General features: G+C 64.6%; 51 protein-coding genes and 4 tRNA genes. 28 read left to right on the top strand and 27 right to left on the bottom strand.

Translation table 11 applies throughout. The annotated features are described in order from the left end of the window. From B2527_RS07170 to B2527_RS07160, 3 genes are all read left to right on the top strand, one after another. Positions 1-549, top strand: a 549-nt coding sequence (locus B2527_RS07170; RefSeq protein WP_293707236.1) for a DHHA1 domain-containing protein, incomplete at its 5' end; no start/stop codon positions are given. Between the two features lie 138 nt (positions 550-687). Further along, positions 688-891: a carbon storage regulator CsrA gene (gene csrA / locus B2527_RS07165; RefSeq protein WP_054656818.1), complete on the top strand. Its 204-nt coding sequence runs from the start codon at positions 688-690 to the stop codon at positions 889-891. 75 nt (positions 892-966) lie between these two features. After that, a tRNA-Ser gene (locus tag B2527_RS07160) sits at positions 967-1059 on the top strand. An 816-nt stretch (positions 1060-1875) separates the two neighbouring features. Here B2527_RS07160 and B2527_RS07155 read toward each other — a convergent pair. The 9 genes from B2527_RS07155 to B2527_RS07115 form a co-directional block, all read right to left on the bottom strand. Beyond that, positions 1876-1952, bottom strand: a tRNA-Arg gene (locus B2527_RS07155). A 53-nt stretch (positions 1953-2005) separates the two neighbouring features. Further along, positions 2006-2082: transfer RNA gene (locus B2527_RS07150), tRNA-Arg, on the bottom strand. A gap of 65 nt (positions 2083-2147) precedes the next feature. Further along, positions 2148-3008: an alpha/beta fold hydrolase gene (locus tag B2527_RS07145; RefSeq protein ID WP_293707232.1), complete on the bottom strand. Its 861-nt coding sequence runs from the start codon at positions 3006-3008 to the stop codon at positions 2148-2150. Next, a complete protein-coding gene (gene thiD / locus B2527_RS07140) occupies positions 3005-3814 on the bottom strand; it encodes a bifunctional hydroxymethylpyrimidine kinase/phosphomethylpyrimidine kinase (protein ID WP_293707230.1) in 810 nt (269 codons plus the stop codon). Before thiD ends, B2527_RS07145 begins: the two co-directional genes overlap by 4 nt. Positions 3815-3848: 34 nt before the next feature. Continuing rightward, on the bottom strand, positions 3849-4520 hold the full coding sequence (locus B2527_RS07135; RefSeq protein WP_293707228.1) for a YoaK family protein: 672 nt from the start codon (positions 4518-4520) through the stop codon (positions 3849-3851). Between the two features lie 16 nt (positions 4521-4536). Next, the gene (locus tag B2527_RS07130; protein WP_293707494.1) at positions 4537-5022 is read right to left on the bottom strand and encodes a hypothetical protein; all 486 of its coding nucleotides are present in this window, start codon (positions 5020-5022) and stop codon (positions 4537-4539) included. A gap of 5 nt (positions 5023-5027) precedes the next feature. Beyond that, the gene (locus tag B2527_RS07125; RefSeq protein WP_293707226.1) at positions 5028-6428 is read right to left on the bottom strand and encodes a PhoH family protein; all 1401 of its coding nucleotides are present in this window, start codon (positions 6426-6428) and stop codon (positions 5028-5030) included. An 82-nt stretch (positions 6429-6510) separates the two neighbouring features. After that, a complete protein-coding gene (locus tag B2527_RS07120; RefSeq protein ID WP_293707225.1) occupies positions 6511-6990 on the bottom strand; it encodes a peroxiredoxin in 480 nt (159 codons plus the stop codon). A gap of 79 nt (positions 6991-7069) precedes the next feature. After that, positions 7070-7630 (bottom strand): glycine cleavage system protein R, encoded by a 561-nt coding sequence (locus tag B2527_RS07115; protein ID WP_293707224.1) that lies wholly within the window; start codon positions 7628-7630, stop codon positions 7070-7072. A 162-nt stretch (positions 7631-7792) separates the two neighbouring features. On the opposite strand from B2527_RS07115, the gene dapA reads away from it, so the two are divergent. Continuing rightward, positions 7793-8686, top strand: coding sequence for a 4-hydroxy-tetrahydrodipicolinate synthase (gene dapA / locus B2527_RS07110; protein WP_293707223.1), 894 nt, complete (start codon positions 7793-7795; stop codon positions 8684-8686). A 30-nt stretch (positions 8687-8716) separates the two neighbouring features. Next, entirely contained in the window at positions 8717-9226 is a 510-nt protein-coding gene (locus B2527_RS07105; protein ID WP_293707221.1) for a hypothetical protein, read from the top strand. Positions 9227-9292: 66 nt separating this feature from the next. Here the strand turns inward: B2527_RS07105 and fdxA are convergent, their stop codons facing one another. After that, positions 9293-9616: a ferredoxin FdxA gene (gene fdxA / locus B2527_RS07100; protein WP_054656826.1), complete on the bottom strand. Its 324-nt coding sequence runs from the start codon at positions 9614-9616 to the stop codon at positions 9293-9295. Between the two features lie 161 nt (positions 9617-9777). Further along, positions 9778-9852: transfer RNA gene (locus tag B2527_RS07095), tRNA-Glu, on the bottom strand. Positions 9853-9893: 41 nt separating this feature from the next. Between B2527_RS07095 and pcnB the strand changes: the two genes are divergently transcribed. The 6 genes from pcnB (at position 9894) to pgi (ending at position 15516) form a co-directional block, all read left to right on the top strand. Beyond that, positions 9894-11270: a polynucleotide adenylyltransferase PcnB gene (pcnB, locus tag B2527_RS07090; protein WP_293707219.1), complete on the top strand. Its 1377-nt coding sequence runs from the start codon at positions 9894-9896 to the stop codon at positions 11268-11270. A gap of 2 nt (positions 11271-11272) precedes the next feature. Beyond that, a complete protein-coding gene (gene folK, locus B2527_RS07085) occupies positions 11273-11761 on the top strand; it encodes a 2-amino-4-hydroxy-6-hydroxymethyldihydropteridine diphosphokinase (RefSeq protein ID WP_293707217.1) in 489 nt (162 codons plus the stop codon). Positions 11762-11792: 31 nt separating this feature from the next. Continuing rightward, entirely contained in the window at positions 11793-12608 is an 816-nt protein-coding gene (gene panB / locus B2527_RS07080) for a 3-methyl-2-oxobutanoate hydroxymethyltransferase (protein WP_293707215.1), read from the top strand. Further along, positions 12605-13447, top strand: coding sequence for a pantoate--beta-alanine ligase (gene panC, locus B2527_RS07075; RefSeq protein WP_293707213.1), 843 nt, complete (start codon positions 12605-12607; stop codon positions 13445-13447). Before panB ends, panC begins: the two co-directional genes overlap by 4 nt. A 180-nt stretch (positions 13448-13627) precedes the next feature. After that, entirely contained in the window at positions 13628-14008 is a 381-nt protein-coding gene (gene panD, locus B2527_RS07070) for an aspartate 1-decarboxylase (RefSeq protein ID WP_057628235.1), read from the top strand. Next, positions 14005-15516, top strand: a complete 1512-nt coding sequence (pgi, locus tag B2527_RS07065; protein ID WP_293707207.1) for a glucose-6-phosphate isomerase — start codon at positions 14005-14007, stop codon at positions 15514-15516. Before panD ends, pgi begins: the two co-directional genes overlap by 4 nt. Positions 15517-15766: 250 nt before the next feature. On the opposite strand, the gene B2527_RS07060 is transcribed toward pgi, so the two are convergent. Together B2527_RS07060 and B2527_RS07055 are read right to left on the bottom strand one after the other, a co-directional pair. After that, on the bottom strand, positions 15767-16333 hold the full coding sequence (locus B2527_RS07060; RefSeq protein ID WP_293707204.1) for a response regulator transcription factor: 567 nt from the start codon (positions 16331-16333) through the stop codon (positions 15767-15769). Beyond that, entirely contained in the window at positions 16330-17556 is a 1227-nt protein-coding gene (locus B2527_RS07055; protein WP_293707201.1) for an ATP-binding protein, read from the bottom strand. Before B2527_RS07055 ends, B2527_RS07060 begins: the two co-directional genes overlap by 4 nt. Before the next feature lie 84 nt (positions 17557-17640). On the opposite strand from B2527_RS07055, the gene ispG reads away from it, so the two are divergent. From ispG to B2527_RS07040, 3 genes are all read left to right on the top strand, one after another. Continuing rightward, entirely contained in the window at positions 17641-18906 is a 1266-nt protein-coding gene (ispG, locus tag B2527_RS07050; RefSeq protein ID WP_293707198.1) for a flavodoxin-dependent (E)-4-hydroxy-3-methylbut-2-enyl-diphosphate synthase, read from the top strand. Next, positions 18887-19576, top strand: a complete 690-nt coding sequence (locus tag B2527_RS07045; RefSeq protein ID WP_293707195.1) for a phosphatase PAP2 family protein — start codon at positions 18887-18889, stop codon at positions 19574-19576. The genes ispG and B2527_RS07045 overlap by 20 nt, the downstream gene beginning before the upstream one ends. A gap of 322 nt (positions 19577-19898) precedes the next feature. Then, on the top strand, positions 19899-20546 hold the full coding sequence (locus B2527_RS07040) for a response regulator (protein ID WP_293707192.1): 648 nt from the start codon (positions 19899-19901) through the stop codon (positions 20544-20546). Positions 20547-20973: 427 nt separating this feature from the next. Here the strand turns inward: B2527_RS07040 and B2527_RS07035 are convergent, their stop codons facing one another. Continuing rightward, complete coding sequence (locus tag B2527_RS07035; RefSeq protein WP_293707191.1) at positions 20974-24138, bottom strand: Rne/Rng family ribonuclease; 3165 nt, start codon at positions 24136-24138, stop codon at positions 20974-20976. Positions 24139-24547: 409 nt separating this feature from the next. On the opposite strand from B2527_RS07035, the gene B2527_RS07030 reads away from it, so the two are divergent. Then, positions 24548-25519 (top strand): RluA family pseudouridine synthase, encoded by a 972-nt coding sequence (locus tag B2527_RS07030; protein WP_293707189.1) that lies wholly within the window; start codon positions 24548-24550, stop codon positions 25517-25519. A 227-nt stretch (positions 25520-25746) separates the two neighbouring features. Here B2527_RS07030 and zupT read toward each other — a convergent pair whose 3' ends face one another. The 3 genes from zupT to B2527_RS07015 are packed head-to-tail and all read right to left on the bottom strand — an operon-like array spanning position 25747 to position 27328. Next, complete coding sequence (zupT, locus tag B2527_RS07025; protein WP_293707188.1) at positions 25747-26556, bottom strand: zinc transporter ZupT; 810 nt, start codon at positions 26554-26556, stop codon at positions 25747-25749. A gap of 9 nt (positions 26557-26565) precedes the next feature. Next, complete coding sequence (locus B2527_RS07020; protein ID WP_293707186.1) at positions 26566-26979, bottom strand: energy transducer TonB; 414 nt, start codon at positions 26977-26979, stop codon at positions 26566-26568. 1 nt (position 26980) lies between these two features. Beyond that, a complete protein-coding gene (locus B2527_RS07015; RefSeq protein ID WP_293707184.1) occupies positions 26981-27328 on the bottom strand; it encodes a 4a-hydroxytetrahydrobiopterin dehydratase in 348 nt (115 codons plus the stop codon). Between the two features lie 91 nt (positions 27329-27419). On the opposite strand from B2527_RS07015, the gene B2527_RS07010 reads away from it, so the two are divergent. Both B2527_RS07010 and B2527_RS07005 read left to right on the top strand, forming a co-directional pair. Next, a complete protein-coding gene (locus tag B2527_RS07010; RefSeq protein WP_293707182.1) occupies positions 27420-28019 on the top strand; it encodes an NfuA family Fe-S biogenesis protein in 600 nt (199 codons plus the stop codon). Positions 28020-28030: 11 nt separating this feature from the next. Next, positions 28031-29863, top strand: coding sequence for a hypothetical protein (locus tag B2527_RS07005; protein ID WP_293707179.1), 1833 nt, complete (start codon positions 28031-28033; stop codon positions 29861-29863). Positions 29864-29898: 35 nt separating this feature from the next. On the opposite strand, the gene B2527_RS07000 is transcribed toward B2527_RS07005, so the two are convergent. From B2527_RS07000 to B2527_RS06990, 3 genes are all read right to left on the bottom strand, one after another. Beyond that, positions 29899-30183 carry a hypothetical protein gene (locus tag B2527_RS07000; protein ID WP_293707176.1) on the bottom strand — a complete coding sequence of 95 codons (285 nt, stop codon included), beginning with the start codon at positions 30181-30183 and terminating at the stop codon, positions 29899-29901. A gap of 81 nt (positions 30184-30264) precedes the next feature. Then, the gene (locus B2527_RS06995; protein ID WP_293707173.1) at positions 30265-30726 is read right to left on the bottom strand and encodes a c-type cytochrome; all 462 of its coding nucleotides are present in this window, start codon (positions 30724-30726) and stop codon (positions 30265-30267) included. 9 nt (positions 30727-30735) lie between these two features. Beyond that, complete coding sequence (locus tag B2527_RS06990) at positions 30736-31119, bottom strand: c-type cytochrome (RefSeq protein ID WP_293707170.1); 384 nt, start codon at positions 31117-31119, stop codon at positions 30736-30738. 239 nt (positions 31120-31358) lie between these two features. Between B2527_RS06990 and B2527_RS06985 the strand changes: the two genes are divergently transcribed. Genes B2527_RS06985 through B2527_RS06975 form a run of 3 tightly spaced genes read left to right on the top strand, consistent with a single transcriptional unit; the run spans position 31359 to position 39035 of the window. Then, positions 31359-32495 (top strand): efflux RND transporter periplasmic adaptor subunit, encoded by a 1137-nt coding sequence (locus tag B2527_RS06985; RefSeq protein WP_293707168.1) that lies wholly within the window; start codon positions 31359-31361, stop codon positions 32493-32495. Continuing rightward, the gene (locus tag B2527_RS06980; RefSeq protein ID WP_293707165.1) at positions 32492-35959 is read left to right on the top strand and encodes an efflux RND transporter permease subunit; all 3468 of its coding nucleotides are present in this window, start codon (positions 32492-32494) and stop codon (positions 35957-35959) included. The genes B2527_RS06985 and B2527_RS06980 overlap by 4 nt, the downstream gene beginning before the upstream one ends. Positions 35960-35963: 4 nt before the next feature. Further along, positions 35964-39035 (top strand): efflux RND transporter permease subunit, encoded by a 3072-nt coding sequence (locus B2527_RS06975; protein ID WP_293707162.1) that lies wholly within the window; start codon positions 35964-35966, stop codon positions 39033-39035. Between the two features lie 443 nt (positions 39036-39478). On the opposite strand, the gene B2527_RS06970 is transcribed toward B2527_RS06975, so the two are convergent. The 6 genes from B2527_RS06970 to ykgO form a co-directional block, all read right to left on the bottom strand. Continuing rightward, on the bottom strand, positions 39479-40711 hold the full coding sequence (locus B2527_RS06970) for a TraB/GumN family protein (protein ID WP_414717028.1): 1233 nt from the start codon (positions 40709-40711) through the stop codon (positions 39479-39481). Next, the gene (locus B2527_RS06965; protein ID WP_293707158.1) at positions 40704-41234 is read right to left on the bottom strand and encodes a GNAT family N-acetyltransferase; all 531 of its coding nucleotides are present in this window, start codon (positions 41232-41234) and stop codon (positions 40704-40706) included. The genes B2527_RS06970 and B2527_RS06965 overlap by 8 nt, the downstream gene beginning before the upstream one ends. Before the next feature lie 11 nt (positions 41235-41245). Continuing rightward, positions 41246-42133: a carbon-nitrogen hydrolase gene (locus tag B2527_RS06960; RefSeq protein WP_293707156.1), complete on the bottom strand. Its 888-nt coding sequence runs from the start codon at positions 42131-42133 to the stop codon at positions 41246-41248. Between the two features lie 580 nt (positions 42134-42713). Then, positions 42714-43751 (bottom strand): agmatine deiminase family protein, encoded by a 1038-nt coding sequence (locus tag B2527_RS06955; protein WP_293707154.1) that lies wholly within the window; start codon positions 43749-43751, stop codon positions 42714-42716. A gap of 68 nt (positions 43752-43819) precedes the next feature. Beyond that, complete coding sequence (locus tag B2527_RS06950) at positions 43820-44149, bottom strand: hypothetical protein (RefSeq protein ID WP_293707152.1); 330 nt, start codon at positions 44147-44149, stop codon at positions 43820-43822. 209 nt (positions 44150-44358) lie between these two features. Continuing rightward, the gene (gene ykgO, locus B2527_RS06945) at positions 44359-44484 is read right to left on the bottom strand and encodes a type B 50S ribosomal protein L36 (protein ID WP_005409283.1); all 126 of its coding nucleotides are present in this window, start codon (positions 44482-44484) and stop codon (positions 44359-44361) included. A 189-nt stretch (positions 44485-44673) separates the two neighbouring features. On the opposite strand from ykgO, the gene cmk reads away from it, so the two are divergent. From cmk to galU, 8 genes are all read left to right on the top strand, one after another. Further along, positions 44674-45348, top strand: coding sequence for a (d)CMP kinase (gene cmk / locus B2527_RS06940; protein WP_293706831.1), 675 nt, complete (start codon positions 44674-44676; stop codon positions 45346-45348). A gap of 194 nt (positions 45349-45542) precedes the next feature. Then, entirely contained in the window at positions 45543-47228 is a 1686-nt protein-coding gene (rpsA, locus tag B2527_RS06935; protein ID WP_293706830.1) for a 30S ribosomal protein S1, read from the top strand. A gap of 87 nt (positions 47229-47315) precedes the next feature. Next, positions 47316-47621 carry an integration host factor subunit beta gene (locus tag B2527_RS06930; protein WP_293706829.1) on the top strand — a complete coding sequence of 102 codons (306 nt, stop codon included), beginning with the start codon at positions 47316-47318 and terminating at the stop codon, positions 47619-47621. A gap of 89 nt (positions 47622-47710) precedes the next feature. Then, entirely contained in the window at positions 47711-48007 is a 297-nt protein-coding gene (locus B2527_RS06925; protein WP_293706828.1) for a lipopolysaccharide assembly protein LapA domain-containing protein, read from the top strand. A 6-nt stretch (positions 48008-48013) separates the two neighbouring features. After that, a complete protein-coding gene (lapB, locus tag B2527_RS06920) occupies positions 48014-49192 on the top strand; it encodes a lipopolysaccharide assembly protein LapB (protein ID WP_293706827.1) in 1179 nt (392 codons plus the stop codon). Between the two features lie 246 nt (positions 49193-49438). Then, complete coding sequence (locus B2527_RS06915; protein ID WP_414717027.1) at positions 49439-50173, top strand: lipopolysaccharide biosynthesis protein; 735 nt, start codon at positions 49439-49441, stop codon at positions 50171-50173. Positions 50174-50178: 5 nt separating this feature from the next. Beyond that, on the top strand, positions 50179-52101 hold the full coding sequence (locus tag B2527_RS06910) for a polysaccharide biosynthesis protein (RefSeq protein ID WP_293707491.1): 1923 nt from the start codon (positions 50179-50181) through the stop codon (positions 52099-52101). Continuing rightward, positions 52101-52979: a UTP--glucose-1-phosphate uridylyltransferase GalU gene (galU, locus tag B2527_RS06905; RefSeq protein WP_293706826.1), complete on the top strand. Its 879-nt coding sequence runs from the start codon at positions 52101-52103 to the stop codon at positions 52977-52979. The genes B2527_RS06910 and galU overlap by 1 nt, the downstream gene beginning before the upstream one ends. A gap of 316 nt (positions 52980-53295) precedes the next feature. Here the strand turns inward: galU and B2527_RS06900 are convergent. After that, positions 53296-54285: acetyl-CoA C-acyltransferase (locus B2527_RS06900; protein WP_293706825.1), on the bottom strand; the 990-nt coding region annotated here is incomplete at its 5' end.

Here is a 54285-nt window from a genome sequence, read left to right as displayed (position 1 = left end):
ATCGAGGCGGTGACCGGGCAGGGCGCGCTGGATTACGTGTCGGCCGAGGAGGCCCGTCTGCACGAGGCCGCGCAGCTGCTGGGCGGCAGTGCAGGTGATGTGGTCGACAAGATCCGTCTGCTGGGCGAGCGGCAGAAGAAGCTGGAGCGCGAACTGGAGGCACTCAAGGCCAAGGTCGCCTCGGGTGCTACCGCGGATCTGGGCGCTGCGGCGGTCGAGGTTGGCGGCGTGAAGGTGCTGGCAGCCCGTCTGGAAGGTTTTGACGCCAAGGCCCTGCGTGATGCCATGGATCGCCTGAAGCAGCAGCTGGGTGACGCGGTGATCCTGCTGGCAGGTACCCAGGAAGGCAAGGCGGCTCTGGTGGCTGGCGTCAGTGGTTCGGCGCTGGGCAAGGTCAAGGCCGGTGAGCTGCTGTCCCACGTCGCCAAGCAGGTGGGCGGCAAGGGCGGCGGGCGCCCGGACATGGCCCAGGGCGGCGGTGATGACGGTCCGCAGCTGGTGGCAGCCCTCGATGGGGTGGTGGATTGGGTCAAGCCGCATCTGGCCTGAATGCATCAAGCCTAATACCTTGAAGCTGTTCGCGCCCTGCCGTTACCATGGGGAGTCTTTCCCCTTTGTCGTGGGGCGCATAGCTCTAAGCGCGCCAATGCCGGTGGGAAATCCACCGGTTCCATGGAGATTTTCACAATGTTGATCCTGACTCGCCGTGTAGGCGAAACCTTGATGATCGGCGACTCGGTCAGCGTGACTGTGCTTGGCGTCAAGGGCAACCAGGTACGTATCGGTATCACCGCTCCGAAGGATGTTGCAGTACATCGCGAGGAGATTTTCCAGCGTATCCAGCGTGGTGATGAGCCCGCTGCATCGGGAAGTGAAGAAACTTCCGAATAAGGGTTTACCTTTCACCTCGTTTAACGTTATTCTTCGCGCCCCGCTTCGGAATACACGCAGCGGGGCAAGAAAAACGGAGTGATGCCCGAGAGGCCGAAGGGGCTCCCCTGCTAAGGGAGTATAGGGTCAAAAGCTCTATCGAGGGTTCGAATCCCTCTCACTCCGCCAGTTTCAAAAAAGCCCCTGATCAGGGGCTTTTTTGTGCCTGCAGGTTTTTCATTCCGCAGTCTCTTCGGGTTTTTATTTTGAGGGCTGTTGCGCCAGGGTGTGGCCGATGTGTGCGCAACGGTGGTGCTTCAGGGTGCCGTTCCGGAGCATTGCCCAGAAGCTGTGTCGTGGAGTCCTGTCGTGCGCGGCTGGAGCTTTCCCGGTAAGGCCTCTGCCGAGCATGGCTCGGCACTACGTGATACATCGCTAAGAGGCTTGTAGGGCGCGCTGGCGTCGGGGATTGCGGTGCCACTGTAGAGCCGAGCCATGCTCGGCTGGCGCTTTCCTGGTAAGGCCTCTGCCGAGCATGGCTCGGCAGTACGTGATACATCGCTAAGGGGCTTGTAGGGCGCGCTGGCGCCGGGGATTGCGGTGCCACTGTAGAGCCGAGCCATGCTCGGCTGGCGCTTTCCCGGTAAGGCTTCTGCCGAGCATGGCTCGGCACTACGGGATGCATCGCTAAGGGGCTTGTAGGGCGCGCTGGCACCAGGTGGTGCGGTGCCACTGTAGAGCCGGGCCATGCTCGGCTGGCGCTTTCCCGGTAAGGCCTCTGCCGAGCACGGCTCGGCACTACGGGATGCGTCGCTAAGGGGCTTGTAGGGCGCGCTGGCGCCGGGGAGCGCGGCGCCACTGTAGAGCCGAGCCATGCTCGGCTGGAGCTTTCCCGGTAACGCCTCTGCCGAGCATGGCTCGGCACTACGTGATGCATTCTTGGCTGGGTTGTCATCAAAAAGCGCACATAAAAAAACAGCAGGCAATGCCTGCTGTTTTTGGTATTGGTGCGCTCGGAGAGATTCGAACTCCCGACCACCTGGTTCGTAGCCAGGTACTCTATCCAACTGAGCTACGAGCGCTCAACATTGCTGTTGTAGTTTGAAGCGGTGCAGATTGAATCTGCGTTCTGACATGGTGCGCTCGGAGAGATTCGAACTCCCGACCACCTGGTTCGTAGCCAGGTACTCTATCCAACTGAGCTACGAGCGCGTCGTTGCCAGGAGCGAGATTATGCGGATATGCGGCGTTTGCGTCAACGGTTTTGTGAAAAATTCTTAATCATTGTGATGAAACAACGCCTCGGCCACCGATTGCGGTGATTTCATCCATTGGAAATGATCAGCACGCACACCCAGTTGTGCGGAGGACAGCACCTGCAGGCTGCTGGGCGAGGCGCTCATCTTTGCCAGCAGCGCGCGCATGGAACTGGCCGGTGCCAGCCAATCACTGTCGAACACGATCGCCCGCGTTGGGGCGCTGATGCAGCGCATGCCGGCCTCCAGGTCGACGGGCAGTCCTGCGGCTGCATAGTGGTTGCTCAGGCCCACGCCGGCCCAGTCGCGGATCAGGCTGCGTGCTTCTGTGCCGCCGAAGCCGACGCGGCGGCCGGGCAGGCTGCCGTTGCGCTGCGCCAGCCACGGCAGGAAGCGGTAGGCCAGCGGCAGCAGCCAGCCCCGTGGCCCGGGAAAGCTGCGCCACCACGGCGTACCGCTGGCGACCAGCCACAGTGCGTCCAATGGCAGCGCGCGCATGCCTGCGTAGCAGCAACTGAGTTGTCCACCAAGGCTGTGCCCGCCCAGGCGCAAGGGCAGTGCCGGTAGCCGGGACTGCACTACCGCCTCCGCTGCGGGCAGGTCCTGTTGCAGCAGGGCCTGGTAACCCCAGTCATGCGCGCGGTCGGGGCGCAGGCTGCTGCTGCCGTTGCCGCGCCACTCATGCACGAACACGGCAATGCCCTTGCCAGCCAGTGCGTGTGCGAAGGGCAGGTAGTGGCGTGCAGCCACGCCCAGCGCTGGCAGCCAGAGCAGGCTGGCCGTTGCCTGCTCCGGCAGGCAGGCAAGCAGTTCGAAGCGATGGCCGTCGCTGCTTTCGACGGACAACTGTTCGATGTGTGGTGCGGTTCCTGCGCTGCTCATGCCGTCGGTGCCGCGCCGAAATGGTCAAGCACCATGACGTCGCTGCGGCCGGGGAAGTAGCCGCCGCTCAGTCCGCGCGCAACATAGTCGATGGCGGCTTCGCAGGCATTGGCCATGCTCAGTCCGCGGCAAAGCTGTGCGGCGATGGCCGAGGCCAGGGTGCAGCCGGTGCCATGGGCATCGATGGGCAGGCGCACATGGCTGTATTCCTCGCGGGCAACGCCATCGAAATAGCGGTCGACCACGCGCTTGCCTTCCTGCAGGTGGCCGCCCTTCAGCAGCACTGCGCTGGCACCCAGTTCCAGCAGGGCGGTGGCTGCATCCTCTGCGTCCTCCGCGCTCTGGATGCGCCGACCGAGCAACAGCTCGGCCTCGGGTGTATTGGGGGTGAGCAGGGTGGCCATTGGCAGCAGGCGTTCGCACAGTGCCTGCAGGGCGCTGTCCTGCAGCAGCTTGGCGCCGCTGGTGGCGATCATCACCGGGTCCAGCACGATGTGTGCCGGCCGGTGGCGCTCCAGTGCATCGGCCACCAGGTGGATCACCTCGGCATTGGCCAGCATGCCAAGCTTCACCGCATGGATGTCGAAGTCTTCGAAGCAGGCGTCGATCTGTGCCTGCAGGAAATCCAGTGGTGGGACGTGCACGGCGGTGACGCCACGGGTGTGTTGGGCGGTGAGGGCGGCGATGGCGGACAGGCCATGCACGCGATGTGCGGCGAAGGCCTTGAGGTCGGCCTGGATGCCGGCGCCACCGCCGGAGTCGGAGCCGGCGATGGTCAGCGCGGAAACGGGGGTAGAAGGGCTCATGCCGGAATTGTGCAATGTTTGCCCGGTGCTTGCTTCAGCGCCGCCGCAGCAACACCCATTGCCGGTAAAGCACATAGCCCAGCCCGCTGATGCCGGTGAGCAGTGCCGGTGCCAGTAGAGCGTCATATTGCCAGCGCAGGAACAGCCAGGCACCAATGACGCCACCGGCAAGGAAGCCGCTGATGATCAGGCCGCTCAGTGTCAGTCGCCGCAGTTGCAATGGCAGGCCGCGCAGCAGGTGGCCCAGGCCGATGCCCAGATCGGTGAACATGCCGCTGAGGTGGGTGGTGCGCACCACCGCGCCACTGAAGGTGGTGGCCAGCGCATTCTGCAGGCCGCAGGCCATGGCCGCAGCCAGTGCGCCCCACACCTGTTGCTGCTTGAACAGTGGGATGGCAACGAGCAGCAGGGCCGATTCCAATGCCAGTGCGGCACCGTAGCGGCGTCCCAACTGCAGGCTTTCGCCCTGGATGATCAGGCCGCTGAGCATGGCGCCCAGCGAAAAAGCGATCAGCAAGCCCCACAGGTGCCCGACCGAGCGCCAGTCACGTTCGGCCAGGGCGATGCCCAGCTGGCTGGTGCTGCCGGTCAGGTGGCTGACGGCCTGGTGTTCAAACCCCAGGAAGCCAACCACGTTGACCATGCCGGCCACACACGACAGTGCGACCGCACCAACCCAGACCCAGGTGGGGAGGCGGATGCCCATGTGGCGGTGCCTTTACCTACAGCGCGCCGTTGCGTTCGATGCTGGAGAAGCTGCCGTCCTGGGGGTCATACACTGCGCCCCAGAACTGTGCGCCACCATCACAGACGCGGATGGCCTCGCGCGCGGGATCGATCTTGCTGTGGTCGGGCAGGCTGAAGGCGTTGATGTAGACCAGACGCTTGCCGTTGCTTTCAAAGCCCACGTACTGGCGACCGGACTGGCCGGGTTCGGCGATCTGCGGCTGCAGTTGTGCAAGCCGGCTTTCAAGTGCGTCGATATCGGCACGGCTGGGCGCCCAGTAGCCGGTGACTTCACCGGCATGCTTGGCGGGGCTGTCGCGTGAGCAGGTGTCCAGCACCTGCGCGGCCACGACCGGGCGGGTGACCACCCAGGATTGCCCTGCCTTGACGGCCGTTGGCACGCTGCTGCCCGGGCGCGTGTTTGACGGGGTGCAGGCGGCCACGGCAAGGCATGCCGTGGCCAACAGGGACAAGCTGTGCAGCTGTTTCACAAAACCTCCGAGGCGTAATCGGCCAGGCGCGAGCGTTCGCCCCGGCGCAACGTGATGTGCGCACTGTGCGGCCAATTCTTGAATCGGTCCACCGCATAGGTGAGGCCGGAGGTGGTTTCGGTGAGGTAGGGCGTGTCGATCTGCTCGACATTGCCCAGGCAGACGATCTTGGTGCCAGGGCCGGCGCGGGTGATCAGGGTCTTCATCTGCTTGGGGGTGAGGTTCTGCGCCTCGTCCAGGATCAGGTAGCGCGACAGGAAGGTGCGCCCGCGCATGAAGTTCAGCGAGCGGATCTTGATGCGGCTGGCCAGCAGGTCGTTGGTGGCCGCGCGGCCCCAGGCACCACCCTCCTGGTTGTGGGTGAGCACTTCCAGGTTGTCGGTGAGCGCGCCCATCCATGGCGTCATCTTTTCTTCCTCGGTGCCGGGCAGGAAGCCGATGTCCTCGCCGACGCTGACCGTGGCGCGGGTCATGATGATCTCGCGGTAGCGCTGGGTGTCCATGGTCTGTGCCAGCCCGGCGGCCAGCGCCAGCAGGGTCTTGCCGGTGCCGGCGGTGCCGAGCAGGGTGACGAAGTCGATTTCCGGGTCCATCAGCGCGTTGAGCGCGAAGTTCTGCTCGCGGTTGCGCGCGGTGATGCCCCACACCGAGTGCGAGCCGTGGCGGAAGTCATTGACCAACGACAGAGTGACGCGGCCATCGCTCTCCACCTTGGCGACCTTCAGCTCGACTTCGTCATCACCGGGCAGGTAGGCGTACTGGTTCGGGTGCCAGTCCTCGTCGTCGGCGGCGAGAATCTCGTAGCTGGTGCGGCCCTTGTCACTCCAGCTGCGCAGGTTGTCGCTGTGTTTCTTCCAGAAGTCTTCCGGCAGTGCGGTGGCACCGGTATAAAGCAGGCTGAAATCGTCCAGCGCGCGGTCGTTTTCGTAATCCTCCGAATCGATGCCGGCGATGGCGGCCTTGATGCGCAGGTTGATGTCCTTGGAGATGAACACCACTGGGGTTTCCGGGTGCTGCTCCTTCAGGGCCAGGATGGCGCCGAGGATGGCGTTGTCCGGGATCACCTTGCCAAAGCTCTTGCCGGCTTCGAAGTGGCTGGTCTGGAAGTACAGGTTGCCGGCGCTCTGCGCGCCGCGCAGCTGCAGGCCCTTGGGGCGGGCCAGTGGCACGCCGTTCTGTACGCTGCCGATACCGGCTTCTTCGATCAGCTCGTTGAGGAAGCGGCTCACCTGGCGGGCGTTGCGGCTCGCTTCGGTGGTGCCCTTCTTGCCGTTGTCCAGCTCCTCGATCACCTGCATGGGCAGGTAGACATCGTGTTCCTCGAATTTGAACAGCGCGGTCGGATCGTGCATCAGCACGTTGGTATCCAGTACGTAGATGCGCTTGCCTCGGGTCATCGTCGATTCCTGGTGGCGGGACAGGGTCACGCCATCGCACCTGCAGGGCAGGGCGATGGGGTGGGTTGGAACAGGAGGTGGGTCACTTGGTTTGAGCGGCCTTCAGTGCGTCGAGCACGGCATCGGCATGGCCGGCAACCTTGACCTTGCGCCATTCCTGCACGAGCTGGCTGTCAGGCGAGATCAGGAAGGTGCTGCGTTCGATGCCGCGCACCTGCTTGCCGTACATGTTCTTCATCTTGATCACGTCGAAGGCGGTGCATAGCGCTTCATCGGCGTCGCTGATCAACGGGAACTTGAAACCCTGCTTGGCGCAGAAGTTGTCGTGGGACTTCAACGAGTCGCGGGAGACGCCGAACACCTGTGCGCCGGCACGCTTGAACCTGGGCAGCAGGGCGTTGAAGTCCAGGCCTTCGGTAGTGCAGCCGGGGGTGCTGTCCTTGGGGTAGAAATACAGCACCAGCCAGTGGCCGGCGAGCTCGCCGAGGGTGGTGGTGGCGCCGCCGGACAGGGCCAGTGGCAGGGTGAGGGTGGTTCGGTCCAGGGTATCGCCGATGTTCATCAGATCCTTTCCGGAGCCTGGGGGTATTCGATTGCAGTTACATGAAACGCCGCGCACCTGTGATGGGTGCGCGAAACCATCAGAACTTCATCGGGTCCATGATCGCGTCCAGGTTGAGGTGGTCGCAGAATTCGAGAAAATCGTCGCGCAGGGCGGCGATATGCATGTTGGCGGGTACGCCGATGGTGATCTGTGCCGAGAACATCTCCGCACCGGTCTGCATGGCCTGGTAACGGGTGCTCTGCAGGTTCTCGATGGTGATGCCCTGGCGGTCGAAGAAATCGGCCAGTTGGAACAGGATGCCCGGCTTGTCGGCGGCAATGACTTCAACGATGTAGGGCAGCAGGTTGGATTGGGCCTGCTTGGCGGCGGTGCGGTACCACACCAGCTTGAGCCCTTCCTCGCGCTCCAGGCGCGCCAGCATGGCTTCGAGCTTGGCAACGGCATCCCAGGAGCCGGTGGCCAGGGTGGTGACGGAGACGTCGCGGCCGACGGTGGCCAGGCGGGCGTCGACCAGGTTGCAGCCGCTGTCGGCGATGCGACGGGTGACGGACAGCAGGGGGGACTCCGGATGCGTCGTATAGGCGTTGATCAGGAGGTGGTTTTCGGTCGGCAACGGCCGCGGCGTGGTGTCGGTCAAGGTGGTTCCGGAATGCTGGAGAGTCTGAACGGCGCCGCCGGGCGGGCCGTTCGCTGGTGTCCAGCATACTTGCCCCTGCTTTCGACCGGCAAGTAACATGCTTTTGGTCACGAACCCGCCCACTGGCGGGCCTCTTTACCCCCACGAAGAGCGACAAACCTCTTGTCCATCCATGGCCTGATCACCGCATTGGCAACGCCGTTCCTGGCGGACGGTGCACTCGATACCGACGCTTGGCAGCGCTTGCTGGCCCAGCAGCTCTCCGGCGGCGTGCAGGGCGTCGTCGTCGCCGGCTCCACCGGCGAAGCCTCGACCCTGTCCGACGATGAATACGACAGCCTGCTGCGCAGCGCAGTGGCCACGCTGGGCGGCAAAATGCCGGTGCTGGCCGGCACCGGGCTGTCCGGCACCGCCCGTACCATCGCCCTGACCCGGCGTGCGGCGGCCAATGGCGCCACCCATGCGCTGGTGGTGGCGCCGCCGTATGTGCGGCCCACCCAGGAAGGCCTGCGCCAGCACTATCTGGCGGTGGCCGAGCAGGGCGGCCTGCCGGTGGTGCTGTACAACGTGCCCGGGCGCACCGGCTGCGATCTGCTGCCGGAGACCGTGGCGCAGCTGGCCGGGCATCCCAACATCGTCGCCATCAAGGAGGCGGTGGGCGATACCACCCGGGTCAAGGCGCTGCTGGAACTGCGCAGCGACAGCTTTGCCCTGCTCAGTGGCGATGATGGCACCGCCGCGCGCTCGATGCTGGCCGGTGCCGATGGCCTGATTTCGGTCGGCTCCAATGTGCTGCCCGGTGCCTACCGCACGCTCTGCGATCTGGCCCGTGCTGGCCAGCGCGAGGCGGCCGAGGCCTGGGACGATCGCCTGCAGCCGTACCACGATTTCTGTGGCGTTGAATCCAACCCCATTCCGGTCAAGGCGCTGCTGCAGCGGCTTGGTTTTGGTCAGGGGCTGCGTTTGCCGCTGCTCCCGCTTTCTGCGCCGCACCACGCCCATGCCGACCATCTGGCGGCGGACGTGGGCGCGTTGGAAGAACTATCCAGCCGCTGATCTGGCGGCCTGAACCCTGGAGATTCACCCATGCGTCAAACCTCAACCGTCCGCGTGTTCTCGCTGCTGGTGCTGGGCGTGGTAACCGCCGTCGCCACCTCCGGCTGCTTCTTCAAGCGCGGTGCGCGCGGTGACTACGCGTTGGCCCCGGAAGCCCGTCCGCTGGAAGTGCCGCCGGACCTGAACCTGCCCAACACCTCGGGTGCGACCGCGATCCCGGCGCTGGCTTCGGCCACCAAGCCGGCTGCGGTGGCCGCACCGGCTGCCGCCGCCAACGGCTTCACCGTCAGTGGCAGCCGCGACGAGGTGTTTGGCAAGGTGGGCGACGCGCTGGCCGGCGTCGAAGGCCTGACCATCGCCAGCCGTGCCCAGCTGCTGGGCTCGTATGACGTGGCCTATGAAGGCAGCAACTTCCTGGTGCGCGTCGTGGCCACCGACGCCGGTGCCTATGTGTCGGCGGTGGACCCGCGTGGCCTGCCGGCCACCGATGCGGCAGCGACCAAGCTGGTGGCTGCGCTGAAGACCAGGCTGGGCGGCTGAGTCCGGCAGGGTCGGATGAACAAAAAAGGGCGCCCAAGGCGCCCTTTTTCGTGGCTGCGGCGCTGATCAGCGCTCCAGCAGCTTCAGCTTGTCCGGCTTGCCGTCCCATTCGGCCGCATCTGCCGGCGGGTCCTTGCGCACGGTCAATACCGGCCAGGCCTTGGCCAGTTCGGCGTTCAGCGCGACGAAGCCTTCCTGGCCGGCTGGCACGTCGTCTTCCGGGAAGATCGCGTTGACCGGGCATTCGGGCTCGCACAGCGTGCAGTCGATGCACTCGTCCGGGTCGATGACCAGGAAGTTGGGGCCTTCGTGGAAGCAATCCACCGGGCAGACTTCAACGCAATCGGTGTGTTTGCACTTGATGCAGTTTTCGGTGACGACAAAAGGCATGACGGGGTCCGGCTTTGAGCCTGGCAATTCTAGTGCAGCTTGCCAGGGCTGGGGCGGGGAATCCTCGCTTCCGGGCGCAGGCGGTTGATCGCGCGTGGCGGAGCGGGCCGTTAAAGCAAAAAACCCCGCAGGGCGGGGCTTTTCGGTTTCGCAGACGGAGTTGGCGCTCCCTAGGGGACTCGAACCCCTGTTTTAGCCTTGAGAGGGCCACGTCCTAACCACTAGACGAAGGGAGCGTTTGGTCGCGTCTGGCGAGCGCGCTAGTATATGCATCTGGTTGCCGCTCGGCAATCCCGTAAACCCAACTGGAAGCGCCACCATCAATTCCACAGTTACAACGCCGTTCACCCTGCACGTCATTCCGCGCGATCAGCACACGATCTCGCGCAAGGACATCAGTCCCAACGCGCTGCGGGTCCTGTACCGCCTGCGCGAGTCCGGTTTCGGCGCCTACCTTGTAGGTGGTGCCGTCCGTGACCTGCTGGTAGGTGGGCGCCCCAAGGATTTCGACGTCGCCACCGATGCCACGCCGGAGCAGGTGAAGCAGTTGTTCCGCAACTGCCGCCTGATCGGCCGCCGGTTCCGGCTTGCCCATGTCGTGTTTGGCCGCGAGATCATCGAGGTGGCCACGTTCCGTGCCAACAGCGATGACGGCAGCGGTGACCGCGAGGTCGAGAACGGCATGCTGGTCCGCGACAATGTCTACGGCAGCATCGAGGACGATGCGGTACGCCGCGACTTCACCTGCAACGCCTTGTATTACGCCATCGAGGATTTCTCGGTGCGTGACTACACCGGCGGCTTCGAGGACGTGCTGGCCCGGCGCATGAAGCTGATCGGCGACCCTGAGCAGCGTTATCGCGAGGACCCCGTACGCATGCTGCGCGCGGTGCGGCTGGCGGCCAAGCTGCGGTTCGAGATCGAGCCAGCCACGGCCGAACCGATCCCGCGCCTGGCCGGGCTGTTGAACGAAGCCGCGCCGGCACGCCTGTTCGAGGAAGTGCTCAAGCTGTTCCTGTCCGGGCACGGCGTGGCCAGCTTCGAGGGCCTGGAGCGTTACGGCCTGCTGGCCGTGTTGTTCCCCGAAAGCGCTGCCGCGCTGAAGAGCAACCGCAGCGGTGCGCTGCGCCGGGTGCTGATCGAAGGCCTGCGCAACACCGATGAGCGGGTGGCCAACGAGGAGCCGGTGTCGCCGGCCTTCCTGTTCGCGTTGCTGCTATGGCCGGCATTCTGCCGCAACCTCATTGCCCTGCAGCGGCAGGGCTTGGCGCCGGAAGAGGCGCAGCGTCGCGCCGCCGACCGGGTCACCCTGCATCAGCTGACCACCATCGCCCTGCCGCGCCGGTTCTCGTTGCCGATGCAGGAGATATGGTTGCTGCAGTCGCGGTTCGGGTCGCGCCAGCGCAAGCGGGTGTTCCGCACCTTGGCGCATCCGCGCTTCCGTGCCGCGTTCGACTTCCTGGCGCTGCGTCAGGCGGGTTCGGACGAGCACCAGGAAGACATCGCGTTCTGGCGCGAGGCGCAGCAGCAGAAGGGGCCGGAGCTGGAATCGGCACTGGAAGCCGCGCAGGCCGAGATGGCCGAAGAGGGCGATGCTCCGCGGCGCCGCCGTCGCCGCCGCCGTCGTAGCGGCCCCGCAGCGGCGGGCGAGTAAACATGGTGTTGGCCTGCGTAGGCCTGGGCGCCAACCTGGGCGACGCGCAGGCCACCCTGCGCGCGGCGATCAACGCGTTGGCGGTGCTGCCGCAGACGCGTCTGCTGGCGGCATCGCGTTTGTACCGGACGCCCGCCTGGGGTAACGAGGCGCAGCCGGATTTCATCAATGCCGCAGTGGCCCTGGAGACCGACCTGCCGGCGCCGGTGCTGCTGGAGCAACTGCTGGCGACCGAGCAGCAGTTCGGCCGGGTGCGCCAGGAGGGCCAGCAGTGGGGCCCGCGCACACTGGACCTGGACCTGCTGCTGTATGGCGAACAGGTGATCGACCTGCCGCAGCTGCAGGTGCCTCACCCCTACCTTCACCAGCGGGCGTTCGCCCTGCTGCCGCTGGCCGAGGTGGCGGCCGACGCCTGCATACCCGGGCATGGGACGGTGCGTGACGCGCTGGTAGGCATGAAAACCTGCGACATCACTCCGATAGGGGGATAATGGTCGGCTCATACGCCACTGTTATCCCCACATGAGCACGCACGCAGACAGCAAGCCCTGGACCGTCCCGGCATTGGCCGAGGCCAAGCGCAATGGCCAGAAGCTGGTGATGTTGACCGCCTATGACGCCGGCTTTGCCCGCGCCCTCGATGCCAATGGCGTTGACCTGATTCTTATCGGTGATTCGCTGGGCATGGTGGTGCAGGGCCACGATTCAACGCTGCCGGTCAGCGTCGCCGACATGGTCTACCACACCACCGTGGTGGCCCGCGTACTGCAGCGTGCGCTGCTGGTGGCCGACCTGCCATTCGGCGCCGACGCCACCCCCGAGCGCGCTCTGGAAGCCTCGCTGCAGCTGCTGCAGGCGGGCGCGGAGATGGTGAAGATCGAAGGTGCCGGCTTCAAGCTGGACATCATCCGCTATCTGGTGGAGCGCGAAATTCCGGTTTGTTCGCATCTGGGGTTGACCCCGCAGTCGGTGCTGCGACTAGGGGGCTACCGGGTACAGGGCCGTGGCGACGCCGCCCAGCAGTTGCTGGACGATGCCAAGGCCGTGGTCGAGGCCGGGGCCAGCCTGCTGGTGCTCGAATGCGTGCCCACCCCGGTGGCCGCGCGGGTGACCGCGGAGATTAGCGCGCCCACCATCGGCATCGGCGCCGGCCCGCAGTGCGATGGGCAGGTGCTGGTGCTGCATGATTTCCTCGGTCTGGACAGTGGCCACCGTCGGCCCAAGTTCGTCAAGGATTTCCTTGCCGAAGGCGGCTCCGTGGCAGGTGCCGTGCAGGCCTATGCCGACGCCGTGCGCGCCGGCACCTTCCCCGACGCGGAGCATGCGTACGCATCATGATTGAGACCGTTACCGAACTTTCCCGGCTGCGCGCCGTTGTCAGCGGCTGGAAGCGCCAGGGCCTGCGCGTTGCGCTGGTGCCCACCATGGGCAACCTGCACGCAGGTCACTACTCGCTGGTCAAGCTGGCGCGTCAGCACGCTGACAAAGTGGTGTCCAGCGTGTTCGTCAACCCGACCCAGTTCGGCCCGAACGAAGATTTCACCCGTTATCCGCGCACGCCCGAAGCCGATACCAGCGGCCTGCAGAAGGCTGGCTGTGACGTGTTGTGGCTGCCAACGGTGGAATCGATGTATCCGTTTGGCGTGGAGCTGGCTGCCAATGTGCACGTGCCCGGGGTGAGCTCGCTGCTGGAGGGCGCACACCGCCCGGGCCACTTCGATGGCGTGTGCACGGTGGTGAGCCGCCTGTTCAACCAGGTGCAGCCGGACGTGGCTGCCTTTGGTCGCAAGGATTACCAGCAGTTGGCCGTCATCCAGCAGATGGTGGCCGACCTGGCGTTCCCGATCGAGATCCTCGGTGGCGACATCGTGCGTGAGGAGGACGGGCTGGCGATGAGTTCGCGCAACCAGTACCTGACCGCCGACGTGCGTCCGCAGGCCACCGTCATCCGCAAGGTGCTGTTGGGTATGCGTGATGCCTACCAGGCAGGTGCCGTGCGGGAGCAGGTGGAGGCCGAGGGTGCGGCCGCGTTGCAGGCCGCCGGTTTCGTGGTGGATTACGCTGTGGTGCGGCTGCCCAACCTGAGCGAGCCGGGCCAGGACCCCCGCGGTGCCCGCGTGGCGTTGGTCGCGGCCAAGCTGGGCAATACCCGGCTGATCGACAATATCGAGTTCTGAATGGGGCAATGAAGGGACTGTCCTTGTCCCTTGCCGATGTCCTGCAAGACCCTTGATGGCGCCCTGGTGGCGCCATCGTCGTATGTGACCGGGCCAGCCGGGACAGGTCATGTTGCAGTGCGGGCAAGGCCGCGCAGCGGTGCTAGACTGCGCCCTTTCTCACGCAGTTTCGGCATCGTCATGCAACTCTCCCTGCTCAAGACCAAGATCCACCGCGCCACCGTCACCCATTCGGAGCTGAACTACGAAGGCTCCATCGCGATCGACGACAACCTGCTGCAGGCGACCGGCATCCGCGAGTTTGAACAGGTGCACATCTGGGACGTGACCAACGGTGCACGCTTCACCACCTATGCGCTGCGTGCCGAAGCCGGCAGTGGCGTGATCTCGCTCAACGGCGGCGCCGCGCGCCACGTGCAGGTGGGCGACATCATCATCATCGCCGCCTTCGCCAGCATGAGCGAAGCCGAGGCTGACAGCTTCAAGCCGAAGCTGGTCTACGTCGACGGCGACAACCGCATTTCCCACACCAACGACAGCATCCCTACACAGGCCGCATGATCACCAACAACGGATACGACGTATTGCACGCCCACGCCCAGCGTCTGCAGGGCACCGGCATTCCCTCGCTGATGGCCGCAGAGCCTGACCGGGTGCAGCGCCTGGCGCTGAAGGTCGGTCCGTTGTATGTGAACTTCGCGCGGCAGAAATATGACCGCGCCGCCCTGGATGCGTTGTTGGAACTGGCCGCCGCGCGCGATGTCGCCGGCGGTTTCCAGCGCCTGTTCTCCGGCCAGAAGATCAACCACACCGAGGACCGCGCGGTGCTGCACAGCGCGCTGCGCGGTGACGCCAGCGACGCTCCGGTTGCGGTGGCCGCGCGTGCCGAAGCGGTGGCCGTGCTGGCGCAGATGGAAGGCCTGATCCAGGCGCTGGCGTCCAGCAACGTCACCGATATCGTCAGTGTCGGCATTGGCGGCTCGGACCTGGGTCCGCGCCTGGTCGCCGATGCGCTGCGGCCGGTGACCGGTGCGCGCTTCCGCGTGCATTTTGTTTCCAATGTCGACGGCGCGGCGATGCAGCGCACCTTGGCGACGCTGGACCCGGCGACCACCGCCGGCATCCTGATTTCCAAGACCTTTGGCACCCAGGAAACCCTGCTCAATGGCCGCATCCTGTGCGATTGGCTGGGCGGCAGCGAGCGGCTGTATGCGGTCAGTGCCAATCCCGAGCGCGCTGCCAAGGCTTTCGATATCGCCGCTGAGCGCGTACTGCCGATGTGGGATTGGGTCGGTGGCCGTTACTCGCTGTGGTCGGCGGTGGGCTTCCCGATTGCATTGGCCATCGGTTTTGAACGCTTTGGCCAACTGCTGGAAGGCGCTGCGCAGATGGACGCACATGCGGCCAGTGCGCCGTTGGCCAGCAACCTGCCGGTGCTGCATGCGCTGACCGATATCTGGAATCGCAATGTGCTGGGTTATGCCACGCATGCGGTGATGACCTATGACCAGCGCATGGCCTTGTTGCCAGCCTACCTGCAGCAGCTGGTGATGGAGAGCCTGGGCAAGCGGGTGAAGCGCGATGGCGGCCCGGTTGATGGCGACACCGTGTCGGTATGGTGGGGCGGTGCAGGCACCGATGTGCAGCACAGCTTCTTCCAGGCCCTGCACCAGGGCACCAGCATCGTGCCGGCCGATTTCATCGGCTGCGTGCGTAGCGACGATCCCTACGAGATCAACCACCAGGCCCTGCTGGCCAACCTGCTGGCGCAGACCGAAGCCCTGGCCAATGGCCAGGACAGCGAAGACCCGCACCGCCAGTACCCGGGTGGGCGCCCGAGCACGATGATCCTGCTTGATGCGCTGACCCCGCAGTCACTGGGGGCGCTGATTGCGATGTACGAACACGCGGTCTACGTGCAATCGGTGATCTGGGACATCAATGCCTTCGATCAGTTCGGTGTCGAGCTGGGCAAGCAGCTGGCCAGCCAGTTGCTGCCGGCGGTGCAGGGTGAGGCGGTGGAGATTGCGGATCCGCTGACCCGGGAGTTGTTGGCGCGGTTGCGCTGATAGCGGGTTGTTGTTTGGGGAAAGCCGCGCAGAGATGCGCGGCTTTTTCATGCTCCCTCCCTTTGCCGAAGGCAAGGGGAGGGCTGGGGAGGGGTAAGGCTCTTTGCGTTACGGGTGAAGACCCCCTGCCGAGCATGGCTCGGCACTATAGATCCCTTTGCCGTTGGCGAGGGGAGGGTTGGGTGGCGTGCCCTTTGTATTACGGGTGAAGGCCCCTGCCGAGCATGGCTCGGCACTACAGGGAGCGGGATTACCTGTTCGGGTCGCGCTCCGGGCTGGGCCGCTTGGTCAGCTTGCGCTGCAGCGAACGCCGGTGCATGCCGAGCAGGCGTGCGGCGGCCGACACATTGCCGCCGGTTTCATGCAGCGCCTGCTGGATGTGCTCCCACTGCAGGCGGCTGATCGGCGTCATCGCATCCGGTGGTTCCAGTTCTTCCGGTTCTTCCGCACCTTCCTCGTCCTCACCCAGCGCGCGCATGATCATCTGCACCGTGGCGGGCTTGGGCAGGTAGTCGTCGGCGCCCAGTTTGATCGCTTCCACCGCGGTGGCGATGGAGGCGTAGCCGGTAACCAGCAGGATGCGCATGTCCTTGCGCAGCTCACGCAGCGGCTGAATCAAGGTCAGCCCGGACTCGCTGCCCAGCTTCAGGTCGATCAGGGCAAAGGCCGGCGCGGACTGCAGTGCCAGTTGCAGCGCACCGGCCGTATCGGTGGCGGTGACCGTGTCGATACCGCGACGCGCCAACGTGCGTTGCAGGGTGCGCAGGTACAGCGGGTCGTCGTCGACCAGCAGGCCGTGGGCGGCAGGAGCATTCATTCGGTAGCCTCGGTGTGGTGCAGTGGCAGGCGGAAGCCGACGCGTGCTCCCTGGCCATCGGCCGGGCGCGTCCACAACTCACCATGCAGGCGTTCAATGGTGGCATGGGACAGCGCCAGGCCGACACCCATACCGTCGGTCTTGCCGCTGTTGAACAAGGTGCCGGGCAGGGCGGCGTCATTGGCGTTGAAACCCGGTCCGTAGTCGCGCACCTCGCCATAGAGCTGGCCGTCACGGACGCGGATATCCAGGTCAATCTGCGCGCGGCCACTGTTCTCACCCGCGTCGGCGGCGTTGTTGAGCAGCACCTGCAGCAGGTGGCCGATGCCCGGTTCCAGTTGCAGTTGCAGCGGCGCATCGGCGTTGCGCCGCAGCTCGATGGTGGGGCGCACCAGCCGCCACTGTTCCAGCACGCTGCCGATGGATACCTGGGCGCGGCTGCGCGCGCCCTCGGCCGGTGCGGCCAGTGCCATGACCTTCTCCCTGCATTGCACCAGCAGTTCGCGCAGGGTTTCCAGGTCGTCGCGCATCTCCGGGTTGTCCGCGCATTGCTCGGCGATGTCGTCGGTGAGCAGGGTCATCGTCGCCAGCGGGGTATTGAGCTCATGCGCTACCGAGGCGGCATGGGTGGCCAGGGCGACGATGCCTTCATTGCGGACGAAACGCTCGCGCAGCAGCGCCAGTTGGTTTTCGCGTTCGCGCAGCGCCGCGGCCAAGCGCGTGGAGAACACCAGCACCACCACGCTGGACAGCAGGAAATTGGCGGCCGCGCCCCACAGGTGCAGGCTCATCGTGTCGAAATAGCCGCCTTTCAGCGGCAGGCCGAATACCGCGCTGAGCGCATAACCGGCGACGCAGGCTGCGGCCACAGCGTGGGTCCAGCGCAGCGGCAACGCCAATGCCGCCAGCGCGATCAGGATCAGGAACAACGAGCCGAACGGATTGGCGATGCCGCCGCTCCAGCCCACCATCCAGGTCAGCACAGTGACATCGATCAGGATGTGGCCAAAAGCGGTGACCGGGGCAGGGTCGCTGTCATGCACGCGCAGCTGCACGTACAGGTTGAACAGTGCCAGTACCAGCACGCCGGCCCACAAGGGTAGCTGCGGCAGTTCCAGCCCCAGCAGCCAGGTGGCGACCAGGATGGTGGTGGCCTGGCCGGCGGTGGCCAGCCAGCGCAGGCTGCACAGGGTGCGCAGGAAGGAGGTGTCTTGGGTCTGCATGGTGCAATCGTATGCTGTCCGGGCCGCTACAACGCAACGGAAGGTTCATCCCGTGCGGGTGCAGGGCGCGCTAAAATGCTACCCATGCATGACGCCGTGACCCGCCCAACACCGCCCACCGACGCTACCGCGTGGCCCCGCCGCATCACCCAGGCTGTCGATATCGGCGGCGTCAAGGTGGGTGGGGGCAGCCCCGTGGTCGTGCAATCGATGACCAATACCGATACCGCCGATGTGGCTGCCAGCGTCAAGCAGGTGGCCGAACTGTGGCGCGCGGGCTCGGAGATGGTGCGGCTTACCGTCAACAACCCCGAGTCGGCCGCCGCCATCCCGCGCATCGTCGAGAAGCTGCGGATGATGGGCATCGAGGTGCCGCTGATCGGCGACTTCCATTACAACGGCCACCAGCTGCTGAGCGGCGAGCCGGCCTGCGCCGAAGCGCTGGCCAAGTACCGCATCAACCCCGGCAATGTCGGCTTCGGCAAGAAGAAGGACACCCAGTTCGCGCAGCTGATCGAGTTCGCGATCAAGTACAACAAGCCGGTCCGCATTGGCGCCAACTGGGGCTCGCTGGACCAGGCCCTGGCGGCCAAGCTGATGGATGAAAACAGCCAGCGTGCCCAGCCCTGGGATGCCGGCCGCGTGCTGCGCGAAGCGTTGATCCGCTCGGCGCTGGATTCGGCCGAGACCGCGGTTGAGCTCGGCCTGCCGCGCGATCGCATCGTGTTGTCAGCCAAGGTCAGCGGTGTGCAGGAGTTGATCGCGGTGTACCGCGACCTGGCGCTGCGTTCGGATTTCGCCCTGCACCTGGGTCTGACCGAAGCCGGTATCGGCAGCAAGGGCATCGTCGCCTCCTCGGCGGCGCTGGCCGTGCTGCTGCAGGAGGGCATTGGCGACACCATCCGCATCTCGCTGACGCCCGAGCCGGGCCAGCCGCGCACGCAGGAAGTCATTGTTGCCCAGGAGCTGCTGCAGACCACCGGCCAACGCGCTTTCACGCCCATGGTCACGGCCTGCCCGGGCTGCGGCCGCACCACCTCCGAGTTCTTCCAGGAGCTGGCCAAGGTCGTGCAGAACCATGTACGCGAGAAGATGCCGGTGTGGCGTGTCAGCCATCCGGGCGCGGAGAACATGACCCTGGCGGTGATGGGCTGCATCGTCAACGGCCCGGGTGAGTCGCGTCACGCCAATATCGGCATTTCCCTGCCGGGCACCGGCGAGACCCCGGCCGCGCCGGTGTTTGTCGACGGTGAGAAGAAGGTCACCCTGCGTGGCGAGAACATCGCCCAGGATTTCGTCGCCTTGATCGACGATTACGTTGAAACCCGCTATGCGCGAAACCCCGGCTGAGTCCCGGGCCGAAGCCGCAGGCCTGCGGCGATGGCTGGCGCACAATAATTGGCGCCTGCTGTTGCTGTTTGTCGGTGTGCTGCTGCCGCTGGCAGGCTTTGCCAGCTTGGCCGAGGAAATACATGAGGCCGAGTCACTGCATTTCGACGATGCGATGTTGCTGCGCATGCATGCCATGGCCTCGCCGGCACTGGATGCCTTCTTCGTGCTGTTGTCCAAGCTGGGCTACCAATGGGGCGTGATTCCGCTGGATGTGCTTATCGTCGTCGCGTTGCTGATCGCGCGACGCTGGCGCAAAGCGGCCTTTGCCACTACCGCCTTCATTGGCTCGGCCTTGTTGAACCTGGCCAGCAAGCAGATGTTCCAGCGCGACCGGCCGAGCCTGTGGGAGTCAGTCGCGCCGGAAAGCACTTTCAGCTTTCCCAGTGGCCATGCGATGGGCTCGATGACCCTGGCGTTGACCGTGGTGTTCCTGGTCTGGAATACGCGTTGGCGTTGGCCGGTTGTGGCCGCCGCGCTGTTGTTCGTGCCGCTGGTGGGCCTGTCGCGGGTGTATCTGGGCGTGCATTACCCCTCGGACATCCTGGCCGGCTGGTGCGCGGCACTGGTATGGGTGGTGGGGGTGCATACGGTGATGTTCCGCAAGCGCTGGTCGTTGCCTGCGATTTGATGACATCCGCGTAGCTGTCAGCGCTGCTGTCGCTTGCGTAAGAAAACCCCTAAGTAGTTGGGCGCGTTGACCTGATGGGCGGCCCGACGGCGTGATCGGCATAGTGGACCCGCCTTCGCAGGGCACCAATCCAACACCCCCGGCACCCGGGAAAACAAGGTCCAGCCCCTGCGTGAAGGCCTGCTGGTGCGCCGGAAGGCCACTTCTGTTCGATAATACGCATGGCTTTCGCCAAGAGGGGACGGGGGAGGCCGTCGCCTCGGATGCCCGGTACGGGACGTGGCCACGATCTCAACCTTTACCTCGTTGCGAGGAATCCGTCATGTCCATCAGTGTTTTTCTTATCGATGACCACGCCTTAGTGCGCACAGGTATCCGGATGATTCTTTCCGGGCAGCCTGGCATCGACGTTGTCGGGGAAGCGGACAGCGGCGAAGTTGCGTTGCCATTGGTTCGCCGCCTCAAGCCGGATGTAGTGCTGTGTGACCTGCACCTGCCGGGGCTCAGTGGATTGGAGATCACCGAACGCATCGTCAAGGGGGATCACGGCACCAAGGTGATCATCGTGTCGGTGCTTGAAGATGGGCCCATGCCCAAGCGGCTGCTCGAAGCGGGGGCGTCGGGCTATGTCGGCAAGGCTGGTGATTCAAAGGAGCTGATCCGCGCGGTACATGATGTGGCCCTGGGGCGCCGCTATCTGGCCAACAGCATTGCGCAGAACCTGGCCTTGTCCAATCTGGAAGGGGGCGAGTCGCCGTTTGATCTGTTGTCACCGCGTGAGTTGGAAGTGGCATTGCTGCTGATCCAGGGGCACCGCCAGGAAGAGATCGCGCGGCGCTTGAGCCTGAGTGCAAAGACCGTCAACACGCACAAGGCGCGTCTGTTCCAGAAGCTCAATGTGCAGGACAACATCGCGCTGGCGCGGCTGGCGGCGCAGTATGGCGTGGTGGATCCTACGCGGCCGATCTGACTGGCTTTTCTCTGATGTGTTGCAGGTGATGAAACAGCGGCTTGAGGGCCGCTGTTTTTTTAGGCAGGTGCGGTTTCAGCGGCTGCCGCTCGCCCCTTTTGCGCGTAGCAAGGGGAGGGCTGACACGCCTGTTGCCCCTCTCATTTCCCAGCAGCGAAGAGGATTGGTACGGCTGTTGCTCCCTCCCGTTTGCGTAGAAAAGGGGAGGGCTGGGGAGGAGCAGCCTTTGCTGCCAGATGCCAGACTTCGCGAGGTACATCGTTCCTGGCGCTGTTGCGCGCTGCTGTTGACGTAGCAAGCGAGCGACACATGGAGCTTTCCAGAAGCGCGTTTATTCGCCCCGTTCCCCTTCCACCCGGGTAAAAAGAAGCGGCCCTGAGGCCGCTTCTTTTTTCTGCTGGAGGCTGCAGATGCTGCAGCCTTTCAATCAGCTATCGGACTTCCTGGTTTCGGCATCCGCTTGCGCCTGCGCTGCCTCGTCTTCCACCTTCTGCTCGGCGTGCGTCTGCACGCTTGCTGCTTCGGAGGTCGGTTCGATGGCGGCAGGTGATGCAAACAGCTGGCCGTTCTCGGGAGTCGCCGGTGCCACTGCTGCCGGTGCGGCAATGACTTCGGGTTCTGCGGTGATGGCAACTGCTGGCGCGGAGTCGGCAACTGCCGGCGGAGCCGCCTCAACCACGGCGGGAACTGCCGCCGGTGCTTCTGCCGCCGGGGAGGCAATCGGAGCCGGTGTTGCTTCGGCCGCCGCCGGGACAGGTTCGACCACAGCCGGTGCCGGCGTTTCGGCCGGGGCCGACGGTGCTGCCGGTTCGTGCAGGGTGGCCTGCGGCTGGGCGACTTCGATCACCGGCGCGGTGACGCTGGCCACTGCATCGGCGGCCGGGGGGGCGACCTCGGTGGCCGCTGCGGCCACAGCGGCCGCAGCCGGTGCGACTGCCATCGGCTTGGTTTCCGTCTTGGTCTCGACAGCAGCATCGTCGTCAAAGTCGAACTCGGGCTGGCTGCTGGCCTTGCGGGCCGGTGCCGGAGCCGCGGCGGTGCTGTCGGCCTCGCCGTCGCTGCCATCGGCATCGTCGTTGCCGTCGATACCGTCCTCGTCGTGGGAGCCCAGCTCGGCGCCTGCGGCACCTTCACCGTTGCCGCGGCGACGGCGACGACCGCCGCGACGACCACGTCGACGACGGCTGCCGCCTTCGCTTGCGGCCTCATCACCGCCTGCGCCCACTTCGTCGCTGCCGCTGACGGCAGCCACGATCACTTCTTCAGTGCTGTCGACGCCGGTGGCGACCTGCGCTGCGGGCTCCTGCGCCGGCTTGTCCTGTGCCAGCTTGTCCTGTGCCAGCTTGTCCTGTGCCGGGACCGGTGCGGCGACATTGCTGACGGCGTCGGCGGTGGCGGCAACGGCCGCTACCGGCACAGCAGCGACTGCCGCCACGTTGGTGCGGGGCGCTTCGGCTGCAGGTTGCTGCTGGCGCGAGGGCTTTTCGGCGGCCGGCTGCTGTGCCTTGTCGGCGTCCTGCTGCGGCTTGGGCTGCTTGGGCTGCTTCTGCGGCTTGGGCTGCTGTTCGTTGCGCGGCTTGCCCTGCTGCGGCTGGGCCTGCTCGTTGCGCTGCTTGGGCTGCTGCTGGCCGTTGTTCTGGCCCTGCGGCTGCTGCTTGTCATTGCCTTGGCGGCGATCATCGCGACGGTCCTCACGACGTTCATCGCGGCGCTGCTCGTCACGGCGGTTACCGTTGCCATTGTTGCCACGGGACTGCTGGGCATTGTTGCCCGCGTTGCCGTTGCGGCCATCACGGCGCTGGTTGCCGCGGTCATTGCGGTTGTTGCGGCCGCCGTCCTGGCGTTGCTGCGGGGCCGGCTGTGCCGGTGCTGCGGCATCGCCGCCGAACACCCGCTTGAGCCAGCCCATCACGCCGCCTGCTGCCGGGGCAGCGGCGACCGGTGCAGGCGCAGGCGCTGCAACCGGCTCCACCACTTCACGGACCGGGGCCGGCTGGCTGTGCTTGACCTGGGTGACCGCCGGTGCCGGCGGGATGTTCAGCTGGGCCTTGGTCAGCGCATGCACCGGCAGCTTGCGCGGGGTGCCGCGCTGGTAGCTGGGCTTGTTCGACTCTTCGCCCAGTTCGTTGTCACGCAGGCGCGTGACCTCGTAGTGCGGGGTATGCAACTGCTCGTCGGCAACGATGACGATCGGCGCGTCGTGGCGCCGCTCGATCTCACGCAGGGCACCGCGCTTCTCGTTGAGCAGGAAGTTGGCGATTTCCACCGGGGCCTGGACCAGCACCTGTCCGGTGTTCTCCTTCATCGCGTGCTCCTCGGCGACGCGGATGATGGACAGCGACAGCGACTCGACGCTGCGCATGCGGCCCTGGCCGTCACAGCGCGGGCAGACGATCTGGCTGGATTCACCCAGGCTCGGACGCAGGCGCTGGCGGCTCATTTCCATCAGGCCGAAGCGCGAAATACGGCCCAGCTGAACGCGGGCGCGGTCGTACTTCAGGGCGTTCTGCAGGCGGTTCTCGACTTCGCGCTGGTGCTTGTTGGAGGACATGTCGATGAAGTCGATGACCACCAGGCCGCCCAGGTCGCGCAGACGCAGCTGGCGGGCCACTTCCTCGGCGGCCTCCAGGTTGGTCTGGAACGCGGTGTCCTCGATGTCGCTGCCCTTGGTGGAGCGGGCCGAGTTGACGTCGATGGCGGTCAGCGCCTCGGTCTGGTCAACCACGATCGAGCCGCCAGAGGGCAGGCGCACGTTGCGCTCGTAGATCGCCTCGATCTGCGATTCGATCTGGAAGCGGTTGAACAGCGGGATGTCGTCCTTGTAGTGCTTGAGCTTGCGCAGGGTCTGCGGCATCACCTGCTGCATGAAGTCGCGGGCAGTCTCGTACAGCTCTTCGGTGTCGACCAGGATCTCGCCCACGTCCGAGCGCAGGTAGTCGCGCAGGGCGCGCACGATCAGGCGCGATTCCTGGTAGATCAGGAACGGGGCCGGCTTGGTCAGTGCGGCTTCGGCGATCGAGCGCCAGACCTGCAACAGATAGTCCAGATCCCACTGCAGCTCTTCGGCATCGCGGCCGACGCCGGCGGTGCGGATGATCACGCCCATGTCGTCGGGGATGTTCAGCTTGTCCAGCGCTTCCTTCAGCGCGGCGCGGTCTTCGCCCTCGATGCGACGGGAAACGCCGCCGGCAGAGGGGGAATTGGGCATCAGCACCATGTAGCGGCCGGCCAGGGAGATGAAGGTGGTCAGGGCGGCGCCCTTGTTGCCACGTTCTTCCTTGTCGACCTGGACGACGATTTCCTGGCCTTCGCGCAGGAGTTCCTTGATGGTGGCCTTGTTGTGGTCCACACCCGCCTGGAAGTAATCGCGGGAGATTTCCTTCAGCGGCAGGAAGCCATGGCGGTCACCGCCGTACTCGACAAAGGCAGCCTCGAGCGACGGCTCCAGGCGGGTGATGCGGCCCTTGTAGATGTTGGACTTCTTCTGTTCCTTGGACGGCTGCTCGATATCGATGTCGTACAGGTTCTGCCCGTCGACGATGGCCACGCGCAGTTCTTCAGCCTGCGTGGCATTGATCAGCATTCGCTTCATTGTGCGTTCCTCGCGCGCTGCTACCGCGCGGAACGCCATGGGGTTTCGCCTCTGGTCACGGGTGGCCACCCATTCGCGCAGGCGCGGGCAGGGCAGCTTGGGTTTCCAGCGCTACGACACCACGGCAGGCCGCGGGAGCGCTTCTTTCTTGTTTTAGGTGTTTCAGGGCCGGCGGCCGCCCCAGACCGGGGTCAGTGGCGTCGCACGGGACATTGGTTTCGTCCAGCACGGATGCTTTTGGCATCCGGCGATGGCCGGGAGCGCCGACGAGCCGCTAACATGGCCGCCCCGGGGGCGGTGGCCGCGTACTGTGCCGGATCCGTCGGGAGCGGGGCTTCTGGCCCTGACCAACTTCCAACGAAATCAAACCCTTATCTCGCCCCCCGAGTGTAGCAGAATAAATAGGCTGATGACTGACTCCGATAACCGCCAACAATCGCCTGCGGGCAAATCCAGTGTGCGCCTGATCAAGGTTCCTGAAGACAGGGCCGGACAGCGGCTGGACAACTTCCTGCTGGGCCAACTGAAGGGTGCCCCGCGCAGCCTGATCTACAAACTGGTGCGCAGCGGCCAGGTGCGGGTCAATGGCGGCCGCGCCAAGGCCGAGCGCAAGCTGGAGGCGGGCGAGGAGGTGCGGGTGCCCCCTGTTAATCTCAATGAGGCGGGAGACAAGGCACCGCCGCCGGTCAGCTTCCTGCAGCGCATGGAGCAGGCCATCGTCTTCGAGGATGCCAAGCTGCTGGTGATCAACAAGCCGACCGGGGTGGCCAGCCATGGTGGCAGTGGTATCAGCCATGGGGCGATCGAGACCATGCGGGCGCTGCGCCCGAACATGAGCCTGGAACTGGTGCACCGGCTGGACCGGGACACTTCGGGCCTGCTGATCATGGCCAAGAAGCGCTCGGCGCTGGTCGAGCTGCAGGCCCTGCTGCGTGAAGACCATGGTGGCATCCAGAAACGCTACCTGACCCTGCTGGCCGGGCGCATGCCCGACGGGGTAATGAGCGTGGACGCACCGCTGCATGTCGGCCTGCGCCAGGGTGGTGAGCGCCATGTCCAGGTGAACGCGATCGGCAAGCCGTCCCTGAGCCATTTCAAGGTGCTGGAGCGGCGCGGTGGCCATTCCTACTGCGAGGTGCGGATTGAGACCGGCCGTACCCACCAGATCCGTGTACATGCCCAGCACATCGGGCACCCGGTGGCAGGTGACGACAAATACGGCGATCCGGCCGTCAACAAGCGCTTTCGTGAGCAGATCGGGCTCAAACGCCTGTTCCTGCACGCGGCCTCGCTGGAGTTCGCGCTGGACGGTGGCAAGACACCTTATTTATTGAACGCACCGCTGGCACCCGAGCTGGTCGAGGCGATGGACAGGCTTTGAGGTGGGGGGCGGCAAGTAAGGCAAGGATAGAGGATTCGGGATCTGAGATGGGCAAAGGCCGGCACCTCATGTCCCGTCAGCGGCCAGTTGCCGCTTTTACCAATCCCCAATCCCCTGAGGCAGCGATAGGGGATTCGGGATTTGAGATTGGCAAAGGCCAGCGCCTCATGTCCTGTCAGCGGCCAATTGCCGCTTTTACGAATCCCCAATCCCCAATCCCCGCTTCACTACCACTTGAACAGCACCAGGCTGATGGCGATGGTGGCCATGCCGATCACCAGCCCGTAAACGGTCTCGTGCCCCTTGGCATAGCGCTTGGCTGCCGGTAGCAGTTCGTCCAGGGCCAGGAACACCATGATGCCGGCGATCAGGCCAAACACCGCCCCGAAGGTGGCGTGCGACAGCGACCCCGCCAGTGCGAAATAGCCAATGGCCGCGCCGATCGGCTCGGCAAGGCCTGACAGCAGGCTGGCGCCAAAGGCATAGGATTTGCGTCCGGTGGCAAAGTACACCGGCACCGCGATGGCGATGCCTTCGGGGATGTTGTGGATGGCGATGGCAAAGGCCAGTGGCAGGCCAACCGAGGGGCTTTCCAGGGTGGCGAAGAAGGTGGCCAGGCCTTCCGGGAAGTTGTGCGCGGTGATGGCCACTGCGCTGAGCAGGCCGACCCGGCGGATGCTGCTGCGGTTCTTGTCCTTGAACGCCGGGTCCTGCTTGTCCAGGGTTTCGTGCGGGTTGGGCACCAGATGGTCAATCAATACCACCAGCAGCACGCCGCCCAGGAACCACAGCGTGCCGTAGGTGAAGCCGAGGCGGTCGCCATAGGCCTGGGCGAACGAAGCCACTGATTTGTTCAGGATTTCCGACAGCGACACATACACCATGGCGCCGCCGGCGAAGGCAAGCCCGAAGGCCAGCAGGCGCGGGTTGGGGCGCCTGGAGAACAGCACCAGCAGGCTGCCGACGGCTGTGGCCAGGCCGGCAGCCGCGGTCAGCCCGAAGGCGATCCAGAGATTATCGGGGGTTACAGGGTGCATCAGCGGGTATCAACCACCGCGCCTGACGCGCTCTTCAATAGCAAAGCACTCATCCGGCTTGGGGTCGGGCGGATTGAAGCTCACCGGCACCTGGATGGTGGTCGGCACCGGCTGGCCATTGCGGGTGGCTGCCTTGAACTTCCACTCGCGCACGCGGGCCGCCGCCGAGTCGTCCAGCTGGCTGTTGCCGCTGCTGGTTACCAGGGAGACGTCGGTAGGGCTGCCTTCCGGACCAATCACTACCTTCAGCACGCTCTTGCCGCCGACGCCGGTGCAGGCCAGTTCGGCCGGATAGTCCGGCGGCGGCGTCTGTACCGCGGCCACCTCGGTCGGGCCGATGGCCGGTGCATCCGGCTGGCCCTCGCCGCAGGCGCTGAGCAGCATGGCGGCTGCCAGGGAACCCAACACTAGTTGCAGTTTCATCTCATTGCTCCGTCAGCGCTGATGCCTTGGCGGCACAGATGAAGTCGTTCTCGCTCAGGCCGCCCACATCGTGGGTGGAAAAACGCACGACTGCACGGTCGTAATGCACGCCCAGGTCGGGGTGGTGGTCTTCGCGGTGGGCAATCCACGCCAGCGCGTTCACGAAGGCCATGGTGCCGTGGTAGTTGTCAAAGCGGAATGTACGCAGCAGGGCCTGGCCATTCTCGGCCAGCTCCCAGCCAGGCACCTGCGGCAACAGCTCGGCCAGCCGGGCTTGGCCCAGGCGCTGTTCACTGCCCTTGCGGGGAATGCAGTGGGCCTGTACCAGTGGGATCAGGTCGGGGGCCATCGGGAACCTCCATGAAGCGAGTGACTGAATGATGCCGCCTGTGGAATCAGTGTCCCATCAGCGGCAAGCTGGACACGGCTAGAATACCCGCATGATCCAGATCTCAGATACCGCCCAGAACTATTTCCGCAAGCTGATCGAACGCGAGGCCGTGCCCGGCATGGGGGTGCGCCTGAGCGCGGTCGAGCCCGGAACCCCGCGTGCCGATGCGCGCCTGGAGTTTGCCGAGCCTACCGACCTGCTGGGTGACGAATGGGCGGTCGATTGCGATGGCTTCACGCTTTATGTTGCCGCCACCAGCGTGGCCTGGCTGGATGGGGCCGAGATTGATTTCGTCACCCAGGCCGCTGGCGCCCAGCAGCTGACCATCAAGGCACCGAAGATCAAGGGGGAAGCCCCGGATGAGGCTGCCTCCATCGTCGAGCGCGTGCGTTGGGTGATCGAGAACGAGATCAACCCGCAGCTGGCCTCGCATGGTGGCCGCGTTGCGGTGCAGGAAGTATCGGCCGACGGCGTGGTCCTGCTGCGCTTTGGTGGCGGTTGCCACGGCTGCGGCATGGCGGACGTGACCTTGAAGCAGGGGATCGAGAAGACCTTGATGGGACGCGTGCCGGGCATCACCGCCGTGCGCGACGCCACTGACCACGACAGTGGTCAGGCCCCGTATATCCCGCGCGACAGCGCAGGCTGAGCCGGATCCGCATGCCGGTGACGACGGTTGCCGATGTGATCAACCTGCTGGCTTCACGTCGGCAGGGCAGCATCCTGCACGATCGCCGCACCGGCATGCCGTACAGCTGGAGCAACTGGCTGCGCACCCGTGCATCCCGGGCTGCGTCGGCTTTCGCCAATGCCGACATGGTGCAGGTGATGGCGGCACGGGCGCCTGCGCCTGCCAGCGGCGTTCCCGTCGCGCAGCCCTTGTGGTGGATCATCCTGGCGATGTTCTGGCATGGCGGCGATCCGCCGCCACGCGATCAGCGGCGTCTACGCTGGTTTGCCGGTTTTTTCAGTGCGGCGCTGCATGTGCTGTTTGCATTGTTGCTGCTGTGGGTGGCGCTGGTGCGCAGCAATGTGGCCGAGGACAGCGGCGAGCAGGGTGAGCGCGTGCAGGTGGAGTACATCGGGCGCGGCACGCCGGAGCAGGAGGGCGGTGGCACCCCGGCAAGCGCTGAGCAGCCCGCTGTCCAACAGGCGCAAGCCAGTGCAGCGGCTGCAGCGCAAGCGATTGCGTCAGCTGATGTTGCAAGGTCCGAGCCCGCCCCGCAGGCCAGTGCGGCATCGGCAAGCCTTGCTGATCAAGCCGAGTCCATGCCGGTGGATGCATCCAAACCGGTGCCCGTGTCACCGGCGCAGCCTGCAGGCGCGGTTGTGGTGGAGCAGCCGTTGCAGGTGACTGAAACGCCGCAACCCACGCGTGACTTCGTGCTGCCGCAAGCCACCGTCATCGAAGCAGTGCCGCGTGTGCAGGTGCCGCAGGTGCGTGAGCGCAGCATCGAGACCGCAACGGAAGCGCCCCTGCAGGTACGGCCGGTAGAGCAGTCCACGATCCAGCCGCGGCAGCCTGTGATGCCTGAGGTGCAGGTGCGCGAGCGACAGGTGGAAACAGCGCAGCAGCAGACGGTAACCATGGCGCGCACGCCTGTGGCCGAGCGTCAGGTGCAGCTGCCGGTCCAGGACATCGCCGTACGCGAGCGCGACGTGCAGGTGGCGCCGAATCAGTCGGTGGCCATGGCGCAGGTGCGCGCTCCCCAGGCCCAGGCGCAGATCAGGACGCCGGCGTTGGCCGTGCGTGAACGGCAGTTGCCGGGCGTGGCGGATACCCCCGCGGCAAGCGCCGCGCCTGCTGCGAACGCGGCAGCCAATGCCAGTACCGGCAGCGCGGCCTCGCCCGCATCGGCGTCGGCAACCGCGTCAACATCAACATCAACAGCGAGCATGTCGGCCGGTAGCGGTGCGGCTGCAGACCGCCCGAATGCACAGAGTGGCAGCAGTGCTGGCGCCGGCCCCAAGCCGCAGGATCGCAGTGGTGGTTGGGATGCGCAGGCGCGCGCTGACGACTGGGGTGCATCCACGCGACAGGTACCAGGCAAGGCAGGGGGGCAGGCGGACCAGGGGCGTGGCCTGTTCAATGCTGACGGCAGTGTGCGCTTGGCCAGTGAGGGTGAGCAGGCGCCGCGCCAAGCGGACAGGGGCGCGCCGGGTGGCGACGCCGACACCTGGAGCAGGGAGCGCATTGCCGAGTCGGGTACGTGGCTCAAGCGTCCGCCCTATGAATTCACCCCGACCTCGTTCGACAAATACTGGGTGCCGAACGAGTCCTTGCTGGCCGAGTGGGTCCGCAGGGGCATCAAGGACATCAAGATCCCGATCCCGGGCACCAACACCAGCATTTCCTGCGTGGTATCGATGCTGCAGTTCGGTGGCGGCTGCAGTTTGAGCAACCCCAACATGCAGGAGCAGCCAGCCGAGGCACGACCGCCGCCGGATATCCCGTTCAAGAAAGCGCTGCAGGAAGACAACGGCAGCCGTTGAGCCTGGACGACAGCAGCTGCGCGTTGCGCGCGCCGTCAGCTGCCCATGATGAAAAAGCTGAAGCCGCTCTCCGGCCCGCGCTCGGTGTGCGGGTTTACTTCAACGATCGCCTCGAACAGGACGCGTGCATCTTCAGTGCGGAACCCCGCGGGTACATCCAGCGTCGGTTCCGCGCGAAGTCGTTCCATCGCGATGGCCTCGGCTTCCTCGGGGCTGGCTGCCTCGATGAAACGGGTTGCGTAAAAGCCAACCGGAGCGTTTTGCCCCACCAGGATGCCGGGGAAGCTTTCACCGCAGATGCTGCATCGGAACAGTGGCATTGAGGTCGGCACCGACAGCAATGGGGCGGGTAAAGCAAAGCCGCCCTTGCGGCGGCTTTGCGTGTGCAGATGTAGCCGGGATCAGTCGACGCCGTGCAGGTCGCGCAACTGGCTGGGGCGGCTGCCGAAGTAGGCGGCCAGGTCGGCGATGTCCTGGTCGCTCAGGTTCTTGGCCTGCGGGGTCATCAGCATGTGGTCGCGGGTGCCGCCGCGGTAGGCCTGCAGGGCGTGCGCGAGGTAGTCGCCATACTGCCCGCCGAGCTTGGGATAGGTCGGGTCGATCGGGTTGTTGCCGTCGGCACCGTGGCAATCGATGCAGCTTTGGCCGGTGGCCTTGCCCTTGGCTGCAGCCAGGTGCTCCCCGGCGGCGATGCGGCCGTTGGGCAGGCCGGCAGAGGAGCTGGACCCGTGTTCACCGCTGGCGTGGCCGGGGTCGGCGGCGGACTTGCCGCTGGACTCCACCTCTGACTGCGTACACGCGGCCAGACCTATGGCGGCGAACAGGGCGATGGACAAACGCAGTGCGTGCGTGGGTTTCGTCATGATCGGCGCTTATTTGATGGTGGACAGGTAGGCGGACAAGTCAGCGATGTCCTGCACGCTGAAGCTGGTCGCTTGCGCCTGCATGGTCGGGTGCTTGCGCTTGCCTTCGCGGTATTCGGTCAGTGCCTGGGTCAGGTACTGCGGCGATTGGCCGCCGATCTTGGGCACCTTGTAGCTGGGGTAGGCGTTCTTGTAGCCGGTGAGTCCGTGGCAGCCCTGGCAGGTATAGGCCAGGGTGCGGCCAGCGCTGGCATTGCCGGTGACGGCGGCCGCGGGCGCGGCGGCAGGGGCAGGGGCGACGGCGGGTGGTGCAGACTGCGGATCAGCTTGGGCGGCCCCGAAGGTCAGGGCAAAAGCCAGAGCGAAACAAGCGGCGAGCGGCTGCGGGCGCATGGTTTCCTTGTCCGGTGAGCGGGTCTGGGGTTCCGCCGTGGGATACGGAACGGCCCGAGTATAGCCCGCGTATTTACCGGTTCGGAACAGGTTGTGGATGCTGCAGTGCGGCAGGTCCGTGCCGACCCTGCATGGCATGAACTGACATGGGGAGGCATGACTTTCGGGGCATGGTGTTGCTGTGGGGTGGTGCAATACTTTGCTACAACACCTGCCTACGCATCCCCAGGGACAAGACGATGTCGCGACTTTTCACTCTGCACGCCCGCACCGGAAGCTGCGCTGCTGCACTCCTGATCACCACCTCGCTGTTGCTGGGAGGCTGCAAGGCCGGCGGGGAAGAGGCCAAGGCCAAGACCCCGGACGAGCAGAAGGCCAGTGATGCGGTGCCCGTGGAAGTGGCCAAGGCCGAACGCCGCGCCATTGCTGCCAGCTATGCCGGCACGGCGGCGCTGGAGCCGCGCGCCGAATCGCAGGTGGTGGCCAAGACCTCGGGCGTGGCGCTGGCCGTGCTGGTCGAAGAAGGGCAGCAGGTGCGCGCTGGGCAGCCGCTGGTGCGGCTGGATCCGGACCGCGCACGGCTGAGCGTTGCGCAGAGCGAGGCACAGATGCGCAAGCTGGAAAACAGCTACCACCGCGCCGAGAAGCTGGTGCAGCAGCAACTGGTGAGTGCCGCCGACGTTGACCAGTTGCGTTACGACCTGGAGAACGCACGCGCGATGTACCGCATGGCGACGCTGGAGCTGTCCTACACCACGGTGGTGGCGCCGATCTCCGGCGTGGTGGCCTCACGCGACATCAAGCCGGGCAACTTCGTGCAGATCAACTCGCCGATCATCCGCATCGTCGACAGCAGCCAGCTGGAGGCGACCTTGAATGTGCCGGAGCGTGAGATCGCCAAGCTCAAGCCGGGCCAAGCCGTGACGCTGCAGGTGGACGCGCTGCCGGGCAAGCCGTTCACCGGTACTGTTGACCGTGTCGCACCGGTGGTCGACAACGGCACCGGTACCTTCCGCGTGGTCACCACTTTCACCGGCGAAGATGCGCTGCAGGCCGGCATGTTCGGCCGCTTGAGCATCAATTACGACCAGCGTGCCGATGCCCTGGTGGTACCGCGCACGGCGCTGCTGGAAGACGGTGGCAAGCCGGCGGTCTATGTGGTGCGTGACGGCAAGGCGGTGCGTACCGAGTTGGCCCTGGGCTACGACGATGCGGGTTTCATCGAGGTGCGCAACGGTCTGCAGCAGGGCGATGAGGTCGTCATCGCCGGCAAGGCCGCACTGCGCGAAGGCAGCGCGGTACAGGTGATCGGCAAGGAGAAGGCGGTGGCTGCGGCCGCCAAGGCACCGGCCGCTGCACAGGCGACCAAGCAATGAGTGACCACGGACCATCGGCTTCCAGCGGTGGCTTCGACCTGATCGAGTTCGCCACCCGCCGCCGCGTCACCATTGCGATGATGACGCTGACCCTGGTGTTGTTCGGCCTGATCTCGCTGTCCAGCCTGAAGGTCGAGCTGTTGCCGGACCTGAGCTATCCCACCCTGACCGTGCGTACCGATTACGAAGGTGCGGCACCGGCCGAGGTGGAGACCCTGATTTCGCAGCCGGCCGAAGAAGCACTGGGCATCGTCAAGGGCCTGCGCAAACTCAAGTCGATCTCCCGCACTGGCCAGAGCGACGTGGTGCTGGAGTTCGCCTGGGGCACGGACATGCAGCAGGCCGGGCTGGACGTGCGCGACAAGATGGAAACGCTGCAGTTGCCGCTGGAGGCCAAGCCGCCAGTGCTGCTGCGCTTCAATCCGTCCACCCAGCCGATCATGCGGCTGGCGCTGTCGTCCAAGCAGGAAGCCGGCAACGACGCCGATGCGGTGCGCCGGCTGATGGAACTGCGCCGTTATGCCGACGAGGACCTCAAGCGCAAGCTGGAGCCGGTCAGTGGCGTGGCCGCGGTCAAGGTCGGTGGCGGCCTGGAAGACGAGATCCAAGTGGATATCGACCAGCGCAAGCTGGCCGCGCTGGGCCTGTCACTGGATACGGTGATCCAGCGCCTGCAGCAGGAAAACGTCAACCTGTCCGGCGGTCGTCTGGAAGAAGGTTCGCAGCGTTATCTGGTGCGTACCGTCAACCAGTTCGCCACCGTCGAGCAGATGCGCGAGATGCTGCTGACCACCGCCAGTGGTTCCAGCTCGGCCAGTTCCACCGGCGAGAACCGCCAGCTGATGTCGGCCATCCTCGGCAGCAGCGACCCCAACGTGATCGCGGCGCTGCGCAGTGACGGCAGCAGCAGTGCGCCCAGCGTGCGCCTGAAGGACGTGGCGGAAGTACGCCAGGGCTACAAGGAACGCGAAGCGGTGATCCGCGCTGCCGGCCACGAAGCGGTCGAGCTCGCAGTCTACAAGGAAGGTGACGCCAACACGGTATCCACTGCTGATGCGCTGGAAGCGAAGTTGGAGCAGATCCGCAAGGAAATGCCCAAGGACATCGAGATGACCACGGTGGAGGACCAATCAGTCTTCATCCGCCACGCCATCAAGGACGTCAAGATCGATGCGGTGATCGGCGGCCTGCTGTCGGTGCTGATCATCTTCCTGTTCCTGCGCGATGGCTGGAGCACCTTCGTGATCTCGCTGTCGCTGCCGATCTCGATCATCGCCACCTTCTTCTTCATGGGCCAGCTTGGCCTGAGCTTGAACGTGATGTCGTTGGGCGGCCTGGCGCTGGCCACCGGTCTGGTGGTGGATGATTCGATCGTGGTGCTGGAATCCATCGCCAAGGCGCGTGAGCGCGGCATGGGCATCCTGGAAGCGGCGATCAAGGGCACCCGCGAAGTGTTCATGGCGGTGGTTGCCTCGACCCTGACCACGATAGCGGTGTTCCTGCCGCTGGTATTCGTCGAAGGTATCGCCGGCCAGTTGTTCCGTGACCAGGCCTTGACCGTGTCGATCGCCATCGCGGTGTCGCTGGTGGTGTCGATGACCCTGATTCCGATGCTGAGCGCGCTGAAGGGCCGTCCGCCGTTGGAGTTCCCGGCCGAGGATCCGCGTGAGCCGTGGCGTCCGCAGAGCCGCTGGAAGAAGCCGGCGGCCTATGCTGGCCGTGGCATCGGCGCGATGTTCCGTTACGGCTTCTATTTCCTGGCGTGGAGCGTGGTGCGGATTTTCCGTGGCATTGCCGCGGTGGTCGGCCCGGTGATGCGCAAGGCCAGTGATCTTGCAATGGCGCCGTATGGCCGCGCCGAAGCCGGCTATCTGCGCGCGCTGCCGGCGGCATTGAAGCGTCCGTGGCCTGTGTTGGGTTTTGCGACGTTGGCGTTCGGCTTGACCCTGGCGGCGTTGCCGCTGCTGGGCGTGGATCTGCTGCCGCAGCTGGCCCAGGACCGCTTTGAAATGACCGCCAAGCTGCCGCCGGGCACGCCACTGGCGCAGACCGATGCACTGGTGCGCGAAGTGCAGCGCAAGCATGCCGACGAAGAAGGCGTGCGCCTGCTGTACGGGGTCTCCGGCACCGGTACGCGACTGGATGCCAGCCCGACCGAGAGCGGCGAGAACATCGGCAAGCTGTCGGTGGTGATGAATGACACCAAGCGGGAGCCGGCACTGACCGAGAAGCTGCGCGAGACCATGAAGGCCTGGCCGTCAGCGCAGGTGGATTTCGCCCGCCCGGAGCTGTTCGCGCTGTCGCCGCCGCTGGAAATCGAAATCGAGGGCAATAATCTCGAGGACATCCGCGTCGCCGGCAATCGCCTGGCAGGCATGCTGCGCGAGAGTCCGCACTATGCTGACGTCAAGTCGACGGTGGAGCAGGGCTTCCCTGAAATCCAGGTGGTGTTCGACCAGGACCGCGCCGCGGCACTCGGCCTGACCACGCGGCAGATCGCCGATGCGGTGGTCAACAAGGTCAAGGGCAATGTCGCCACCCGCTACAGCTTCCGTGATCGCAAGATCGACGTGCTGGTGCGCGTGCAGGAATCGGAGCGTTCCTCGGTCAACGACATCCGTCGCCTGATCGTCAACCCGACCGGTGCCAAGCCGATCGAACTGGGGTCTGTTGCTGACGTCATCGCCACCACCGGCCCCAGCGAAATCCACCGTGCCGACCAGCGCCGTGTGGCCATTGTCTCCGCCAACCTGCGCGACATCGACCTGGGTGCGGCGATGGCCGAGGTGCAGAGCATGGTCGCCAAGAACCCCCTGGGCACCGATGTGGGCATGCACATCGGCGGCCAGGGCCAGGAGCTGGGCGAATCGATCCGCTCGCTGCTGTTCGCATTCGCCTTGGCGGTGTTCCTGGTCTATCTGGTGATGGCATCGCAGTTCGAATCGCTGCTGCATCCCTTCGTCATCCTGTTCACCATCCCGCTGGCGTTGGTCGGTGCAGTGGCGGCCCTGCTGTTGGCGCGTTCACCGGTCTCGGTGGTGGTGTTCATCGGCTTGATTCTATTGGTCGGTCTGGTGGTGAAGAACGCCATCATCCTGATCGACAAGGTCAACCAGCTGCGCGAGGAAGGCGTGGCCAAGCGTGAGGCCCTGGTAGAGGGGGCACGTTCGCGTCTGCGGCCGATCATGATGACCACGCTGTGCGCGGTGTTCGGCTTCCTGCCGCTGGCCCTGGCCTTCGGTGAAGGTGCTGAAGTGCGCTCGCCGATGGCGATCACGGTGATTGGTGGCCTGCTGGTCTCGACCCTGCTGACCTTGCTGGTGATTCCGGTGGTGTATGACCTGCTGGATCGCAAGCCGGACGAGTACTACGCCGAGCGCGGCCGTCGTGCACGCCAGGCCATGGCCCAGGCCGAGCAGGTGCTGAGCCACGAGCAGGACCCCATCGGCGGCATCAAGGACTGAGCGGATGAATATCACCGAGCTGTCCATCCGCCGCCCTGTCACCACCATCATGTTGTTCGTGTCGATGGTGGTGATCGGCCTGATTGCTGCGTTCAAGCTGCCGCTGGAGTCGGAGCCGGAAGCATCGATCCCGTTCTTCTTCATCGCACTGCCGTACCCGGGTTCGACCCCGGAAGAAGTGGAGCGCAACCTGCTGCGGCCGGTTGAAGAGGCCATCGCCACGATGCCCGGCATCAAGACGATGAACTCGCGCGCCAACGCCGAAGGCGGGCAGATCCAGGTCGAATTCAGCGATTGGAACCGCGATATCGCCATGGCCGCGTCCGAAGCGCGTGAGCGCATCGACGCGGTGCGTGACGAGTTGCCGGACGACTTCCGCCGTTATTACGTGCAGCGCTGGAGCACCAGTGACCAGGAAGCCATCAGCCTGCGCCTGAACAGCAAGGAAGACCTGACCGCGCGCGCTGACATGATCGAGCGTGCCATCAAGCAGCGCCTGGAGCGTCTGCCCGGCGTGGCCCGTGTTGAAGTGGAAGGCGTTGCCAAGCAGGAAGTACTGATCGCGCTGGACAAGGACCGCATCAGCGCGCATGGCGTAGCCCTGAATGATCTGGTGCAGAAGCTGCAGGCGGCCAACTTCGCGGTATCGGCCGGGCAGATCACCGAGGACGGCCGCCGCCTGCGCGTGCAACCCAAGGGTGAGCTGCTGGAAGTGCAGGAGCTGCGCGACCTGCCGATCAACAACCGCGGTACCCGCCTGTCCGACATCGCCGAGGTCAGCCTGCAGCCGCAGCGCATGAGCTACGTCCGCCGCATGGAAGGCAAGCCCAGCGTGGGCGTGGACATCTACAAGGAGCGCTCGGCGAACCTGGTGGACCTGTCGCGCGCGGTAGGCAAGGAAGTCGAGAGACTGGGCGACGACCCGGCCCTGCGCGGGGTGGATATCGAAGTGGCCTGGGACTCGGGCAAGGCGGTCACCAGCTCGCTGTTGGCCCTGGCCGAAGCCGGTGCGATCGGCCTGTTGTTGTCGGTGATCGTGCTGTACGCCTTCCTGCGCCATTGGCCGTCAACGCTGATGGTGTCGATGGCGATCCCGATCTGTTTCATCATGACCTTGGGCTTCATGTACTTCACCGGCATCAGCCTGAACATCATCTCGATGATGGGCTTGTTGCTGGCGGTAGGCATGTTGGTGGACAACGCCGTGGTGGTGGTGGAGAGCATCTACCAGGAGCGCGAGAAATACCCTGGCAAACCGGAGATGGCCTCGATCATCGGTACCCGTCACGTGGCGATCGCGCTGTCGGCCGGTACCTTGTGCCACTGCGTGGTGTTCCTGCCGATGATGTTCGGTGAGAAGAACATCATCACCATTTACCTGACCCAGCTGGCGCTGACCATCTCGTTCTCGTTGTTGGCGTCGTGGCTGGTGGCAGTGAGCCTGATCCCGATGCTGTCGGCACGGATGAAGACGCCTCCGGCATTGAAGTCGCCGTTCATCAGCCGTCTGCAGGCGCGGTATGCGCGGGTACTGCGCTGGACCTTGCAGAACCGGGGCTGGAGCGTAGCCGGCATCGTGCTGGTGTCGGTGCTCAGCGTCTGGCCGATGACCCACACCAGTGGCGGTGGCGATGACAATGATCCGGATGAGATCAACATCTTCTATCAGTGGAAGGGCTCTTATTCCAAGGAAGAGATGGGCAAGGAAGTGCAGCGTGTCGAGGACTTCGTCAACGCCAACCGCGACGAGTTCAAGATCAAGCGCGTCTACAGCCGTTTCGCCGAGCAGGGCTGGGCGCAGACACGCCTGTACCTGACGGTGGATGACCGCGAGCAGAGCAAGAAGATCGAGGAAGAGGTGCGCAAGGGGCTGCCACAGTCCGCGCGTGCCAAGATCGGTATCGGCTGGCCGGGTGGCATGGGCAGCGAAGGGCAGGGCCTGCGGTTCAGTCTGGTCGGTGATTCAAGCCAGACCTTGCGCGAGCTGGCCGATGACATCGTGCCGATCCTGGCGCGCAATCCCAAGCTGCGCGATGTGCGCGTGGACGTAGGCGATGCCAATGCCGAACTGGCCGTGCGGGTCAACCGCGAACGTGCAGCATCGTATGGCTTCAGTGCCCAGCAGGTAGCGCAGTTCGTGGGCATGGCGCTGCGTGGCTCATCGCTGCGTGACTTCCACCGCGATGACGTCGAGATTCCAGTCAATGTACGTTTCTCGGACTCGGAGAACTACAGCATCGAGGACCTGTCCTCGTTCATGGTACGCAGTTCCAGCGGCAAGGAGATCCCGTTGCTGGCAATGGTGGACGTCAACGTCAATCCGGCGGCCAACTCCATCCAGCGCTTGAACCGGCAGACCATGCTGCGTATCGAGGCCGGCCTGGCCAAGGACGTGCCGATGGACCAGGCGCGCAAGTCCGTCGAGGAGACCCTGGACCGGGTGCAGTTCCCGCCGGGCTACGGTTATACCTTCAACGGTGCGGGCTTCAACATCAACTTCGACGGCATGGACCAGATGGTGACGGCGATCTTCATCGCCCTGATCCTGATGGTGGTGATCATGGCGGCGGTGTTCGAGTCGTTGTTGTTCCCGGCAGCGATCATGTCCTGTGTGCTGTTCTCGATCTACGGCGTGTACTGGCTGTTCTGGCTGACCGGCACCGAGATGAACATCATGGCGGTGATCGGCATCCTGGTGCTGATGGGCGTGGTGGTGAACAACGGCATTGTGATGATCGAACACATCAACAACCTGCGCCGGCGTGGGGTCTCGCGCACGGAGGCCCTGATCGAGGGCAGCCGCGAGCGACTGCGACCCATCATGATGACGATGGGCACGGCGATCCTGGCGATGGTGCCGATTGCCTTGAATACGACCACGGCCGATGGCATGCCGCCGTACTACCCGATGGCACGCGCGATTGCGGGTGGTCTGGCGTTCTCGACGGTGGTGAGTTTGTTGTTCCTGCCGACCATCTATGCGTTGTTGGATGATCTGCGTACCGGCACGGCGCGGTTGGTGCGGCGTGCGCGCGGTTTGCCGCCGGTGGAGCATGCGGCGGTTGTAGAGGGCTGATTGGCTGTAGGGCAGGGCGGCTGTAGTTGCTTTGACGGTTAGCAGCGAAGGCAAGAGCAACAGCTGAAGCAAGAGCTGCCCTCACCCCTACCCCTCTCCCGCATGCGGGAGAGGGGACAGCCGAAACAAAAGCCAGAGCAAGAGCGAGAGCAGAAGCCGAAGCAGAGCCGAAGCCGAAGCCGAAGCAAAAGCCGAAGCCGAAGCCGAAGCAAAAGCCGAAGCCGAAGCAAAAGCCGAAGCAAAAGCTGGTGCTTGAGATGCGGTTTTGGCTGCCGTAAGCCGAGAAGGCTGCAGCAGAAGAAGATGTATGAGATCCAATCCCCTCTCCCGTTTACGGGAGAGGGGTAGGGGTGAGGGCGCTTCTACGCTTTTAGCGCTCTACAGCCTCAAAGCTTCAAAGCCCCAAAGACCCAACGGCCCAACGGCCCAACGGCCCAACGGCCTCAACCAGCCAACTTCCCATAAACACTGAAGCCGGTAAGCCACAAACCTAGCATGCTGCCGATATTGGTCAGCATGAAAGTCAGCACGATGCGGGTAACGCGATTTCGGTACCAGCCTTTCAGGCTCTGCGCATCATCACGCAGTTGCAGGAAATCCTGATACGTAGGCTTGCGCAGACGCGTCTCCACCAGCGCCGCAAACGCACCGGTAGGAATACTCAGGCGGAAGGGCTTGAACGGCGCAACCACGATCGCGGTCAGAATGCTCAACGGATGGCTGGCAGCAAGCAACGCACCCAGGCCAGCCAGGCCGCCGGTAAACATCGCCCAGGTCAGCAACATGTCGGCACCCATGCCCATGCCGCCCTTCCAGAAGCCAAACCCAATGCCACCCAGCACGATGGCCAGAATGCCCAGCGTGATCCATGGGATGTTGCGCTTCTTCGGCACCGCTTCCAGCTGCTCTCGCAGCGGACCCGGAGCTTCGCTATCGGTTTCCAGATAGCGGGCCAGCCCTGCAAGGTGACCCGCGCCAACCACCGCCAGTACATTGCGCTGTTCGCTGTTGTGTTCCTCACGCAGACGCGTAGCCATATAGCGATCGCGCTCACCGATGATGGCCTGGTACAGCGCCGGGCTTTCGTTGGCGAACTCGCCGAAGCTCGATTCCAGCATGTCGCCCTGCTTGAGCTTCTCGATCTCGTCTTCGCCCACATCCTCGGATGAGAACAGGCCGGCGCCCAGACCCATCACCAGCTTGATCTTGCCGAAGAAGCCCAGGCTCTGCGAGGCGCGGCGGAAGGTCAGGCCGACATCGCGATCAATCAGGTGCACCGGCAGATCATTGGCCTTGGCCAGTTCCACTGCACGCTTGAGTTCGGCACCGGGTTCGATACCCAACTGCTCGGCCAGGCGCCGCTGATAGGCGGCCAGTGCCAGGTTGGCGGCAAACAGTGCCACGCGCCCCTTGCGGATTACTTCGACCAGATCGAGCTGGGCAAGTGCATTGGGATTGGTCAGTGCCTGCAGGCGTTGCGGGTCCAGCTCGACGGCAACCGCGTCGTACTGGCCGGAGCCAATGGCCTGCTCGACGGCCTGTACGCTGGCCACGGAGACGTGGGCAGTCCCCAGCAAGGTGTAACGCACGCCGTCGCGTTCAACCACGCGCACAGGCTGGCCGGCCAGCAGCTCGCTGCCGGTTTCAACAGAAGTGTCAGTCATTGCTTCATTCATGGGTGGGGGCGCTGTCGGCACCGTCGCCGAGTGCGCGTTGCATCTGCACGGTGTCCAGCCAGCGCCCGTGCTTGCGGCCCAGGCCGCGGAACACGCCAATCAGCTCAAAGCCGAAGCGCTCGTGCAGCTTGATCGAGGCGGTATTGGTCGGCTCGCCGATCACCGCGATCATCTGCCGGTAACCGCGCGCGGTGCATTCGGCGATCAGGGCCTGCATCAGCGCCTTGCCAACGCCCTGGCCGTGGAAGCGCGCATCCACGTAGATCGAGTTCTCCACGGTCCACTGATAGGCGATACGGGCGCGGTAGCTGTTGGCATAGGCGTAGCCGGCTACCTCGTCGTCGATGGTGGCGACGAGGTAGGGATAGCCGTGCTCGGTGATGCTCTGCATGCGCTGCGCCATTTCTGCTTCGCTGGGCACCTCGTATTCGTAGGTGTTGACCAGTTCGCGCACCTCCACCGCATAGATCGCGGTGATGGCCGGGATGTCGGCGGGGGTTGCGGGGCGTAGCTGCAGGCTCATTTCGGGTCCGGTCAGTCGATGTAACGCTTGAGCAGGTCGCCGTAGGCATCGATGCGGCGATCACGCAGGAACGGCCAGATACGGCGCACGTGTTCACTGCGCTGCAGGTCCACTTCGCACACCAGCAGGGTCGCATCAGTGCCGGCTTCGGCGATGAACTCGCCCTGCGGACCCAGCACGTGGCTGTTGCCCCAGAAGTTGATGCCCGAGGCGCCCAGCGGCGACGCTTCGTGACCCACGCGGTTGCAGCTCAGCACCGGCACGCCGTTGGCCACGGCGTGGCCACGGTGGCTCAGCACCCAGGCGTCGCGCTGGCGGTTCTTCTCGTCCTGCACATCGTCCGGGTCCCAGCCGATGGCGGTGGGGTAGAGCAGCAGCTCGGCGCCGGCCAGCGCCATCAGGCGCGCGGCTTCCGGGTACCACTGGTCCCAGCAGACCAGCACGCCGAGGCGGCCGACCGAGGTATCGATGGGGGTGAAACCGATGTCGCCCGGGGTGAAGTAAAACTTCTCGTAGAAGCCCGGGTCATCGGGGATGTGCATCTTGCGGTACTTGCCCAGCAAGCTGCCGTCCTTTTCAAAGACCACGGCGGTGTTGTGGTACAGGCCGGCGGCGCGGCGCTCGAACAGCGAGCCGACGATGACCACGCCGTGCTTTCTGGCCAGCGCGCCAAGGTGTTCGGTGCTGGGGCCGGGGATAGGCTCGGCCAGGTCGAACTCGTCCACTGACTCGTGCTGGCAGAAGTACGGAGCGTTGTGCAGTTCCTGCAGCAGCACCAGTTTCGCGCCCTGCGCGGCAGCTTCGGCCACGCGTGCATCGATCACTGCGAGGTTGGCGGCGGCGTCACCGTGGTTGCGCTCTTGGACAAGGGCGACGGTAAGGGGGCTGCGCGAGTTCATGCTGCGATCCTGCGGTGGAAAACGCGCATGTTAACGCGGATGCGCGTTGGCTATGTGGTCAGGGCTGAACGGAGGGGGCTGTGGTGCCATGCGGTTGCTTGCGCTTCTCAGGTAGGGCCGAGCCATGCTCGGCTGAACATGTGTACATAGCTGGTCCGGATTGCACGGACGTGGGCGAAGGGCAGCCGAGCATGGCTCGGCACTACGCTTGCGTCCCTCTCCCGTTTACGGGAGAGGGGTTGGGGTGAGGGTGGCTTTTCGCTCGTAAGGCCTCTGCCGAGCATGGCTCGGCACTACGCTTGCGCCTCTCTCCCGTTTACGGGAGAGGGGTTGGGGTGAGGGTGGCTTTTCGCTCGTAAGGCCTCTGCCGAGCATGGCTCGGCACTACGCTTGCGCCCCTCTCCCGTTTACGGGAGAGGAGTTGGGGTGAGGGTGGCTTTTCGCTGATAAAGCCCCTGCCGAGCATGGCTCGGCACTACGCTTGCGCCCCTCTCCCGTTTACGGGAGAGGGGTTGGGGTGAGGGCGCTTTTCGCTGGTAAGGCCTCTGACGAGCATGGCTCGGTACGCCATGTGTCGGGTTCAGTGCTTCAGCAGGCCGGCCGGCAGCTGCATGGTGATGCAGTGCAGGCTGCCGTTCTGCCAGATCAGCGAGCGGCAGGGCACCTGCACGATCTCGCGGTCCGGGAAGGCCTGCGCCAGCACGTCACGCGCGGCATCATCGGCGGCATCACCATAGGCCGGCATCAGCACCGCGCCGTTGATGATCAGGAAGTTCGCATACGAGGCAGCCAGGCGGCGGCCTTCGTCCAGCACCGGCTGCGCCCACGGCAGCGGGAACAGGCGGTAGGGCTTGCCGTCGGCGGTGCGCAGCGCGGCCAGTTCAGCGCCCATCGCCTGCAGCTCGGCGAAATGCGAGTCCTGCGGGTCATCGCAGTTCTGGTAGACGATGCTGTCGACCGAGGCAAAGCGGGCGAGGGTGTCGACATGGGCGTCGGTGTCGTCGCCTTCCAGGTAGCCGTGGTCCAGCCACAGCACGCGCTCCTGCTGCATCCAGTTGGCCATGTCAGCGCTGAGCGAGGCGCGGTCGCGCTCCGGGTGGCGCTCGTGCAGGCACTGCCAGGTGGTCAGCAGGGTGCCGGCACCATCCGTGTCGATGGCGCCGCCTTCCAGTGCGAACGGGATGCTTCGCACCTGCGCGTTGTTGAACACCTGGGCCTGGTCGAGCACGCCGACCAGTTGGTCATCCAGGCTGGCCTCGAATTTGCCGCCCCAGCCGGTGAAACGGAAGTCCAGCAGCTGGAAGCTGCCATCGGCGCGCTTGAGGGTGATCGGGCCGGAGTCGCGCAGCCAAGTGTCGTCGTAGGCGGCCGTGACAAACTGCACGCGCCCCATGTCCACGCGGTTCGAGCGCAGTCGCATTTCCGCATAGGTCTCGACGTCATCGTCGGCCACGCAGATCAGCACCGGCTGGAAGCGGGTGATGGCGCTGACCAGCGCGATGTAGGTTTCCTCGACCTCGGCCAGGCGCTCGGCCCAGTCGGTGTCGGCGTTCGGCCAGGCAATCAATACGCCGGACTGGGTTTCCCATTCGGCTGGAAAGCGGAGCGTGTCGTTCATTCTTCTCGTTTACGGTCGGCCCGGTCGGGCGGTGGGGCAGCAGGTGTGCGCCTGCTGCCGGAAGTGCGTCAGCGGATGGGCGGCTTCGGGCCGATCTCGTCCGGGCTGGCCTGGCGGGCCACCACGTCGATCACGCGCTGCTTTTCGAAGTACACGGTAAAGGCAGGGTAGACCCAGCGGTTGATGGTGGGCCACTGGCGCTTCTGGCCGCCGCGCGGGTCCATGCGCTCGCTGGGTGCGCCGAAGCGGGCTTCCACCTGCGCCATGGTCTGGCCGCGGGCCGGGATGGCCTCGGCCGGCTTTTCCTGTGCGCGTTCGATCAGCAGGGTGTCGGCCATCGCTGCCGGTGCTGTTGCCAGTACCGCGATCAGGCCCAGAATCTTGATTGCTTGCTTCATGGTCACATCTCCCCAGAGGACAGGCTGCGATTACAGCAAAAAACGTGGGCAAAAGAACGGTCCGGCGTCGCTATTAAGCCGGGTGCTCAGCAATGCGTCATCGTCAGCCCTGTGTCGGGGGGACGTCCGGCATGCAAAAAGCCGCCCGGAGGCGGCTTTTTGGCATCGCCTGTTCCTTGCGGAGCAGGCACCGGCTTGCGCCAGTTGGCTCAGCGCTGGCGAGCCTTGAAGCGCGGGTTCGACTTGCAGATCACGAAGATCTTGCCGCGACGGCGCACAACCTTGCAATCACGGTGACGGGCCTTCGCCGACTTCAGGGAGGACAGGACTTTCATGGCATACCTCGGCGGATAACTGTAGGGATCTCAGGAGCGCGGCCGCGGATATGCAGGATGACGCTCGTTCAAGCCCGCCATTCTACCGGGCAATTCCATGCAGGTTCAAGTGCTTGCACAAAATCGGCCGCCGGTGCTGCGCCGCGGGGCGCTAGAATAGCCTGATTCCCGTTCAGATCAGGCAGCCAGATGAGCCAGCTTCCCCCCGTCCTCACCATTGATGGCCCATCCGGGGCAGGCAAGGGTACCGTCAGTCGCATTGTCGCGCGGCAGCTGGGCTGGCACTACCTCGATTCCGGCGCGCTGTACCGTGCGGTCGGTGTGGCAGCGAGCTGGGCTGATCTGGATACCTCCGATGCGTCGGCACTGGTGCGCTGCACCTTTGATACCAAGGTGCAGTTTGCTGAACAGGGGGAAAACCTGCGGGTGCTGGTCAACGGCACCGACGCCACCGATGAGCTGCGGCTGGAAACCACCGGGGCGTTGGCCTCGGCCATTGCTGCCATCCCGGAGGTGCGGGCGGCGCTGAAGGAGCGCCAGCGCGCATTCAGGACTGCGCCGGGCCTGGTGGCCGATGGTCGGGATATGGGGACCGTCATCTTCCCGGACGCCCCATTCAAGGTTTTTCTGACCGCCAGCGCCGAGGAACGCGCCCAGAGGCGGCATAAACAGTTGAAAGAAAAAGGGGTTTCGGTTAACTTTGATGACCTCCTGCGTGAGATCATGGCCCGCGACGCCCGTGATGCACAGCGCGCAGTGGCGCCCCTGAGGCCGGCCGAAGACGCCATCCTCATCGACACCAGCGGTATTGGCATCGACGACGTCGTTGCCAAGGTGCTGGGTCTGGTTTCCAAGGAAACCTGATCCACGCGGCGTTGAGCGCGGTCGAGCAATCGGCCGCGGTCGCACCCAAGATGTTGCAACAACCCCGCGACGCAATGGTGCGTGGTGGGTTTTTTCATTCACATGCGGCCGCTGTCACAGGGTCGTCCAACAGGCTGGACAGTACGGGTTTCCGCAACAGATCCGCTGTCCGTGTGTTCAACTGAGTAAATCTAATGACCGAATCATTTGCAGAACTGTTTGAAGCCAGTCAGGCCAACCTGGCCAAGCTGAAGCCCGGTGCCATCGTTGTCGGTACCGTCGTTGATGTCCGCGGCGACGTGGTCGTGATCAACGCCGGCCTGAAGTCCGAAGGCATCGTGCCGATCGAACAGTTCCGTAACGACGCTGGCGAAATCGATGTGGGCGTGGGCGACCAGGTGAAGGTTGCACTGGACTCCATCGAAAACGGCTTCGGCGAAACCGTCCTGTCGCGCGAGAAGGCAAAGCGCGCCATGGTGTGGGACGAGCTGGAAGAAGCGTTGGAAAAGAACGAAACCATCACCGGCCGCATCAGCGGCAAGGTCAAGGGTGGTTTCACCGTGGACATCAAGGATGTCCGCGCATTCCTGCCCGGTTCGCTGGTCGATGTGCGCCCCGTGCGCGACCCGGCCTACCTGGAAGGCAAGGAGCTGGAATTCAAGCTCATCAAGCTGGACCGCAAGCGTAACAACGTGGTCGTGTCGCGTCGTGCAGTTGTCGAGAGCGAGCACTCGGAAGAGCGCGAGCAGCTGATGGACAAGCTGCAGGAAGGCGCCATCCTGAAGGGTGTCGTCAAGAATCTGACCGACTACGGCGCATTCGTGGACCTGGGCGGTATCGACGGCCTGCTGCACATCACCGACATGGCATGGAAGCGCGTGCGCCATCCTTCCGAAGTCGTGAACGTCGGCGACGAGCTGGACGTGCGCGTGCTGAAGTTCGACCGCGAGCGCAACCGCGTTTCGCTGGGCCTGAAGCAGCTGGGCGAGGATCCGTGGGACAACATCGCACGTCGTTACCCGGCCAACAGCCGCGTGTTCGGCAAGGTCTCCAACGTGACCGATTACGGCGCGTTCGTTGAGATCGAGCCGGGCGTTGAAGGTCTGGTGCACGTGTCCGAGATGGATTGGACCAACAAGAACGTCAACCCGTCCAAGGTTGTCCAGGTTGGTGATGAAGTCGAAGTGATGGTGCTGGACGTCGATGAAGAGCGTCGTCGCATCTCGCTGGGCATGAAGCAGGTTGCTGCCAACCCGTGGGAAACCTTTGCTGCCATCCACAAGAAGGGCGACAAGGTGTCGGGCCAGATCAAGTCGATCACCGACTTTGGCATCTTCATCGGTCTGGACGGCGGTATCGACGGCCTGGTGCACCTGTCGGACATCAGCTGGAACACCACCGGCGAAGACGTGGTCCGCAACTTCAAGAAGGGCGACACCCTGGACGCAGTGGTCCTGGCCGTCGATCCGGAGCGCGAGCGCATCTCGCTGGGCGTCAAGCAGCTTGAGCAGGATCCGTTCGGCCAGTACATGGCTGCCAACCCGAAGGGTTCGAAGGTCGAAGGCGTCGTGAAGGAAGTTGATGCCAAGGGCGCAATCATCGAGCTGGCTGACGGCATCGAAGGTTACGTTTCGGCACGTGACGTCGCCAACGAGCGCGTCGACGACGCGACCCAGTTCCTGAAGGTCGGCGACAAGATCGAAGCCAAGTTCGTGGGCATGGACCGCAAGGGCCGTACCCTGCAGCTGTCGATCAAGGCCAAGGACGATGCCGAAATGCGCGAAGTGCTGGAAGAGTACCAGTCCTCTTCGGCATCCAGCGGCACCACCCAGCTGGGCGCCCTGCTGCGCGCACAGCTGAACGGCAACAAGTCCGAGTAATCGGCTTCCTGTTGTAGATTTGACCTGGCGGCCCGGACATCAGTCCGGGCCGTTTCAGGGTAAGACCCAGCCATTGACGAGTACGCAATGACCAAATCCGAACTGATCGAAATCCTCGCGCGCAACCAGGCGCACCTGAAGGCTGATGATGTCGATCTGGCGGTGAAGTCCTTGCTGGAAATGATGGGCGGGTCGCTGTCCTCGGGTGATCGCATCGAGATCCGGGGTTTTGGTAGTTTTTCTCTGCATTACCGTCCGCCGCGCCTGGGTCGCAACCCGAAGACGGGTGAATCGGTCGCGCTGCCGGGCAAGCATGTGCCGCACTTCAAGCCGGGCAAGGAGCTGCGCGAGCGCGTCAGCTCGGTGGTGCCGCTGGAAAGCGATCCGGCCTGAGCCGTTGATGCCGCATTGGCGGCGATTCATGCTGCGGTTTCATGTCCGCACCGGTAAGCTAAAGGCTGTTTCCACGGAGTCAGCCGGCCATGAAGGTCTTTCGTCTATTGATCCTGCTGGCCGTATTGGTCGGTGGTCTGGTGGTGGGGTCGCTGAACTCCGAGCCCATCAAGATTAGCCTGGCCTTCTGGGTGCTCGAGACCACCTCGGGTATTGCCATCATCGCCTCGCTGTTATTGGGTGCCTTGGTCGGTGGCGGTCTGGTCATGGCGTCGCTGGTGGTTCCCATGTACGCCAAGCTGCGCCGCGCCAACAAGGCGGCCCTGACCGCAACCCCGGAACCGGTGACGCCGGTACAGACTCCTTCACCTTTTGACGGGCGCTGATCACAGATGGCTTTTATCAGTGAGTGGTTCTGGTTCTTCCTGTTCCTGCCGATTGCAGCACTCAGTGGCTGGGTGATCGGCCGCCGCGGTGGCCAGCGGCATAGCGAGAACCAGGTCAGCCGCCTTTCCAGTACCTATTTCCGTGGCCTGAACTATCTGCTCAATGAGCAGCCTGACAAGGCGATCGAGCTGTTCCTGCACATTGCCGAGCTGGACAAGGAAACCTTTGAAACCCAGGTGGCGCTGGGGCATCTGTTCCGCCGCCGCGGTGAAGTGGACCGCGCCATCCGTTTGCACCAGGGGCTGGTGAACCGCAATGACCTCAGCGACGCCCAGCGCGTGCAGGCATTGTTGGCCCTGGGTGAGGACTACATGAAGTCGGGTCTGCTGGACCGGGCCGAAACGGTGTTCACCGAGCTGGCGCAACTGGACCAGCGTGCGCCGCAGGCGCTCAAGCACCTGATCAGCATCTACCAGGCCGAGCGTGACTGGGAGAAGGCGATCGAGAATGCCACCCGCTACGAGGCGGTCACTGACGAGCCCATGGGCAAGCTGATCGGGCAGTTCGAGTGCGAGCTGGCTGAGCGCTACCGTGCTGCCGGGCGGTTGGAAGATGCGCGCGCGGCGATCAACCGTGCCAATGCCGCCGATGCGATGAGCGTGCGTGCCGGCATCATCGAGGGGCGCCTGGAAAGCGACTTCGGCAATGATGAGGCGGCAGTGCGGGCATTCGAACGGGCTGCGCGCAACGATCCGGACTATCTGCCGGAGATCCTGCCGCAGCTGCTCAAGAACTACCGCAACGTCGGTGACATTGCCGGTGCCCGTGCCTTCCTGGCCGAGATGACCGAGCACTACCGTGGCATCGCGCCGGTGTTGGCGTTGACCCGGTTGATGGAAGAGCAGGAAGGGCCGGCGCCGGCGCGCGCCTATCTGGGGCGCCAGCTGAAGGATCGCCCCTCGGTGCGTGGTGAGTCCGCACTGATCGACCTGACACTGGCCGAGGGTGCCGATCCGGTTGCGACCCTGCAGGATCTGAAGCACATCACCGACCAGTTGCTGGTGCGTAATCCGGCGTACCGCTGCACCCGCTGCGGATTTGGTGCGCGCACCCACCACTGGCAGTGCCCGAGCTGCAAGGAGTGGGGTACGGTCAAGCCATTGCTGAATTTCGCGGTGCTCTGACCGGTGCGGTCGAGCTTTCCTTGGCTGCTGGTGATCTGCGCAGTGGGGGCGGTGGTTACCTGGGCTGCGATCCGATACGCGCGGCGACGGCAGTTGTTTGACCTGCCTGGCGAACGCCGCAGCCATCGTGTTTCCACCCCGCGCGGTGGCGGTGTCGGCATCGTTGTTTCCCAGCTGCTGGCCTGCGTGCTGGGGGGGATCTGGCTGCCCCAGGCGGCACTGACCCTGACGGCTTTTGCGCTGGGCTTGCTGCTGGTTGCGGGTATTGGCTGGTGGGACGACCACAAGCCGTTGCCCGCCTTGCCACGTCTGTTCATACATCTGCTGGCAGGGCTGCTGCTTGGCTGGTTGGTCTGGCAGGGCACGGGCATCCTCTGGAAGGCGCTGTTGTGCGCATTGTTGGGTGTGTCCTTGATCAACATCTGGAACTTCATGGATGGGATCAATGGGCTGGCCAGCACCCAGGCCATCATCGTGGGGATTGGGGCGGGGCTGTTGCTGCCGGCCCCCTATGCGCTCGCTGCTTGGAGCTTGGTGGCCGGCTGTGCGGGTTTCCTGCCCTTCAACTTTCCGCGTGCCCGCATCTTCATGGGCGATGTCGGGAGTGGTGCGCTGGGGTATCTGGTCGCGGGCCTGCTGGCGCTGGGCATCAGCGTCACCGATGTTGCGCTGCCGTTGTGGCTGATGTTGCCCACGGCTTTTTTCGTAGATGCCGGTCTCACCTTGTTGGGGCGGATGGCACGTGGTGAATCCTGGATGCAGGCGCATACACAGCATCTTTACCAGGTATGGGTAAAGAATGAACGTAGCCATGTTTTTGTGACATTCCTGTACGCCCTGTTCAGCATTGTCGGGGCTATACTCGCTGCGCTGTTTTCAGGGCTTCCTCCGGAGTGGGGGTGGGCAGGGGGTGTTACGTGGGTAGCCGTGGGTACGGCGGCCTGGTTCCTTCTGCGCGCGAGGGCGTATCAACCAGGATGATCAAGATGTCGGGCGAGCATAGAGACAGCACCAACGGTGGCGGCGCGCGTTATGCGGTGATGCTGCACGATCTGGTAATGGTCTGGCTGTGTTGGCAGGGCCTGTTCATGGCGCGTTATGCCCTGCTCGACCACTCGCCGCAATTGCCCTTGTTCTCGCTTGACGTGGCCATTGTGCTTGGCCTGCAGGCGCTGGCCTTCGGCAAGGTAGGCCTGTACCGCGGCCTGTGGCGCTTTGCCAGCGTTGCAGACCTGATCAACATCTTCAAAGCCTGCTTCATCGGGTTGCTGGCCATTGTTGTGGTCTTCAGCTACCGGCGCTTGGAAGGTATTCCAATGTCGGTGTTGGTGGTCTATCCGTTCGCCTTGTCCGCGTTGCTGGGAACGCCCCGGTTGCTTTACCGGGCCTGGAAGGATTATCAGGCCGTCAACTCGGACGCCCGCGCAAGGCGTGTGCTGGTGCTGGGTGCCGGCTTGGCGGCGGAAACCCTGGTCAAGGACCTGCGCCGCTCGGGGACCTATGTGCCGGTCGGTCTGCTGGATGACTCGCCGGCGCTGCAGGGCGCGAACCTGCATGGCGCGCCCATTCTCGGCACGCTGTCCGATGTGGTAACCGTGGCCAAGGAAGTGGATGCCAAGTTGCTGGTGATTGCCATTCCCACACTGGATGCGGCGGGCATGCAGCGGGTGGTGGGGTTGTGCGAGGCAACGGGGCTGCCGTTCCGTACCGTTCCCAGGCTCAGTGATGTGCTGGAGGGCAGCTCGCTGCCCGGCCAGTTGAAGGAAGTAGCGATCGAGGACCTGTTGGGTCGCAAGGCCATCCTGCCGGACTGGGGGTTGCTGCGTGGCTGGTTGCGCGGTCGCACCGTGCTGGTTACCGGCGGCGGCGGTTCGATCGGCTCGGAGCTGTGCCGACAATGTGCCCGCCACGGGGTGGCGGAGGTCGTTGTGCTGGAGATCAGCGAGTTGCTGATGATCAACATCCAGGCCGAGCTGCGACGTAACTTTCCCGAATTGAAGGTCAGTGGCGTACTGGGCGATTGCGGCGACCCCGCCGTGGTCCGGCACGTACTGGACATCTATCGCCCGGATACGGTGTTCCATGCGGCTGCCTACAAGCAGGTGCCCCTGCTGGAGAATCAGCTGCGCGAGGCGGTGCGCAACAACACCCTGGCGACGGAGTGTGTGGCCAGTGCCTGCGTGGAGCGTGGGGTGGAGAACTTCGTGTTCATCTCCACCGACAAGGCAGTGGATCCGGTCAATGCGCTCGGCGCCAGCAAGCGCTACGCCGAAATGATCTGCCAGAGCTTGAACAAGCGCCCCGGCAACACCCGTTTTGTCACGGTGCGCTTCGGCAATGTGCTGGGATCGGTTGGCAGTGTGGTGCCCTTGTTCCGCGAGCAGATCAGCAAAGGAGGGCCGGTTACTGTGACCCATCCTGATGTGACGCGCTATTTCATGACGATCCCGGAAGCCTGCCTGCTGATTCTGCAGGCGGCCGCTTCATCGTCGCGCGGTGCCATCTATATGCTGGACATGGGCGAGCCCGTGCTGATCCGGCACCTGGCCGAACAGTTGATCCGGTTGGCCGGCAAGGTGCCTGGCGTTGATATCCCGATTGTCTATACCGGCCTGCGCGCGGGTGAAAAGCTTCACGAAACCTTGTTCTACGCAGACGAGAATTGCCACCCCACTTCGCATCCGAAGGTGCTGGAAGCGGGGCCGCGCGAGTTCTCGGTAGACAAGGTGTTGGCCAATGTGGCCGAGTTGAGGGCGGCGGTTGCCTCCTATGATGTGGCGGCGCTGCACGCGATCCTGCGCAGTACCGTTCCTGAATTCCTGCCACTGGATGTGCCGGCGGCGCGCAACACCGGGGCCAAGGCCAATATCGTCCCATTCCCCTCGAAGGAAGCTGGAAGGAATTATTGATGCAAGCACGTATAAAGAAGGCGGTCTTTCCTGTTGCGGGTCTTGGTACCCGGTTTCTGCCGGCGACCAAGACCGTGCCAAAGGAAATGTTGCCGATCATTGACCGGCCGCTGATCCAGTACGCGGTTGATGAGGCGATCGAGGCCGGTTGCGACACGTTGATCTTCATCACCAACCGCTACAAGCATGCGGTTGCTGATTATTTCGACAAGGCCTACGAGCTGGAGCAGAAGCTCGAGCGCGCCGGCAAGCAGGAGCAGTTGGAGCTGATCCGGCATGTGCTGCCCAAGGGCGTGCGCGCGGTGTTCGTGACCCAGACCGAGGCGCTGGGGCTGGGCCATGCGGTGCTGTGTGCCAAGGCGATCGTCGGCAACGAGCCCTTTGCGGTGCTGCTGCCGGATGACCTGATCTGGAACCGCGGCGACGGCGCGCTCAAGCAGATGGCTGACCTGAACGCTGCCACCGGCGCCAGCGTCATTGCGGTGGAAGACGTGCCGCACGACAAGACCGGCAGCTATGGCATCGTCGCGACCGACAGGTTCGATGGCCGCAAGGGGCATATCACCCAGATCGTTGAGAAGCCGAAGCCGGAAGATGCGCCCAGTGATCTGGCGGTGGTGGGGCGCTACGTGCTCAGCCCGAAGATCTTCGAGTTGCTGGAAGCAACCGGTACCGGTGCCGGTGGCGAGATCCAGCTGACCGACGCGATTGCGCAGCTGCTCCAGACCGAGCAGGTGGATGCGTACCGTTTCGAGGGCACGCGCTTTGACTGTGGCACCCATCTGGGGTTGATCGAAGCGACCGTGCGCTTTGCGCTGGAGAACGAGAAGCTGGCCGGGCCGGCACGGGCGGCCATGCAGAAGATGCTGGCGGAGTAAGCGCTGCGAGCATTCTGGAAGCAGATGTCGTCTATCAATTGTGTTGATTGGAAAAGCAGCCGCCAGGCTGCTTTTCTGTTTCTGGCCCCCGGGGGGGTGCAAGTAGAACGGCGCGCAAAGCTCCCCCTCTCCCCAACCCCTCTCCCGCAAGGGGAGAGGGGCTTGAGTCGCTGCGAGCGCAGGCATTCCCAGCAACTGCAGCTGTAGCCCTCTGCCCTTGCGGGAGAGGGGTTGGGAGAGGGGGGCTCTTCGCGATGCGCTCAAAAAGAAGGCGGCCCTCAGGCCGCCTTCTTCAATAAACAGCGCAGCAGATCGCTTACAGCGATTCGAAAATACCCGCTGCACCCATGCCGGTGCCGATGCACATGGTCACCATGCCGTACTTCTGCTGGCGGCGGCGCAGGCCGTGCAACAGGGTGGCGGTACGGATCGCGCCGGTTGCACCCAGCGGGTGGCCCAGGGCGATGGCGCCGCCCAGCGGGTTGACCTTGGACGGGTCCAGGCCGCAATCGCGGATCACCGCCAACGACTGGGCGGCAAAGGCCTCATTGAGTTCGATCCAGTCCAGCTGATCCTGGCTCAGGCCAGCCTGCTTCAATGCCTTCGGAATCGCTGCGATCGGGCCGATGCCCATCACTTCCGGGCGCACGCCGGCGACCGAGAAGCTGACGAAGCGGGCCAGCGGGGTCAGGCCGTAGTCCTTGATCGCCTGCTCGGAGGCCAGCAGCACCGCACCGGCACCGTCGCTCATCTGTGAGGAATTGCCTGCAGTCACCGAACCGCCGAACTGGCCATTGCGGAACACCGGGCGCAGCTTGGCCAGGCCTTCGGCGGACGAATCCAGGCGCGGGCCTTCGTCGGTATCGGCCAGCTTGTTGCGGGTGATGATGCGCTTGCCATCAGCCAGGTCAGGCAGGTGCGAGACGATGTCGTAGGGGCTGATCTCGTCCTTGAACTCGCCGTTCTGGATCGCAGCGATGGCCTTCTGGTGCGAGGCCAGGGCGAAGGCGTCCTGCTCCTCGCGCGAGACCTTCCATTCCTCGGCGACCTTCTCGGCGGTGATGCCCATGCCGTAGGCAATGGCGACGTGGTCGTTGTCGAACACGCTAGGTGCCATCGCGATCTTGTTGCCCATCATCGGCACCATCGACATCGACTCGGTACCGCCGGCCAGCATCAGGTCGCTGTTGCCCAGGCGGATCTGGTCAGCCGCCATCGCCACGGCCTGCAGGCCGGACGAGCAGAAGCGGTTCACCGTCTGCGCGGCGATGGTGTTGGGCAGGCCTGCCAGCAGCACGCCGATGCG

Origin of the sequence: Stenotrophomonas sp. UBA7606 (assembly GCF_002477705.1) — a bacterium.
GTDB lineage: Bacteria > Pseudomonadota > Gammaproteobacteria > Xanthomonadales > Xanthomonadaceae > Stenotrophomonas.
Note: the sequence above shows the minus strand (reverse complement) of the source record. Positions and strands in the feature narration are given on the sequence as shown.

Excerpts from the sequence above, each read along its gene's own strand:
- csrA (WP_054656818.1), top strand. The coding sequence starts at position 688 with ATGTTGATCCTGACTCGCCGTGTAGGCGAAACCTTGATGATCGGCGAC.
- B2527_RS07145 (WP_293707232.1), bottom strand. The coding sequence starts at position 3,008 with ATGAGCAGCGCAGGAACCGCACCACACATCGAACAGTTGTCCGTCGAA.
- thiD (WP_293707230.1), bottom strand. The coding sequence starts at position 3,814 with ATGAGCCCTTCTACCCCCGTTTCCGCGCTGACCATCGCCGGCTCCGAC.
- B2527_RS07135 (WP_293707228.1), bottom strand. The coding sequence starts at position 4,520 with ATGGGCATCCGCCTCCCCACCTGGGTCTGGGTTGGTGCGGTCGCACTG.
- B2527_RS07125 (WP_293707226.1), bottom strand. The coding sequence starts at position 6,428 with ATGACCCGAGGCAAGCGCATCTACGTACTGGATACCAACGTGCTGATG.
- B2527_RS07120 (WP_293707225.1), bottom strand. The coding sequence starts at position 6,990 with ATGAACATCGGCGATACCCTGGACCGAACCACCCTCACCCTGCCACTG.
- B2527_RS07105 (WP_293707221.1), top strand. The coding sequence starts at position 8,717 with ATGCGTCAAACCTCAACCGTCCGCGTGTTCTCGCTGCTGGTGCTGGGC.
- fdxA (WP_054656826.1), bottom strand. The coding sequence starts at position 9,616 with ATGCCTTTTGTCGTCACCGAAAACTGCATCAAGTGCAAACACACCGAT.
- folK (WP_293707217.1), top strand. The coding sequence starts at position 11,273 with ATGGTGTTGGCCTGCGTAGGCCTGGGCGCCAACCTGGGCGACGCGCAG.
- panB (WP_293707215.1), top strand. The coding sequence starts at position 11,793 with ATGAGCACGCACGCAGACAGCAAGCCCTGGACCGTCCCGGCATTGGCC.
- panC (WP_293707213.1), top strand. The coding sequence starts at position 12,605 with ATGATTGAGACCGTTACCGAACTTTCCCGGCTGCGCGCCGTTGTCAGC.
- panD (WP_057628235.1), top strand. The coding sequence starts at position 13,628 with ATGCAACTCTCCCTGCTCAAGACCAAGATCCACCGCGCCACCGTCACC.
- pgi (WP_293707207.1), top strand. The coding sequence starts at position 14,005 with ATGATCACCAACAACGGATACGACGTATTGCACGCCCACGCCCAGCGT.
- B2527_RS07060 (WP_293707204.1), bottom strand. The coding sequence starts at position 16,333 with ATGAATGCTCCTGCCGCCCACGGCCTGCTGGTCGACGACGACCCGCTG.
- B2527_RS07055 (WP_293707201.1), bottom strand. The coding sequence starts at position 17,556 with ATGCAGACCCAAGACACCTCCTTCCTGCGCACCCTGTGCAGCCTGCGC.
- ispG (WP_293707198.1), top strand. The coding sequence starts at position 17,641 with ATGCATGACGCCGTGACCCGCCCAACACCGCCCACCGACGCTACCGCG.
- B2527_RS07045 (WP_293707195.1), top strand. The coding sequence starts at position 18,887 with ATGCGCGAAACCCCGGCTGAGTCCCGGGCCGAAGCCGCAGGCCTGCGG.
- B2527_RS07040 (WP_293707192.1), top strand. The coding sequence starts at position 19,899 with ATGTCCATCAGTGTTTTTCTTATCGATGACCACGCCTTAGTGCGCACA.
- B2527_RS07035 (WP_293707191.1), bottom strand. The coding sequence starts at position 24,138 with ATGAAGCGAATGCTGATCAATGCCACGCAGGCTGAAGAACTGCGCGTG.
- B2527_RS07030 (WP_293707189.1), top strand. The coding sequence starts at position 24,548 with ATGACTGACTCCGATAACCGCCAACAATCGCCTGCGGGCAAATCCAGT.
- zupT (WP_293707188.1), bottom strand. The coding sequence starts at position 26,556 with ATGCACCCTGTAACCCCCGATAATCTCTGGATCGCCTTCGGGCTGACC.
- B2527_RS07020 (WP_293707186.1), bottom strand. The coding sequence starts at position 26,979 with ATGAAACTGCAACTAGTGTTGGGTTCCCTGGCAGCCGCCATGCTGCTC.
- B2527_RS07015 (WP_293707184.1), bottom strand. The coding sequence starts at position 27,328 with ATGGCCCCCGACCTGATCCCACTGGTACAGGCCCACTGCATTCCCCGC.
- B2527_RS07010 (WP_293707182.1), top strand. The coding sequence starts at position 27,420 with ATGATCCAGATCTCAGATACCGCCCAGAACTATTTCCGCAAGCTGATC.
- B2527_RS07005 (WP_293707179.1), top strand. The coding sequence starts at position 28,031 with ATGCCGGTGACGACGGTTGCCGATGTGATCAACCTGCTGGCTTCACGT.
- B2527_RS07000 (WP_293707176.1), bottom strand. The coding sequence starts at position 30,183 with ATGCCACTGTTCCGATGCAGCATCTGCGGTGAAAGCTTCCCCGGCATC.
- B2527_RS06995 (WP_293707173.1), bottom strand. The coding sequence starts at position 30,726 with ATGACGAAACCCACGCACGCACTGCGTTTGTCCATCGCCCTGTTCGCC.
- B2527_RS06990 (WP_293707170.1), bottom strand. The coding sequence starts at position 31,119 with ATGCGCCCGCAGCCGCTCGCCGCTTGTTTCGCTCTGGCTTTTGCCCTG.
- B2527_RS06985 (WP_293707168.1), top strand. The coding sequence starts at position 31,359 with ATGTCGCGACTTTTCACTCTGCACGCCCGCACCGGAAGCTGCGCTGCT.
- B2527_RS06980 (WP_293707165.1), top strand. The coding sequence starts at position 32,492 with ATGAGTGACCACGGACCATCGGCTTCCAGCGGTGGCTTCGACCTGATC.
- B2527_RS06975 (WP_293707162.1), top strand. The coding sequence starts at position 35,964 with ATGAATATCACCGAGCTGTCCATCCGCCGCCCTGTCACCACCATCATG.
- B2527_RS06970 (WP_414717028.1), bottom strand. The coding sequence starts at position 40,711 with ATGAATGAAGCAATGACTGACACTTCTGTTGAAACCGGCAGCGAGCTG.
- B2527_RS06965 (WP_293707158.1), bottom strand. The coding sequence starts at position 41,234 with ATGAGCCTGCAGCTACGCCCCGCAACCCCCGCCGACATCCCGGCCATC.
- B2527_RS06960 (WP_293707156.1), bottom strand. The coding sequence starts at position 42,133 with ATGAACTCGCGCAGCCCCCTTACCGTCGCCCTTGTCCAAGAGCGCAAC.
- B2527_RS06955 (WP_293707154.1), bottom strand. The coding sequence starts at position 43,751 with ATGAACGACACGCTCCGCTTTCCAGCCGAATGGGAAACCCAGTCCGGC.
- B2527_RS06950 (WP_293707152.1), bottom strand. The coding sequence starts at position 44,149 with ATGAAGCAAGCAATCAAGATTCTGGGCCTGATCGCGGTACTGGCAACA.
- ykgO (WP_005409283.1), bottom strand. The coding sequence starts at position 44,484 with ATGAAAGTCCTGTCCTCCCTGAAGTCGGCGAAGGCCCGTCACCGTGAT.
- cmk (WP_293706831.1), top strand. The coding sequence starts at position 44,674 with ATGAGCCAGCTTCCCCCCGTCCTCACCATTGATGGCCCATCCGGGGCA.
- rpsA (WP_293706830.1), top strand. The coding sequence starts at position 45,543 with ATGACCGAATCATTTGCAGAACTGTTTGAAGCCAGTCAGGCCAACCTG.
- B2527_RS06930 (WP_293706829.1), top strand. The coding sequence starts at position 47,316 with ATGACCAAATCCGAACTGATCGAAATCCTCGCGCGCAACCAGGCGCAC.
- B2527_RS06925 (WP_293706828.1), top strand. The coding sequence starts at position 47,711 with ATGAAGGTCTTTCGTCTATTGATCCTGCTGGCCGTATTGGTCGGTGGT.
- lapB (WP_293706827.1), top strand. The coding sequence starts at position 48,014 with ATGGCTTTTATCAGTGAGTGGTTCTGGTTCTTCCTGTTCCTGCCGATT.
- B2527_RS06910 (WP_293707491.1), top strand. The coding sequence starts at position 50,179 with ATGTCGGGCGAGCATAGAGACAGCACCAACGGTGGCGGCGCGCGTTAT.
- galU (WP_293706826.1), top strand. The coding sequence starts at position 52,101 with ATGCAAGCACGTATAAAGAAGGCGGTCTTTCCTGTTGCGGGTCTTGGT.